At 71.9% G+C, this 57,671-nt stretch carries 48 protein-coding genes (2 of these 48 cut by a window edge); 14 read left to right on the forward strand and 34 right to left on the reverse strand.

Annotated features, from left to right (window positions below):
• Positions 1-1,025, forward strand: partial view of a ribosomal protection-like ABC-F family protein gene (gene abc-f / locus ACIP93_RS08485; RefSeq protein WP_401756834.1) — the 3' portion only. The gene continues 577 nt to the left of window position 1, outside the view; the window shows 1,025 of its 1,602 coding nt (coding positions 578-1,602); the start codon falls outside the window, past its left edge; it ends in the stop codon at positions 1,023-1,025.
• A gap of 310 nt (positions 1,026-1,335) precedes the next feature.
• Complete coding sequence (locus tag ACIP93_RS08490; protein WP_401756836.1) at positions 1,336-2,691, forward strand: M28 family metallopeptidase; 1,356 nt, start codon at positions 1,336-1,338, stop codon at positions 2,689-2,691.
• Between the two features lie 109 nt (positions 2,692-2,800).
• Here ACIP93_RS08490 and ACIP93_RS08495 read toward each other — a convergent pair whose 3' ends face one another.
• The 5 genes from ACIP93_RS08495 to ACIP93_RS08515 all read right to left on the reverse strand — a co-directional run bounded on the left by ACIP93_RS08495 (position 2,801) and on the right by ACIP93_RS08515 (position 8,091).
• Entirely contained in the window at positions 2,801-3,391 is a 591-nt protein-coding gene (locus ACIP93_RS08495; protein ID WP_345228994.1) for a TetR/AcrR family transcriptional regulator, read from the reverse strand.
• A gap of 216 nt (positions 3,392-3,607) precedes the next feature.
• Positions 3,608-4,483 carry an ABC transporter permease gene (locus ACIP93_RS08500; RefSeq protein ID WP_401756838.1) on the reverse strand — a complete coding sequence of 292 codons (876 nt, stop codon included), beginning with the start codon at positions 4,481-4,483 and terminating at the stop codon, positions 3,608-3,610.
• Positions 4,470-5,516, reverse strand: a complete 1,047-nt coding sequence (locus ACIP93_RS08505) for an ABC transporter ATP-binding protein (protein WP_401756840.1) — start codon at positions 5,514-5,516, stop codon at positions 4,470-4,472. The genes ACIP93_RS08500 and ACIP93_RS08505 overlap by 14 nt, the downstream gene beginning before the upstream one ends.
• A gap of 27 nt (positions 5,517-5,543) precedes the next feature.
• Positions 5,544-6,788 (reverse strand): outer membrane lipoprotein carrier protein LolA, encoded by a 1,245-nt coding sequence (locus ACIP93_RS08510; protein WP_401757035.1) that lies wholly within the window; start codon positions 6,786-6,788, stop codon positions 5,544-5,546.
• A 292-nt stretch (positions 6,789-7,080) separates the two neighbouring features.
• Positions 7,081-8,091 (reverse strand): polyprenyl synthetase family protein, encoded by a 1,011-nt coding sequence (locus ACIP93_RS08515; protein ID WP_401756841.1) that lies wholly within the window; start codon positions 8,089-8,091, stop codon positions 7,081-7,083.
• A 219-nt stretch (positions 8,092-8,310) separates the two neighbouring features.
• On the opposite strand from ACIP93_RS08515, the gene ACIP93_RS08520 reads away from it, so the two are divergent.
• The 4 genes from ACIP93_RS08520 to ACIP93_RS08535 all read left to right on the forward strand — a co-directional run bounded on the left by ACIP93_RS08520 (position 8,311) and on the right by ACIP93_RS08535 (position 14,158).
• Positions 8,311-9,852: a peptide MFS transporter gene (locus tag ACIP93_RS08520; RefSeq protein WP_401756843.1), complete on the forward strand. Its 1,542-nt coding sequence runs from the start codon at positions 8,311-8,313 to the stop codon at positions 9,850-9,852.
• Positions 9,853-9,864: 12 nt separating this feature from the next.
• The gene (locus tag ACIP93_RS08525) at positions 9,865-11,856 is read left to right on the forward strand and encodes a CocE/NonD family hydrolase (RefSeq protein ID WP_401756845.1); all 1,992 of its coding nucleotides are present in this window, start codon (positions 9,865-9,867) and stop codon (positions 11,854-11,856) included.
• Between the two features lie 319 nt (positions 11,857-12,175).
• On the forward strand, positions 12,176-13,414 hold the full coding sequence (fahA, locus tag ACIP93_RS08530) for a fumarylacetoacetase (protein ID WP_345229001.1): 1,239 nt from the start codon (positions 12,176-12,178) through the stop codon (positions 13,412-13,414).
• A 72-nt stretch (positions 13,415-13,486) separates the two neighbouring features.
• Entirely contained in the window at positions 13,487-14,158 is a 672-nt protein-coding gene (locus ACIP93_RS08535; protein WP_345229002.1) for a GPP34 family phosphoprotein, read from the forward strand.
• Between the two features lie 196 nt (positions 14,159-14,354).
• Here ACIP93_RS08535 and recQ read toward each other — a convergent pair whose 3' ends face one another.
• The 15 genes from recQ to ACIP93_RS08610 form a co-directional block, all read right to left on the reverse strand.
• Positions 14,355-16,364, reverse strand: a complete 2,010-nt coding sequence (gene recQ / locus ACIP93_RS08540) for a DNA helicase RecQ (RefSeq protein ID WP_401757037.1) — start codon at positions 16,362-16,364, stop codon at positions 14,355-14,357.
• 161 nt (positions 16,365-16,525) lie between these two features.
• On the reverse strand, positions 16,526-18,190 hold the full coding sequence (gene nuoN, locus ACIP93_RS08545) for an NADH-quinone oxidoreductase subunit NuoN (protein WP_345229004.1): 1,665 nt from the start codon (positions 18,188-18,190) through the stop codon (positions 16,526-16,528).
• The gene (locus tag ACIP93_RS08550; RefSeq protein ID WP_401756848.1) at positions 18,187-19,761 is read right to left on the reverse strand and encodes an NADH-quinone oxidoreductase subunit M; all 1,575 of its coding nucleotides are present in this window, start codon (positions 19,759-19,761) and stop codon (positions 18,187-18,189) included. Before ACIP93_RS08550 ends, nuoN begins: the two co-directional genes overlap by 4 nt.
• 5 nt (positions 19,762-19,766) lie before the next feature.
• Positions 19,767-21,713 carry an NADH-quinone oxidoreductase subunit L gene (gene nuoL / locus ACIP93_RS08555; protein ID WP_401756850.1) on the reverse strand — a complete coding sequence of 649 codons (1,947 nt, stop codon included), beginning with the start codon at positions 21,711-21,713 and terminating at the stop codon, positions 19,767-19,769.
• A gap of 15 nt (positions 21,714-21,728) precedes the next feature.
• Positions 21,729-22,028 carry an NADH-quinone oxidoreductase subunit NuoK gene (gene nuoK, locus ACIP93_RS08560; protein WP_189554133.1) on the reverse strand — a complete coding sequence of 100 codons (300 nt, stop codon included), beginning with the start codon at positions 22,026-22,028 and terminating at the stop codon, positions 21,729-21,731.
• On the reverse strand, positions 22,025-22,864 hold the full coding sequence (locus ACIP93_RS08565; RefSeq protein WP_345229007.1) for an NADH-quinone oxidoreductase subunit J: 840 nt from the start codon (positions 22,862-22,864) through the stop codon (positions 22,025-22,027). The genes nuoK and ACIP93_RS08565 overlap by 4 nt, the downstream gene beginning before the upstream one ends.
• Entirely contained in the window at positions 22,861-23,511 is a 651-nt protein-coding gene (nuoI, locus tag ACIP93_RS08570) for an NADH-quinone oxidoreductase subunit NuoI (RefSeq protein WP_345229008.1), read from the reverse strand. The genes ACIP93_RS08565 and nuoI overlap by 4 nt, the downstream gene beginning before the upstream one ends.
• On the reverse strand, positions 23,504-24,877 hold the full coding sequence (gene nuoH, locus ACIP93_RS08575) for an NADH-quinone oxidoreductase subunit NuoH (protein ID WP_345229009.1): 1,374 nt from the start codon (positions 24,875-24,877) through the stop codon (positions 23,504-23,506). Before nuoH ends, nuoI begins: the two co-directional genes overlap by 8 nt.
• On the reverse strand, positions 24,874-27,420 hold the full coding sequence (locus ACIP93_RS08580) for an NADH-quinone oxidoreductase subunit G (protein ID WP_401756853.1): 2,547 nt from the start codon (positions 27,418-27,420) through the stop codon (positions 24,874-24,876). The genes nuoH and ACIP93_RS08580 overlap by 4 nt, the downstream gene beginning before the upstream one ends.
• Positions 27,417-28,790: an NADH-quinone oxidoreductase subunit NuoF gene (gene nuoF, locus ACIP93_RS08585; protein WP_345229012.1), complete on the reverse strand. Its 1,374-nt coding sequence runs from the start codon at positions 28,788-28,790 to the stop codon at positions 27,417-27,419. The genes ACIP93_RS08580 and nuoF overlap by 4 nt, the downstream gene beginning before the upstream one ends.
• Positions 28,787-29,662, reverse strand: coding sequence for an NADH-quinone oxidoreductase subunit NuoE (gene nuoE, locus ACIP93_RS08590; RefSeq protein WP_401757039.1), 876 nt, complete (start codon positions 29,660-29,662; stop codon positions 28,787-28,789). Before nuoE ends, nuoF begins: the two co-directional genes overlap by 4 nt.
• A 17-nt stretch (positions 29,663-29,679) precedes the next feature.
• Complete coding sequence (locus ACIP93_RS08595; protein WP_345229013.1) at positions 29,680-31,011, reverse strand: NADH-quinone oxidoreductase subunit D; 1,332 nt, start codon at positions 31,009-31,011, stop codon at positions 29,680-29,682.
• The gene (locus tag ACIP93_RS08600; protein ID WP_345229015.1) at positions 31,008-31,745 is read right to left on the reverse strand and encodes an NADH-quinone oxidoreductase subunit C; all 738 of its coding nucleotides are present in this window, start codon (positions 31,743-31,745) and stop codon (positions 31,008-31,010) included. Before ACIP93_RS08600 ends, ACIP93_RS08595 begins: the two co-directional genes overlap by 4 nt.
• On the reverse strand, positions 31,742-32,296 hold the full coding sequence (locus tag ACIP93_RS08605; protein ID WP_345229017.1) for an NADH-quinone oxidoreductase subunit B family protein: 555 nt from the start codon (positions 32,294-32,296) through the stop codon (positions 31,742-31,744). Before ACIP93_RS08605 ends, ACIP93_RS08600 begins: the two co-directional genes overlap by 4 nt.
• Before the next feature lie 18 nt (positions 32,297-32,314).
• The gene (locus tag ACIP93_RS08610) at positions 32,315-32,674 is read right to left on the reverse strand and encodes an NADH-quinone oxidoreductase subunit A (protein ID WP_189821185.1); all 360 of its coding nucleotides are present in this window, start codon (positions 32,672-32,674) and stop codon (positions 32,315-32,317) included.
• A 790-nt stretch (positions 32,675-33,464) separates the two neighbouring features.
• On the opposite strand from ACIP93_RS08610, the gene ACIP93_RS08615 reads away from it, so the two are divergent.
• The gene (locus tag ACIP93_RS08615) at positions 33,465-34,343 is read left to right on the forward strand and encodes a C40 family peptidase (protein WP_401756856.1); all 879 of its coding nucleotides are present in this window, start codon (positions 33,465-33,467) and stop codon (positions 34,341-34,343) included.
• A 90-nt stretch (positions 34,344-34,433) separates the two neighbouring features.
• Here ACIP93_RS08615 and ACIP93_RS08620 read toward each other — a convergent pair whose 3' ends face one another.
• Both ACIP93_RS08620 and ACIP93_RS08625 read right to left on the reverse strand, forming a co-directional pair.
• Positions 34,434-35,360, reverse strand: a complete 927-nt coding sequence (locus tag ACIP93_RS08620) for a threonine/serine dehydratase (RefSeq protein WP_401756858.1) — start codon at positions 35,358-35,360, stop codon at positions 34,434-34,436.
• 79 nt (positions 35,361-35,439) lie between these two features.
• Complete coding sequence (locus tag ACIP93_RS08625) at positions 35,440-36,735, reverse strand: geranylgeranyl reductase family protein (RefSeq protein WP_401756860.1); 1,296 nt, start codon at positions 36,733-36,735, stop codon at positions 35,440-35,442.
• Between the two features lie 105 nt (positions 36,736-36,840).
• On the opposite strand from ACIP93_RS08625, the gene ACIP93_RS08630 reads away from it, so the two are divergent.
• On the forward strand, positions 36,841-37,428 hold the full coding sequence (locus ACIP93_RS08630) for a GNAT family N-acetyltransferase (RefSeq protein WP_401756862.1): 588 nt from the start codon (positions 36,841-36,843) through the stop codon (positions 37,426-37,428).
• 357 nt (positions 37,429-37,785) lie between these two features.
• Here the strand turns inward: ACIP93_RS08630 and ACIP93_RS08635 are convergent, their stop codons facing one another.
• The 5 genes from ACIP93_RS08635 to ACIP93_RS08655 form a co-directional block, all read right to left on the reverse strand.
• On the reverse strand, positions 37,786-38,682 hold the full coding sequence (locus ACIP93_RS08635) for a glutaminase (protein WP_401757041.1): 897 nt from the start codon (positions 38,680-38,682) through the stop codon (positions 37,786-37,788).
• A 92-nt stretch (positions 38,683-38,774) separates the two neighbouring features.
• Positions 38,775-39,467 (reverse strand): demethylmenaquinone methyltransferase, encoded by a 693-nt coding sequence (locus ACIP93_RS08640; RefSeq protein ID WP_345229022.1) that lies wholly within the window; start codon positions 39,465-39,467, stop codon positions 38,775-38,777.
• A gap of 75 nt (positions 39,468-39,542) precedes the next feature.
• Positions 39,543-40,103 (reverse strand): hypothetical protein, encoded by a 561-nt coding sequence (locus ACIP93_RS08645; protein ID WP_345229024.1) that lies wholly within the window; start codon positions 40,101-40,103, stop codon positions 39,543-39,545.
• 7 nt (positions 40,104-40,110) lie between these two features.
• The gene (gene mqnC, locus ACIP93_RS08650) at positions 40,111-41,307 is read right to left on the reverse strand and encodes a cyclic dehypoxanthinyl futalosine synthase (RefSeq protein WP_345229025.1); all 1,197 of its coding nucleotides are present in this window, start codon (positions 41,305-41,307) and stop codon (positions 40,111-40,113) included.
• Positions 41,308-41,442: 135 nt separating this feature from the next.
• Complete coding sequence (locus ACIP93_RS08655; RefSeq protein WP_401756865.1) at positions 41,443-42,957, reverse strand: serine/threonine-protein kinase; 1,515 nt, start codon at positions 42,955-42,957, stop codon at positions 41,443-41,445.
• A 240-nt stretch (positions 42,958-43,197) separates the two neighbouring features.
• Between ACIP93_RS08655 and ACIP93_RS08660 the strand changes: the two genes are divergently transcribed.
• Positions 43,198-44,229 carry an alpha/beta hydrolase-fold protein gene (locus tag ACIP93_RS08660; RefSeq protein ID WP_345229027.1) on the forward strand — a complete coding sequence of 344 codons (1,032 nt, stop codon included), beginning with the start codon at positions 43,198-43,200 and terminating at the stop codon, positions 44,227-44,229.
• A gap of 15 nt (positions 44,230-44,244) precedes the next feature.
• On the opposite strand, the gene ACIP93_RS08665 is transcribed toward ACIP93_RS08660, so the two are convergent.
• Positions 44,245-45,117 (reverse strand): menaquinone biosynthesis protein, encoded by an 873-nt coding sequence (locus ACIP93_RS08665; protein WP_345229028.1) that lies wholly within the window; start codon positions 45,115-45,117, stop codon positions 44,245-44,247.
• 295 nt (positions 45,118-45,412) lie between these two features.
• On the opposite strand from ACIP93_RS08665, the gene ACIP93_RS08670 reads away from it, so the two are divergent.
• Positions 45,413-45,616 (forward strand): cold-shock protein, encoded by a 204-nt coding sequence (locus ACIP93_RS08670; RefSeq protein ID WP_008738468.1) that lies wholly within the window; start codon positions 45,413-45,415, stop codon positions 45,614-45,616.
• 205 nt (positions 45,617-45,821) lie between these two features.
• Here the strand turns inward: ACIP93_RS08670 and ACIP93_RS08675 are convergent, their stop codons facing one another.
• Positions 45,822-47,633: an AMP-dependent synthetase/ligase gene (locus ACIP93_RS08675; RefSeq protein WP_401756867.1), complete on the reverse strand. Its 1,812-nt coding sequence runs from the start codon at positions 47,631-47,633 to the stop codon at positions 45,822-45,824.
• 92 nt (positions 47,634-47,725) lie between these two features.
• Between ACIP93_RS08675 and ACIP93_RS08680 the strand changes: the two genes are divergently transcribed.
• The 3 genes from ACIP93_RS08680 to ACIP93_RS08690 all read left to right on the forward strand — a co-directional run bounded on the left by ACIP93_RS08680 (position 47,726) and on the right by ACIP93_RS08690 (position 50,835).
• Positions 47,726-48,841, forward strand: coding sequence for an AraC family transcriptional regulator (locus tag ACIP93_RS08680; RefSeq protein WP_401756869.1), 1,116 nt, complete (start codon positions 47,726-47,728; stop codon positions 48,839-48,841).
• Positions 48,842-48,957: 116 nt separating this feature from the next.
• Positions 48,958-50,148, forward strand: a complete 1,191-nt coding sequence (locus ACIP93_RS08685; protein WP_401756871.1) for a lipase family protein — start codon at positions 48,958-48,960, stop codon at positions 50,146-50,148.
• 114 nt (positions 50,149-50,262) lie between these two features.
• Complete coding sequence (locus ACIP93_RS08690) at positions 50,263-50,835, forward strand: DinB family protein (RefSeq protein WP_345229032.1); 573 nt, start codon at positions 50,263-50,265, stop codon at positions 50,833-50,835.
• 26 nt (positions 50,836-50,861) lie between these two features.
• On the opposite strand, the gene ACIP93_RS08695 is transcribed toward ACIP93_RS08690, so the two are convergent.
• Together ACIP93_RS08695 and ACIP93_RS08700 are read right to left on the reverse strand one after the other, a co-directional pair.
• Positions 50,862-52,109, reverse strand: coding sequence for an MFS transporter (locus tag ACIP93_RS08695; RefSeq protein ID WP_401756873.1), 1,248 nt, complete (start codon positions 52,107-52,109; stop codon positions 50,862-50,864).
• A gap of 85 nt (positions 52,110-52,194) precedes the next feature.
• Positions 52,195-52,791, reverse strand: a complete 597-nt coding sequence (locus ACIP93_RS08700) for an isochorismatase family cysteine hydrolase (RefSeq protein ID WP_401756875.1) — start codon at positions 52,789-52,791, stop codon at positions 52,195-52,197.
• Positions 52,792-53,024: 233 nt separating this feature from the next.
• Between ACIP93_RS08700 and ACIP93_RS08705 the strand changes: the two genes are divergently transcribed.
• A complete protein-coding gene (locus tag ACIP93_RS08705) occupies positions 53,025-54,977 on the forward strand; it encodes an FAD/NAD(P)-binding protein (RefSeq protein ID WP_401756877.1) in 1,953 nt (650 codons plus the stop codon).
• Here ACIP93_RS08705 and ACIP93_RS08710 read toward each other — a convergent pair.
• The 3 genes from ACIP93_RS08710 to leuC all read right to left on the reverse strand — a co-directional run.
• Positions 54,875-55,918, reverse strand: a complete 1,044-nt coding sequence (locus ACIP93_RS08710; RefSeq protein WP_401756879.1) for a LysR family transcriptional regulator — start codon at positions 55,916-55,918, stop codon at positions 54,875-54,877. The genes ACIP93_RS08705 and ACIP93_RS08710 overlap by 103 nt on opposite strands.
• Positions 55,919-56,060: 142 nt before the next feature.
• Entirely contained in the window at positions 56,061-56,651 is a 591-nt protein-coding gene (gene leuD, locus ACIP93_RS08715) for a 3-isopropylmalate dehydratase small subunit (RefSeq protein WP_401756881.1), read from the reverse strand.
• A 20-nt stretch (positions 56,652-56,671) separates the two neighbouring features.
• On the reverse strand, positions 56,672-57,671 hold the 3' portion of the coding sequence (gene leuC / locus ACIP93_RS08720; protein WP_401756883.1) for a 3-isopropylmalate dehydratase large subunit. 401 nt of this gene lie beyond the right edge of the window; 1,000 of the gene's 1,401 nt are visible here — the last part of the coding sequence; its start codon lies off the right edge, out of view — the gene reads right to left on this strand; it ends in the stop codon at positions 56,672-56,674.

Genomic DNA, 57,671 nt, shown 5'->3' on the forward strand with positions numbered 1-57,671 from the left:
CCTGGCTGGAGGACCGGCTGCGCGCCCACCGCGGCACCGTCCTCGCGGTGACGCACGACCGGGCCTTCCTGGAGCGGGTCACCGACACCGTCTGGGAGGTGGACCGCGACCTGGCCGCGGTCACCCGGTACGGCGACGGCTGGCAGGGCTACCGCACCGCGAAGGCCGCCGCGCGGGCCCGCTGGGCGCAGGAGCACCAGCAGTGGACCGACGAACTGGCCTCCACCGAAGCCCTGGTGGCAGCCGCGGGCCAACGGCTCGCCGCCACCGGCAAGGACCCCGGTCAGGGCTTCGGCAAGCACCGCAGGTCCAGCGAGGCCAAGCTGTCCGGCCGCGTGCGCGAAGCCCGTCGGCGCCTGGAGGCGCTGCGGGCCCACCCCGTACCGGCCCCGCCCGTTCCGCTTTCGTTCCACGTGGAACTGCGGACGGCCGGGAAACAGCCGCCCACCGTGGCCGAGTTGCGGGACATCGTCGTCGCCGGCCGCCTCCACCTGCCCGAGCTGATCGTCAAGCCCGGTGAACGCCTGCTCGTCTCGGGCCCCAACGGCGCGGGCAAGTCCACGCTGCTGCGCGTGCTCGCCGGGGACCTCGCGCCGGACACGGGGACCGTCGTACGACCCGAGAACCTGGGACACCTGCACCAGGAGCCCGACCGCTCCGACGACCGGCGGCCCCTGCTCGCCGCGTTCGCCGCCGGGCGGCCCGGCCTTCCCGAGGAGTACGCGGAGGAGCTGCTCGCGCTCGGGCTGTTCCGGCCCGCCGATCTCTCCGTAGCGGTCTCGGCCCTGTCCGTCGGCCAGCGCCGCCGTCTGGAGCTGGCCCGGCTGGTGTCACGGCCCGCCGACCTCCTCGTACTGGACGAACCGACGAACCACATCGCGCTCGCCCTGGTGGAGGAACTGGAGCAGGCGCTGGCGGCGTATCCGGGCGCGGTGGTGGTCGTCTCGCACGACCGCCGCTTCCGGAGCGGATTCACGGGCACGGAGCTGGAGTTGGCGGACGGGCGGGTGGTGTCCGCGACGTGAGGGGCGGGTGATGTCCGCGACGTGAGGGGGTGCCGGCCGGACGCGTCGGATGCGCACCGGCCGGTCGGCCCGGCGCCCGCCGCTCCCGCCGCCCGGGTCGCACGACGCCCCGCGCGACCGTTCCCGATCACCCCGTTCCGCTATCCGAACACACCTGACCGGAACCCGCTCTTGACGGTGACACGAACTCTCGCTGAACATCAGCACGCACAGCGCACGCGTCACCGCTCAACTGCCGTACCAGACCCACCTGTTCGGCCAGTTCTCGTACGTTTCCGTCCCGTCCCCGTTCGGAATCCGGAGCCCCCACATGACGCTCTCCGCCTTCACCCGCAGCAGATCCGGCACGCCCCGGCCCGGCGCCCTGCGCGTCGCGGCCGTGTCCGCGCTCGCCGTGACCGGTCTGCTCGCCACCACCGCCGGTGCGACCGCCGCGGCGCCCGCTCCCACCCGCACGACGGCGGCGGTCGCCGCCCCCGACATCCCGCTCGCCAACGTCAAGGCGCACCTCTCCCAGTTCTCCCAGATAGCCGCCGCCAACGGCGGCAACCGCGCGCACGGCCGCGCCGGTTACAAGGCGTCCATCGACTACGTGAAGGCCAAGCTGGACGCGGCCGGGTTCACCACCTCGGTGCAGACCTTCACCGCCAGCGGCGCCACCGGCTACAACCTGATCGCCGACTGGCCGGGCGGCGACCCGAACAAGGTCCTGATGGCCGGCGCGCACCTGGACTCCGTGTCCTCCGGGGCCGGGATCAACGACAACGGGTCCGGCTCCGCAGCCGTCCTGGAGGCCGCGCTCGCCGTCTCCCGCGCCCAGTTGAAGCCGGACAAGCACCTGCGTTTCGGCTGGTGGGGCGCGGAGGAGCTGGGACTGATCGGCTCGAAGGCGTACGTCAACGGCCTCCCGTCGACCGAGCGCGCGAAGTTCGCGGGCTACCTCAACTTCGACATGATCGGCTCGCCGAACCCGGGCTACTTCGTCTACGACGACGACCCGACCATCGAGAAGACCTTCAAGGACTTCTACACGGGCCTGGGCGTGCCGACCGAGATCGAGACCGAGGGCGACGGCCGCAGCGACCACGCCAGCTTCAAGAACGTCGGCATTCCGGTCGGCGGCCTGTTCACCGGGGCCAGCCGGACCAAGTCGGCGGCGCAGGCGCAGAAGTGGGGCGGCACCTCCGGCCAGGCCTTCGACCGCTGCTACCACTCCTCGTGCGACAGCCTGACGAACATCAACGACACCGCCCTGGACCGCAACAGCGACGCGATCGCGCACGCGCTGTGGACCCTGTCGGCGGGCGGCACCACTCCCCCGGGCACGGACTACGAGAACACCACCCCGGTGGCGATCCCCGACGCCGGCGCGGCCGTGACCTCGTCGATCGCCGTCGCGGGCCGCACCGGCAACGCGCCCGCCACGCTCAAGGTGTCGGTGAACATCAAGCACACCTACCGCGGCGACCTGGTCCTCGACCTGCTCGCCCCGGACGGGACCGCGTACCGGCTGAAGAACTCCGGCAGCGACTCGGCGGACGACATCGTGGCGACGTACACGGTGAACGCCTCCAGCGAGGCGGCGAACGGGACGTGGAAGCTGCGCGTCCAGGACGTCGCGGCGCAGGACACCGGCACGCTGAACAGCTGGAAGCTCACCTTCTGAGCCGCGTGAGCCGGCGAACCGCATGAGCCGGCGAACCGGGCGGGCCGGTGGCCCGGTGACCCGAGCACGACACTGAACCCTGCCGCCCCCGACGCGCGACACGACCGCGTCAGGGGCGGCAGTCCAGCGTCCGCAGCACGTGGTCGACCAGCTCCGCCATCCGCTCGGCGGTGTGCGCCGGTTTGCGCAGGGCGTACCGGTAGTAGAGCGGGCCGTAGAGCAGCTCGACCGCCAGCTCCAGGTCGGCGTCCGCGGACAGCCGGCCCTGCCGCTGGGCGCTCTTGAGGCGGTTCACGGCGGCGGTGAAGCGCGGGGTGATGAATTGTTCGTGAACGGCCGCGGTGAGCTCCGGGTCGTGGTGCAGCTCCGAGAGGATGCCGATGTACGCCGGTCCGAAGGGCGGTGTGGTCAGCAACCGGACCACGCCGGTCATCTGCGCGTAGAGGTCGGCGGCGAGGTGGCCGGTGTCCGGGAACGGCGCGTGCGAGTCGGTGCGCTGGGCCAGGGCCTCCAGCAGGACGAAGCCTTTCGAGGGCCACCAGCGGTAGATCGTCTTCTTGCTGACGCCCGCCCGGGCGGCGATCGCCTCGACCGTGACTCCGACGTATCCCTTCTCCGTGCACAGCTCGATGGCTGCCGCGAGGATCGCCTGCCGGGACCGCTCGCTGCGCCGTTGCGGGTTGGGAGGCGTCGCGCTCACGCGGGGAGTGTATCCGGGCGGCGGTACGACGCGTATTGACAGCGGAAGGACAGACTCCAACAATAGCGAACCGAGGGGGAACGGTCCGTGTCGTGTCGAGCCGCATCGGGGGACGGCTCGGCACGGCACAGGCTCAGGGCCGGTCCCGTACGCCGGAGGGGAGTGTGCGGGCCCGGCCCGCTCCCCCTCCGGCCCTCCTCGCCTCCGGGGCGCGGCTCAGACCGTGATGTCCCGGCCGGTGAACCGCGCCCACGCAGCCGACCCGAACACCGCCGCGTACACGCCCTGCATCGCGAGGTTCTTCCCCAGCTCGTCCCAGTGGACCGGCTCGCGCAGCAGGTCCGCGAAGGACAGCCAGTAGTGCGGGAAGAGGTAGGGGCCGAGCGCGTCGAGCTGCGGAATCGTGTCGAGGATCTGGACGGTGATCAGCAGTCCGACGGTGGCCGCCATGGCCGCGATGCCGCTGTTGGTCAGCGTCGAGACGAACAGCCCGATGGCCGCGAACCCGGTCAGCGAGACGGCGACGGCCACGGCGACCGCCAGGGCCCGCAGCAGCCCCTCCCCGAAGCCGATCGGCACCCCGGAGATCGTCATCACCTCGCCGACCGGGAACAGCAGCGCCCCCACCGCGAGCGCGGACGCCGCCACCACCAGGGTCGCGACCAGGCAGAACACCAGGGTGGTCGCGTACTTGGCGAGCAGCAGCCGCGTCCTTCCGGCGGGTGCGACCAGCAGGTAGCGCAGGGTCCCGGCATGCGCCTCACCGGCGATCGCGTCGCCCGCGACGACACCGACGGCCATCGGCAGGAACACCGGCAGCGTGGCGGCGAGCGCGGCGAAGACCAGGAAGAGCCCGTTCTGGGTGATCTGCGAGAAGAAGGCGGGCCCGTCGCCACCGCCGCCGGACTCCGGGGAGCCGCTGGACTCCACCTTGATCGCGATGCCGATCAGTACGGGCACGCCGGCCAGCACGACCAGCAGCACCAGGGTGCGCCAGCGCCGGAAGGTCACCGCGAGCTCGGACCGCAGCAGCCCGAACGTCCACAGCGGGCTCACCCTCCGCTCCCGGGTCGCCGTCTCAGCCCGCGACATCGAAGCCCTCCCCGGTCAGCGCGACGAACGCGTCCTCCAGCGAGGCCCGCTCGGCCCCGAACCCGGTGACCCGCACCCCGGCGTGCACCAGGGCGGCGTTCAGCTCCGCGAGCCCGGACGCCTCGGACCCGGACGCCTCGGACCCGGACGCCCCCGCACCGGACCCGGGCCCCGGGAGGCTGCCGGTGACCCGTCCCTCCTCCGCCTCCACGTCCGTCACCCCGTGCTCCTTGAGCACCCGCACCGCCTCGCCCGGATCGGGAGTGGTGACCACGAGCCGTCCCCGCGCGCCCGCCGCCAGCTCGGCGACCGGCCCCTGGACGACCAGCCGCCCCTTCGCCATCACCGCGGCGTGCGTGCACACCTGCTCGATCTCGTCGAGCAGGTGGGAGGAGAGGAAGACGGTGGTGCCCTCACCGGCCAGCTCCCGCACCAGGGCGCGGATCTCCCGCATCCCCTGCGGATCGAGGCCATTGGTCGGCTCGTCGAGAACCAGCAGGTCACGGGGGTGGAGCAGGGCGGCGGCGAGGCCGAGCCGCTGCTTCATCCCCAGCGAGTACGCCCGCGCCTTCTTTCCGGCCGCGGGCGTCAGCCCGACCCGGTCCAGGGCCGCTGCCACCCGCGCCCCGCGGGTGCGCGGGTCGGCGGTGGGGTCGGCGCTGTCGTACCGCAGGAGGTTGTCGCGGCCGGACAGGAACCCGTACGGTGCGGGCCCCTCGATGAGCGCTCCGACCTTCGGCAGTACGGCCCTGGCGGCGGCCGGCATGGGCCGCCCCAGCACCCGGGCCGTGCCGGAGGTCGGTTCGATCAGCCCCATCAGCATGCGGATGGTGGTGGTCTTCCCCGAGCCGTTGGGCCCGAGGAAGCCGAAGACGCTCCCGGCGGGGACGGACAGGTCGAGCCCGTCGACGGCGAGCTGCCCACCGCGGAACCGCTTGGTGAGCCCCCGGGTCTCGATCACCGGTCCGCCGCGGGCCGGGACCCGTTCGTCCCCGCCCGCCGCTCCTTCCGCCGACGGCGGCCCGTCCCCCATCCGATCCCCACTCCTCCCGCGTCGGGCCTACTTGGCCTCGTTGGCCGCCTTCACCAGGGCGTCCTTGGTGACCGCGCCGACGAACACCCGGCCGTCGTCCGTCATCAGGGCGTTGACCAGGCGGGTCGAGAAGACACGGCCCTCGCCGAACGAACCGGAGACCTTGGCGCCGAGCGAGTCCATCAGGCCCTGGGCCTGCGGCGGCAACTGGTCCTTGCCCTTGCCCCCGGCGGGCGCGGCGTTCTTGGCGCCGAGCTGGGCGACCGAGGTCCAGCCCTCGCCGATGACCTTGACGTCACCGGGGCCGCCCCTGCCGAGCTCCTTGCCGAGGCCGAAGTCCGGTGCGCCCTTGTCGTTCCGGTGGTTCTTCGGACCGTCCAGCTTGTCGGCCTCGGTGACCTTCGCGCCCTTGGGCGGCGTGAAGTCGAAGGTGCCCGCGGCCGGCGCGGCGAAGTCGATCTTGGTGAAGCCCGCCTCGACGACCGGCTTGCCGCCGTCAGTGGACAGCAGCGTGAACTTCAGCGGCGTCCCCGTCCGCGCGTCCACCGCGACCCGTATGTCGGAGACCGTGGAGCCGGACTGCTTGGGCTTCACGCTGAGCTGGTAGGCGTCCCGGCCGGCCACCTGCGCGGTGCCGTCGACGGTGACCGAGGTGTCCTTCCCGGCCATCTTCAGCGCTTGCTCGGCGAACTCCTTGGGCGTGGCCGGCGCCCCCTCGGGCAGCTTCTGCCGCTTGCCGGGCCTGGCGGCGTCCGAGGACTCGGGGGCCTTGGCGTGGAAGGCCTCGTTGGAGGCGCTGTCGTACGCCCAGACCTCGTCGCCGTTGTGGATGAGGCTGTACTCGGCGGCGTCGTCCAGGATCGAGACCTTCTGCCGCTCCGGGCCGTCGGCCGCGACGCGCAGCGTGTGCGTGCCCGAGACGAGCTTGGTGAGCTGGGCCTGCGGGTCGGCTCCGGAGCCCTTGCCCTTGGCGCCCTCGGCCCCGCCGAACTGCTTGGCGAGCCCGTCCAGGTTCGGCAGGCCGAGATCCGTGGTGATCTTGACGTTGCCGGAGAGCTGCTCGGTGTCGGACGCGGCGATCTTCTCGATGAGCTGCTGGGCGGTGAGCTGCGGCAGGTCGGGGTCCCCCGCGCTGGCGAGGGCCGGGACGAGCCCGATGGTCGCCGCCGCGACGCCCGCCACCGCGACCGGCACGACGTACCGCGCGGCCCTGCGGCGGCGCACTCCGCCCGTGGTGTCCGTGGTGCTCCGAGCCGTGTCGTTCGGTGCCATGCCGTTCGGTGCCATGTGTGCTCTACCTCCGTGGTTGGCGGCCGTGTTACTGCCGTGTTCCCCTGCGCCCCTCCATCAGACCAAATCACCGGCCGCGATACGTCAACCCCCGGCACCAACCTCACGTACACCCACGGGATGACAGAAGCCACCCGCTTCTCCCCCGCCAGGGGGTACAGAAAACAGGTGGCTCCTACAGCGTTCCCGCCCGGTCCATGGTCTCTCCGGGCTGCCGCGCGGCCTTCCCGGGCGGCCTCACGGCCGCCGCGACCGGCTCCACGGCCCCGCGCCCTCATCCCGCCCGGTGCACCACCGCGTCGCACAGCTCCGCCAGCGCCGACTTCGCGTAGCAGTCCGGCAGCGGGGCCAGCGCCGCCCTGGCCTCCTCCGCGTACCGCACGGTGTCCCGCCTGGCCTGCGCGAGGGCGGGGTGCACCCGCAGCCGGCGCAGCACCTCCGCCAGCTCCGCGTCGCCCGACAGGTCCCCGTCGAGCAGCTCGCACAGCTCGACGTCCTCGGGCCGCCCCTGCGCAGCGGCCATCGCCCGCAGGTGCAGCACCGGCAGGGTGGGGATGCCCTCGCGCAGGTCGGTGCCGGGGGTCTTGCCGGACTCGTGGCTGTCGCTGGCGATGTCCAGCACGTCGTCGGCGAGCTGGAAGGCGGTGCCGAGCCGCTCCCCGTACTGCGTCAGGATGTCGACGACGCTCTCGTCGGCGCCCGAGATCATCGCGCCGAAGCGGCAGGAGACGGCGGCCAGCGAGCCGGTCTTGCCGGACATGACGTCCAGGTAGTGCTCGATCGGGTCGCGCCCGTCGCGCGGGCCCGCCGTCTCCAGGATCTGGCCGGTGACCAGGCGTTCGAACGCCTCCGCCTGGATGCGTACGGCCTCCGGCCCCAGGTCCGCGAGGATGTGCGAGGCGCGGGCGAAGAGGAAGTCCCCGGTGAGGACCGCGACCGAGTTGCCCCAGCGCGAGTTCGCGCTCGGCACCCCGCGCCGCACGTCCGCCTCGTCCATGACGTCGTCGTGGTACAGCGTCGCCAGATGGGTCAGCTCGACCACCACCGCCGACGGCACGACGCCGGGCGCGTACGGGTCGCCGAACTGCGAGGACAGCATCACCAGGAGCGGCCGGAAACGCTTGCCGCCCGCGCGGAGGAGGTGCTGCGCGGCCTCCGTGATGAACGGCACCTCGCTCTTGGTCGCGTCGAGGAGCCCCTCCTCGACGGCGGCCAGTCCGGTCTGGACATCGGTCTCAAGAGCCTGGTCCCGCACGCTCAGTCCGAACGGCCCGACGACGGTCACGAGGGTTACTCCTGTCTGCTGACGATCAAACGGATTGTCGATCTGTCGCTGGCATCACTTAACAAGTCAGCCTATCCCGTCGACTTTCGATCACCGAGGCCCCCGCCCTGTTGCCCGCACCACCGTCCGAGGCCGGCCGCGCCCCCGCGCCGCCCCCGGGCGCGGTCCGAAGCGCACCGGTATGTTCGTGGTGAGCCGATACGACCGGGAGAGAGCCCTTTGTCCCACACGGAGCCCGACCCCCAGCCCGACGCGTCCCGTCCCTCCGGCCCGGCGGCCGGCCCCCGGGACGCGCAGCCGCCCCCGGGCGACGACACCGCCTTCTTCGGCCAGCCGAAGGGCCTGATGACCCTGTCCGGCCTGGAGGTGTGGGAGCGCTTCTCCTTCCTGGGCATGCAGGCGATCCTGGTGCTCTACTTCGCGGCCGCCGTCGCGGACGGCGGCATGGGCGTGGACCCGGGCAACGCGGCCTCCCTCGGCGCGGCCTACGGCACCCTCGTCTACCTGGTGTCCGTGGCCGGCGGCTGGCTCGCCGACCGCATCCTCGGCTCCTACCGGGCCGTGCTGTGGGGCGGCGTCCTGATCGCCTGCGGCCACTACGCGATGGCCGTGCCCACCGACGCCTTCACCTGGATCGGCCTCGGCCTGATCAGCGCCGGCACCGGCCTGCTCAAGCCCAACGTCGCCAACATGGTCGGCAAGCTCTACCGGACCGCCGACGAGCGCCGGGACGCCGGATTCGCCCTCTACTACATGGGCATCAACATCGGCGCCTTCCTCGGCCCCCTGGTCACCGGCTGGCTCGCCGACCACCGGGGCTGGCACTGGGGCTTCTCGGCCGCCGCGATCGGCATGACGCTGGGCCTGGTCCAGTACGTCACCGGCCGCCGCCACCTCGCGGGCCGCAAGGACCGCGCGGAGTTCGCGCTGCCGCCGCAGAAGATGCGCGGCGCCGTCCGCGTGATCGTCGCCGGCCTGGTCGTGGTGGCCGCCGTCTGCACGCTGCTCGCGCTGGCCGGCTGGCTGACGATGGACCGCTTCGTGGACGTCCTCACGCTGATCTCGGTGATCGCGCCGGTGGTCTACTTCGCGGTGATGTTCCGCAGCCCCCGGGTGACGGCCGAGGAGAAGGGCCGGCTGCGGCCGTACGTCGTCCTGTTCCTGGCGTCCGTGGCGTTCAACTTCATCCTGTTCCAGGCGTACTCGACGATGATGCTGCTCGCGGCGTCGAACACCGAGACGCACCTCCTCGGCTTCGACTTCCCGGTCAGTTGGTACGCGTCCGCGCTCGGCGCCTTCGAGGTCGCGCTGGCCCCCGTGGTCGCCGCCGTGTGGGTGCGGATGGGCAAGCGCCAGCCGCACGCCTCCAACAAGATCGCCATCGGGGTGGTGCTGGGCGGCCTGTCCTTCCTCCTGATGGTCCTGCCCACCTCCGGGCACGCCGACGACACGTACAGGATGGCCGCCTGGTGGATCGTCGGCTCGTACCTGCTGCTCGGACTCGGCGACATTCTGCTCCAGACATCCGGCATGTCCGCCACCACCAAGCTCGCGCCGAAGGCCTTCGCCAGCCAGACCATGGCGCTCTGGTTCCTCTCCCTCGCGCTCGCCAACGGCATCCAGGCCCAGACCGTCAAGCTCTACGGCCAGGTCTCCAACCCCGTGTACTTCGGCGTCAACGGCGCCGTCGCGGTCGTCTGCGGCCTCGCGGTCGTCGCCGCCGCCCCCTGGCTCAAGCGCACCATGCACCCCGTTCACTGAGGCGGCCTCCCGATGCACATACGCACTGCCTTCCCGTACGACACGACCTGCGAGGACGTGACGGTCCCGCTGGCCGACGGCACCCGCCTGTACGCCCGGATCTGGCGTCCGGTGACCGAGGAGCCGGTACCGGCGATCCTCGAATACCTCCCCTACCGGCTCAGCGACTGGACCGCGCCCCGCGACTGGCAGCGCCATCCCTGGTACGCGGGCCACGGCTACGCGTCCGTGCGCGTGGACGTGCGCGGCCACGGCAACAGCGAGGGCCTGCCCGGCGACGAGTACGACGCCCAGGAGCTCAGCGACGGCGTCGAGGTCGTCGACTGGCTCGCCGCCCAGCCCTGGTGCACCGGCAAGGTCGGCATGTTCGGCATCTCCTGGGGCGGCTTCAACTCGCTCCAGATCGCGGCCCTCGCCCCCGAGCCCCTGAAGGCGGTCGTCACCGTCTGCTCCGCCGACGACCGCTACGACAACGACGTGCACTACATGGGCGGCTCCGTGCTCGCCGTGGACATGCACGCCTGGGCGGCCACCATGCTCGCCTTCGTCTGCCGCCCGCCGGACCCGGCGCAGGTCGGCGACGGGTGGAAGGACAGGTGGCGCGAGCGCCTGGACGCGGTCGACCCCTTCATCCACACCTGGCTCGCGCACCAGACCCGGGACGACTACTGGAAGCACGGCAGCGTCTGCGAGGACTACGCGGCGATCGACGCCGCCGTGCTCGCGGTGGGCGGCTGGCACGACCCGTACCGGGACACGGTGCTGCGCCTGGTCGAGCACCTCGATCCCGGCCGGGTGCGCGGACTGATCGGCCCGTGGTCGCACCAGTACCCCGACCGCGGCCTGCCGCCGGGACCGGCGATCGGCTTCCTCCAGGAGACCCTGCGCTGGTGGGACCAGCACCTCAAGGGCGAGGAGACCGGGGTGATGGCCGAGCCCCTGCTCCGCTCCTGGATCAGCGAGTCCCACCCGCCCGCGACGACCTACCCCGAACTGCCGGGCCGCTGGGTCGGCGACACCGCCTGGCCGTCCCCGCTGGTCACTCCGGTGACGTACGGGCTCCAGGGGCCGCCCGTGATCGTGGACTCGCCGATGCACACGGGACTGGACGCCGGGCGCTTCTTCCCCTTCGGCAACGACTCCGACCTGCCGCCGGACCAGCGCGAGGAGGACGCCAGGTCGGCCTGCTTCGACTTCCCCGTCACGCGGGCGCCGATCGAGGTCCTGGGCCGGGCGAAGGTGCGGCTGCGGCTGACCGTGGACGTGCCGCGCGGCCAGGCGATCGCGCGGGTCTGCGACGTCGCCCCCGACGGTTCGTCCACGCTGGTCACCCGGGGTGTCCTCAACCTCTCCGCCCGCAACGGCCGGGACCGCGCGGAGGCGTGGCGGCCGGGGGCGACGGAGGACGTGGAGTTCGAGCTGAATGGCATCGGCCACACCTTCCCGCCGGGCCACCGCGTGCGCCTGTCGGTCTCCTCGGCGTACTGGCCGTGGATCTGGCCGCAGGCCGGCTCGGCAGGCTTCGTCCTGGACCCGGCGGGCTCGTCGCTGGAGCTTCCGGTGCGCGAGCACACCGAGCACCCGGAGATCCGCTTCGAGGAGCCGGAGCAGTCGGCTCCGCTGAACGTCGTGTTCCCCGCCGACCCGGACCAGCGGCCGGAACGCCTGGTCGTACGGGACGTGGCCAAGGGCGAGTGGAAGCTGGAGGTCGACCCGCGCTACGGCGGCACCCGCGTCTACCCCGACGGCCTCGAATTCACCGAGGACGCCCTGGAGACGTACACGATCGACGAACGGGACCCCCTGTCGGCCCGCACCCGTTCCGACTGGACGATCCGCCTGCGCCGCCCGGACCTGGCCTGGGACACGGAGGTGGTGACCCGCTCCGAGATCACCTGCGACGCGTCGGACTTCCTGACGTACAACGAGGTGACCTGCAAGGAGGGCGGCGAAGTCGTCTTCCACCGGGTGTGGGAACGCCGGATTCCGCGCACGGCGGGCTGACCCCGGCCCCGGGCACGGCCCCCGTCGGCGGTGCGGCCGGCCCGCCGCACCGGGCCCGGGGGCCCGTGCACCTCGAAGGGGAAGCCGAACAGGGCGAGGCGGAGCGCGAGTTCGTCCGGGGAGCCGGTGGCCGGGAGGTCCGTCCGGCATCCGGTGGTCGGCGTCCGGTTCGGCCGACGGGTCGCCGCAGGTCAACGCCCCGCGCCGCCGCGCCATTACCCGGCCGTTTCGGGACATCACGAACTCTTCCGCCCCTGCCGTCGCTCGCCCCGCCCACGTAACGTGTGTTCCAACGACCTGGAAAGCGAGGCAGCACCCCATGCCCGAGCAGTCCCCGCTCACGTCAGCGCTCGACATCGCCGAGGGCGACCCCTTCGGCCCGCACAACCTCCCCTACGGCGTGTTCTCCACCGCGGACGCGCCGGAGCGCCGCCGCGTCGGTGTCCGGATCGGCAACCACGTGCTGGACGCGGGCGCCGCCGCCCTCGCGCTCGGCTCCCCGTACGCCCAACTCCTGGCCCAGCCCTCCCTGAACCCGCTGCTCGCGGCGGGCCGCACCGCCTGGCGCGACGTGCGCCGCGCGCTCACCGCGTGGGTCACCAGCCCCGCGCACCGCGAGGACATAGAGCCGCTGCTGCACCCGCTGGACGCGGTCACGCTGCACCTGCCGTACGAGGTCGCCGACTACGTCGACTTCTACGCGAGCGAGAACCACGCGACCAACGTCGGCCGCATCTTCCGCCCGGACGGCGACGCGCTGACCCCCAACTGGAAGCACCTGCCGATCGGTTACCACGGTCGGTCCGGCACCGTCGTGGTCTCCGGGACGGACGTGGTCCGCCCCTCGGGCCAGCGCAAGGCCCCGGCGGACGCGGCTCCGGTCTTCGGCCCCTCGGTGAAGCTGGACATCGAGGCGGAGGTCGGCTTCCTCGTCGGCACGCCGTCGGAGCTGGGGAAGCCGGTCGGGCTCGGGGAGTTCCGGGACCACGTCTTCGGGCTCTCGCTGCTCAACGACTGGTCGGCGCGGGACCTCCAGGCGTGGGAGTACGTGCCGCTGGGCCCCTTCCTCGGGAAGTCCTTCGCCACCTCGGTCTCCGCGTGGGTGACTCCGCTGGAGGCCCTGGAGGAGGCGCGGGTCGCGCTGCCGCCGCGGGACGTCCCCGTACTGCCGTACCTGGACGACTCCGACGACGAGGAGGCGGGCGGCTTCGACCTGCGGATCTCCGTCGCCGTCAACGGGGTCGTCGTCTCCGAGCCGCCGTTCTCGGGCATGTACTGGTCGGCGGCGCAGATGCTGGCGCACATGACGGTCAACGGCGCGTCGCTGCGGACCGGGGACCTGTACGGGTCCGGGACCGTCAGCGGTGCGCAGACCGGGCAGCGGGGCTCGCTGCTGGAGCTGACCTGGAACGGCACCGAGCCGCTGGAACTGCCCACCGGCAAGCGGACGTTCCTGGAGGACGGCGACGAGGTCACGCTCACCGCGTGGGCGCCGGGCCCGGACGGTACGAAGGTCGGTCTCGGCGAGGTCACCGGGCGGATCGTGGGGCGGGGCTGAACGGCCCTCCGACGGGGAATCCTGGAGTTCCGCAGGAACTCCCCTGCCCTCGGCCCCCGGGAGGCTGACGCCGTGAACGCACCCCTTCCCCACCTCTCCCTCGCGGAGGAACTCCTCCTGCTCGGACTGCACCCGCAGAAGGGCTCGACCCGTCTCATGGGCAAGTACGTCGAGTACGGGGTCGCCGGGGCCGTGCTGGCCGAACTCGCCCTGGCGGGCTGCGTGGTGGAGGAGCGGGGCCGGGTGCACGTCCGCAACCCGGTCCTGCCGCCGGGCGCCGACCCGGTGCTGGTGGAGGCGCTGGAGAGGCTCGGTCCGCCGGGGAAGGCGCACCGGGACGCGGTCCGCACCTCGCACTTCGTACGGCGCTCCGGGCGGACGGTCATGGGCCGCTGTCTGGACCGCCTGGTCGAACGGGGCGTGCTGCGGCGGGAGTCGAAGAAGGTGTGGGGCGTCTTCCCGGTGGTCCGCCACCCGGCGGCCGGCCAGGACTTCTCGGCGGTGGTGCACCAGCGGCTCGCCGACGCGTCGGCGGCGGGCTTCCCCGGCCACCGCGACCGGCTCCTGGGCGCGTTCCTGTACGCGACCGGGCTCGTCGGACGCCGCTTCCCGGGGCGGGAGGGGCGGGCCCTGCGGGCGCGGGCACGGGACTTCTGCCACCGGGAGTGGACCGCGAGGGCGGTCCGGAAGGCGGTCCAGAGCGATCAGGCGTCGGGGGGCGGGGACGGCGGCGGGGGCGAGTGACCGCCGCTTCCGGGCGGGAGGGGCCGGGCCGCCGCCTTCGCCCTGGGTGTCCTGTGTCCGTGCGGGTGGGGTGTGGTTCCCGTTCCGTGCGAAGGGGTTGCGGGTTCCGTGCGGGGGCGTCGTGGCTGGTCGCGCGGTTCCCCGCGCCCCCAGGGGGCATGCCCTTCGGGCAGCCCCCGGCCCCGGAGGGCTCCGCTCAGTCCTCCGGCGGCGGTTCCATGTCCCAGTCGGGCTCGGGCTCCGTGTCCCAGGCCGACTCGGGTTCCGCCGAGCGGGCCGGGGTGGGAGCCGGGACCGGGGCGGGAGCCCCCGTGGGGCCGTCCAGCCCCGACAGCACGCCCAGTACGCCCTCCCCGAACGTCGTCAGCTTCTTCTCGCCCACGCCGCCGATCGCCCCCAGCTCCGCCAGCGAGGACGGCCGCCGCACCGCGATCTCCTGGAGCGTCGCGTTGTTGAAGACCACGTACGGCGGCATCCCCAGCTCCTTCGCCTGCGCCGTCCGCCAGGACCGCAGCGCCTCGAAGACCGGCGCCGCGTCCGCCGGCAGGTCCGCCACCGCGGCCGCCGCCTTCGCCTTCCGCTCGGACCGGTCGGCCCGCGCCACCGCCACCTTCTTCGGCTCCTTGCGCAGCCGCACCTGACGCTCGCCGCCCAGCACCGACCCGCTGGACTCCGTCAGGACCAGCGTCCCGTACTCGCCCTCCACCGCCAGCAGCCCCTGCGCCAGCAACTGCCGCACCACGCCCCGCCATTCGGACTCGGCGAACTCCTGCCCCACCCCGAACACCGAGAGCTGGTCGTGGTCGAACTGGATGACCTTCGCCGTCTTCTTCCCGAGCAGGATGTCGATGATCTGTCCCGCCCCGAACTTCTGCCTGCGCTCCTGCTTCAGCCGCCACACCGTCGACAGCACCTTCTGCGCGGGCACCGTCCCGTCGAGCGTCTCCGGCGGATTCAGGCAGGTGTCGCAGTTGCCGCACTTCTCCGGTGCGCCCTCCTGCCCGAAGTAGGCGAGGAGCTGGCCGCGCCGGCACTCCGCCGTCTCGCAGAGCGCCAGCATCGCGTCCAGGTGGGAGGCGGCCCGGCGGCGGAACGCCTCGTCGCCCTCGCCGCTCTGGATCATCTTCCGCTGCTGGACGACGTCCTGGAGGCCGTACGCCATCCAGGCCGTGGAGGGCGCCCCGTCACGGCCCGCACGGCCGGTCTCCTGGTAGTACCCCTCCACCGACTTCGGCAGGTCCAGGTGGGCGACGAAGCGCACGTCCGGCTTGTCGATGCCCATCCCGAAGGCGATCGTCGCGACCACCACCAGACCCTCCTCGCGCAGGAAGCGGGCCTGGTTGCGGGCGCGGGTGCCCCCGTCGAGACCCGCGTGGTACGGGATCGCCTCGATGCCCTGCTTGCAGAGGAAGTCCGCCGTCGCGTCCACCGACTTGCGGGAGAGGCAGTAGACGATCCCCGCGTCGCCCGCGTGCTCCTCCTTCAGGAAGGCCAGGAGCTGCTTCTTCGGGTCGACCTTCGGGACGATCCGGTACTGGATGTTCGGCCGGTCGAAGCTCGCCACGAAGTGCTTGGCGTCCGGCATGCCCAGGCGGGCGGTGATCTCCTGGTGCGTCGCCGCCGTCGCGGTCGCCGTCAGGGCGATGCGCGGCACGTCCGGCCAGCGCTCGCCCAGTACGGACAGGGCCAGGTAGTCGGGGCGGAAGTCGTGGCCCCAGGAGGCCACGCAGTGCGCCTCGTCGATGGCGAAGACGGAGATCCTGCCGCGGGCCAGCAACGACAGCGTCGAGTCCAGCCGCAGCCGTTCCGGGGCCAGGTAGATCAGGTCCAGTTCGCCCGCCAGGAACTCCGCCTCGACCGTGCGCCGCTCGTCGAAGTCCTGGGTCGAGTTCATGAAGCCGGCCTTCACGCCGAGCGCCCGCAGCGCGTCGACCTGGTCCTGCATCAGCGCGATCAGCGGCGAGATCACCACGCCCGTGCCCGGCCTGACCAGGGACGGGATCTGGTAGCAGAGGGACTTTCCGCCGCCGGTCGGCATCAGGACGACCGCGTCGCCGCCGCCCACCACCTGGTCGATGACCGCCGCCTGCTCACCGCGGAACGCGTCGTACCCGAAGATCCGGTGCAGCGTGCGCAGGGCATCACTCTCCGCGACTCCCACGCCTCCCCCGGTCCCGGCCGCCGTCTGTGTCCCGTCCACGTCCATTACTCCGCTCGCCCCACTCATCGCGTTCATCGCACCCGTTCCCCCGTTTCCGTGTCGCCACCTCCACCACGGTAGGGGCACGCACCGACAACCGGGACCAAAAGCCGCCGCCCGGCACCCCTCGAAGGGCGCCGGGCGGCGGTGACACACCGTGACGGCCGTTACCTGACGAAGACTCCCGCCTGGTTGGCCAGGTCCAGGAAGTACTGCGGGGCGACGCCGAGCACCAGCGTCACCGCCACGCCCACCCCGATCGCGGTCGTCGTCAGCACCGACGGCACGGCGACCGTGGGGCCGTCCGCCTTCGGCTCGCTGAAGAACATCAGCACGATGACCCGGATGTAGAAGAAGGCCGCGACCGCCGAGGACAGCACACCGACCACGACGAGCACTCCCGCGCCGCCCTCCGCCGCCGCCTTGAAGACCGCGAACTTGCCCGAGAACCCGGAGGTCAGCGGGATGCCCGCGAAGGCGAGGAGGAACACCGCGAAGACGGCGGCCACCAGCGGGGAGCGCCGGCCGAGGCCCGCCCACTTCGACAGGTGCGTCGCCTCGCCGCCCGCGTCGCGCACCAGCGTGACCACGGCGAACGCGCCGATCGTCACGAAGGAGTAGGCGAGCAGGTAGAAGAGGACGGACGAGATGCCGTCGGGGGTGGCCGCGATGACACCGGCGAGGATGAACCCGCCGTGCGCGATCGAGGAGTACGCCAGGAGCCGCTTGATGTCGGTCTGGGTGATGGCCACGACGGCGCCGCCCAGCATGGTGACGATGGCGATGCCCCACATCACCGGCCGCCAGTCCCAGGTGAGGCCCGGCAGCACGACGTACAGCAGGCGCAGCAGCGCGCCGAAGGCCGCGACCTTCGTGGCCGCCGCCATGAAGCCGGTGACCGGGGTCGGGGCGCCCTGGTAGACGTCCGGGGTCCACATGTGGAACGGCACCGCGCCGACCTTGAAGAGCAGGCCCATCAGGAGCAGTGCCATGCCGATCAGGAGCAGCGCGTCGTTGCCCATGGTCCCGGCGAGCGCCGGGGAGATCTGCTGGGCGGTGCCGTCGACCACGTCGGCGATCTTCGCGTACGAGACGGAACCGGCGTACCCGTACAGCAGCGCGATGCCGAACAGCAGGAACGCCGAGGAGAACGCGCCGAGCAGGAAGTACTTCACGGCCGCCTCCTGCGACATCAGCCGCTTGCGGCGGGCGACGGCGCACAGGAGGTACAGCGGGAGCGAGAAGACCTCCAGCGCGATGAAGAGCGTCAGCAGGTCGTTGGCGGCCGGGAAGGCGAGCAGTCCGGCGATCGCGAACAGGGCGAGCGGGAAGACCTCAGTGGTGGTGAAACCGGCCTTGACCGCGGCCTTCTCCGCGTCGCTGCCGGGCACCGCCGCCGCGTCGGCCGCGAAGGAGTCCACGCGGTTGCCGTGCGTCTCCGGGTCGAGCTTGCGCTCGGCGAAGGTGAAGACGGCGACCAGCGAGGCCAGCAGGATCGTGCCCTGGAGGAACAGGGCCGGGCCGTCGACCGCGATCGCGCCCATGGCCGCGATGTGCGCCTTGGTGGTGGCGAACCCGCTGGCCGCGAGCCCGACGATCGCCGCGAAGGCGGCCGCGATGGCCACCACCGACAGGAAGAGCTGGGCGTAGTAGCGGCCCTTGCGGGGGACGAACGCCTCCACCAGGATGCCGAGCACCGCCGCGCCGACGATGATCAGGATCGGCGAGAGCTGGGCGTACTCGATGGTCGGGGCGTCGAACTTCAGCCCGGAGCCGGGAGGAGTGTCGGCCGCCAGAGTCGCCCACAGGCTGTGGACGGATGCTGCGCTCACTTCGCGGCCTCCACTTCGGGCTCGGGGTCCTGCTTGTTCACGTCGCTCATGGTGTGGGTGATGGCCGGGTTGACGATGTCGGTCAGCGGCTTGGGGAAGACGCCGAGCCCGATCAGCAGCACGATCAGCGGGACGACCACGGTCAGCTCGCGGGCCTTGAGGTCCTTCATCCCGCTGACCTCGGCCTTCACCGGGCCGGTCATGGTGCGCTGGTAGAGCACCAGGACGTACAGCGCGGCGAGGACGATGCCGGTGGTGGCGATGATCCCGACGACCGGGTAGGCCGCGAACACGCCGACCAGGACCAGGAACTCACTGACGAAGGGCGCGAGGCCCGGCAGTGAGAGCGTCGCGAGACCGCCGATCAGGAAGGTTCCGGCGAGCACCGGGGCCACCTTCTGCACCCCGCCGTAGTCCGCGATGAGCCGCGACCCGCGCCGGGAGATCAGGAAGCCGGCGACCAGCATCAGCGCGGCGGTCGAGAGGCCGTGGTTGACCATGTAGAGCGTCGCGCCGGACTGGCCCTGGCTGGTCATCGCGAAGATGCCCAGGATGATGAAGCCGAAGTGCGAGATCGACGCGTACGCGATCAGGCGCTTGATGTCGCGCTGGCCGACCGCGAGCAGCGCCCCGTACACGATGCTGATCAGCGCGAGGACGAGGATCGCGGGCGTCGCCCACTGGCTGGCCTCCGGGAAGAGCTGGAGGCAGAAGCGCAGCATCGCGAACGTGCCGACCTTGTCGACGACCGCCGTGATCAGGACGGCGACCGGCGTGGTGGCCTCCCCCATCGCGTTCGGCAGCCAGGTGTGCAACGGCCACAGCGGGGCCTTCACCGCGAAGGCGAAGAAGAAGCCGAGGAAGAGCAGGCGTTCGACGGTGGTCGACATCTCCAGGCCGCCGTTGGCCCGGAGTTCGGCGATCTCGGAGAGCGAGAAGGTGCCGGTGACCGTGTAGAGCCCGATCACCGCGGCCAGCATGATGAGGCCGCCGACCAGGTTGTAGAGCAGGAACTTGACCGCCGCGTACGACCGCTGGGTGGCCGCCGCCTCGTCCGTGCCGCTGTGCGCCCGGTCGCCGAAGCCGCCGATGAGGAAGTACATCGGGATGAGCATGGCTTCGAAGAAGATGTAGAAGAGGAAGACGTCGGTGGCCTCGAAGGAGATGATCACCATCGCCTCGACCATCAGGATCAGCGCGAAGAAGCCCTGGGTGGGGCGCCAGCGCTTGTTGTCCTTCGATTCCAGAGGGTCGGCGTCGTGCCAGCCCGCGAGGATCACGAACGGGATCAGCAGCGCGGTCAGCGCGATGAGCGCGACCCCGATGCCGTCGACGCCCAGTTCGTAGCGGACGCCGAAGTCCTTGATCCAGGCGTGCGACTCGGTGAGCTGGTAGCGGTCGCCGCTGGGCTCGAAGCGGACGAGGACGATCGCGGCCAGCACCAGCGTGCCCAGGGAGAACAGCAGCGCCAGCCACTTGGCGGCCGTGCGGCGGGCGGCCGGCACGGCGGCGGTGAGAACGGCACCGGCCGCCGGGAGGACCGCCGTCGCGGTGAGCAGGGGAAAGGACATCGTGATCAGACCGCCCTCATCAGCAGGGTCGCGGCGATGAGGATCGCCGTACCGCCGAACATCGAGACCGCGTACGAACGGGCGTAGCCGTTCTGGAGCTTGCGCAGCCGGCCCGAGAGCCCGCCGACCGAGGCGGCGGTGCCGTTGACCACGCCGTCGACGCCCTTGTGGTCGAGGTAGACCAGCGAGCGGGTGAGGTGCTCGCCGCCGCGGACCAGGACCACGTGGTTGAAGTCGTCCTGGAGGAGGTCGCGGCGGGCCGCCCGGGTGAGCAGCGAGCCGCGCGGGGCGACCACCGGAATCGGCTTGCGGCCGTACTGGACGTACGCGGCGGCCACGCCGAGCAGCAGGACCGTGATCGTCGCGCCCATGATGACGGGCACGGAGACCGGGGGGTGCGGGTGCTCGAACTTGGTCACCGGGGCCAGCCAGTTGACGAACCGGTCGCCGATGCCGAAGAAGCCACCGGCGAAGACCGAGCCGAAGGCGAGCACGATCATGGGGATCGTCATGGACTTCGGCGACTCGTGCGGATGCGGTTCGCCGTGCGCGCCGTGCGTCTCGGCGGCGGGCTCCACGTCCGGCCGGTCCGGGGAGGCGGTGGCCCGGTTGCGCCAGCGCTCCTCGCCGAAGAAGGTCATCAGCATCACGCGCGTCATGTAGAACGCGGTGAGTCCGGCGCCCAGCAGGGTGGCCGCGCCCAGGATCCAGCCCTGGGTGCCGCCCGCGGCGAACGCCGCCTCGATGATCTTGTCCTTGGAGAAGAAGCCGGAGAGGCCCGGGAAGCCGATCAGCGCCAGGTAGCCGAGGCCGAAGGTGATGAAGGTGACCGGCATGTACTTCCGCAGGCCGCCGTACTTGCGCATGTCGACCTCGTCGTTCATGCCGTGCATCACGGAGCCCGCGCCGAGGAAGAGCCCGGCCTTGAAGAAGCCGTGCGTCACCAGGTGCATGATCGCGAAGGCGTAGCCGATCGGGCCGAGTCCGGCCGCGAGGATCATGTAGCCGATCTGCGACATGGTCGATCCGGCCAGCGCCTTCTTGATGTCGTCCTTGGCGCAACCGACGATCGCACCGAACAGGAGCGTGACCGCGCCGACGACGGTGACCACCAACTGGGCCGTGGGGGCCGCGTCGAAGACCGCCCCGGAGCGGACGATCAGGTACACGCCCGCCGTCACCATGGTCGCGGCGTGGATCAGGGCCGAGACCGGGGTCGGGCCCTCCATCGCGTCGCCGAGCCAGGACTGGAGCGGCACCTGCGCCGACTTGCCGCACGCGGCGAGCAACAGCATCAGGCCGATCGCCGTCAGCTTGCCCTCGCTCGCGCCCTCCGCCGCCCCGAGTACCGGCCCGAAGGCGAAGGTCCCGAAGGTGGTGAACATCAGCATGATCGCGATCGAGAGGCCGATGTCGCCGACCCGGTTGACCAGGAACGCCTTCTTGGCCGCCGTCGCCGCGCTGGGCTTGTGCTGCCAGAACCCGATGAGCAGGTACGAGGCGAGGCCCACGCCCTCCCAGCCGAAGTACAGCAGGAGGTAGTTGTCGGCGACGACCAGGAGCAGCATCGCGGCGAGGAAGAGGTTCAGGTAGCCGAAGAAGCGCCGGCGGCGCTCGTCGTGCTCCATGTACCCGATGGAGTAGACGTGGATCAGGGTGCCCACGCCGGTGATCAGCAGGACGAAGGTCATCGACAACTGGTCGAGCTGGAAGGCGATGTCCGCCTGGAAGTCCGCGACCGGCACCCAGCTGAACAGCTTCTGGTGCAGGGCGCGGTCGCCCGCGTCCTTGCCGATCATGTCGGCGAAGAGGACGGCGCCGATCACGAAGGAACCGGCGGCGAGCAGGGTGCCCAGCCAGTGGCCGATCTTGTCCAACCGGCGGCCGCCGCACAGCAGTACGGCCGCTCCGAGCAGTGGCGCCGCTACGAGCAGCGCGATCAGGTTCTCCACGATTCTTTGCGCCCCTTACAGCTTCATCAGGCTGGCGTCGTCGACCGAGGCCGAGTGACGGGACCGGAACAGCGACACGATGATCGCCAGGCCGACCACGACCTCGGCGGCGGCGACGACCATCGTGAAGAAGGCGATGATCTGGCCGTCGAGATTGCCGTGCATCCGGGAGAACGCGACCAGTGCCAGGTTGCAGGCGTTGAGCATCAGCTCGACGCACATGAACACGACGATGGCGTTGCGCCGGATCAGCACTCCTGCCGCGCCGATGGTGAACAACAGCGAGGCGAGGTACAGGTAGTTGACCGGGTTCACTTGGCCGCCTCCTCTTCGCGCCGCGACGGGCGGCGCTCCGCGTCGTCGCGCCCCAGGCGCTCTTCCGAGCGCTGCTCCAGGGCCTTGAGGTCGCTCAGCGCCTGGGCCGACACGTCCCGGACCTGGCCGCGCTCGCGCAGCGTCTGCATCACGGTCAGCTCGGACGGGGTGCCGTCGGGGAGCAGACCGGGGACGTCGACCGCGTTGTGCCGGGCGTAGACGCCGGGGGCGGGCAGCGGCGGGAGGTGCTTGCCCGCGCGGACGCGCTGCTCGGACAGTTCCCGCTGGGTCTTGGCGCGCTCGGTGCGCTCGCGGTTGGTGAGGACCATCGCGCCGACCGTGGCGGTGATCAGCAGGGCGCCGGTGATCTCGAAGGCGAAGACGTAGTCCGTGAAGATCAGCTCGGCCAGCCCCTGGACGTTGCCGGCCGCGTTCGCCTGGCCGAGTCCGTTGAACTCCTTGATCCCGGCGTTGCCGATGCCCGCGATGAGCAGGATCCCGAAGCCGACGCCGCATCCGGCGGCCAGCCAGCGCTGCCCCTTCAGCGTCTCCTTGAGCGAGTCGGCGGCGGTGACGCCGACCAGCATGACCACGAACAGGAACAGCATCATGATCGCGCCGGTGTAGACGACGATCTGGACGATGCCCAGGAAGTACGCCCCGTTGGCGAGGTAGAAGACCGCCAGGATGATCATGGTCCCGGCGAGGCACAGCGCACTGTGCACGGCCTTCTTCATCAGGATCGTGGCCAGCGCGCCGACGACGGCCACCGTGCCCAGGATCCAGAACTGCACGGCCTCGCCCGTGGACGCGGCGGCAGCGAGGGTGTGGCTCATGCCCCCACCACCTTGCCGGCGGCGGGCTCGTCCTCGCCGAAGGTGGAGGCGCCCTCCTGGGGCCGCTCCTGCCTGCTCAGCGGGACCTGCCGGACCGTGCCGGGCGCGGCCTCGGTGACCAGCCCCCGGTAGTAGTCCTGCTCGTCCGTGCCCGGGAAGACCGAATGCGGCGCCTCGACCATGCCCTCGGTGAGCCCGGCGAGGAGCTGGTCCTTCGTGTAGATCAGGTTCTCGCGGCTGCTGTCGGCCAGTTCGAACTCGTTGGTCATCGTGAGCGCCCGGGTGGGGCACGCCTCGATGCACAGCCCGCACAGGATGCAGCGGGCGTAGTTGATCTGGTAGACGCGGCCGTACCGCTCGCCCGGGGAGTAGCGCTCCTCCTCGGTGTTGTCCGCGCCCTCCACGTAGATGGCGTCGGCCGGACAGGCCCAGGCGCACAGCTCGCAGCCGACGCACTTCTCCAGGCCGTCGGGGTGCCGGTTGAGCTGGTGACGGCCGTGGAAGCGCGGCGCCGTCACCTTCGGCGTCTCCGGGTACTGCTCGGTCAGCCGCTTCTTGAACATGGCCTTGAAGGTCACGCCGAAGCCGGCCACGGGGTTCTGCCAGGGGGTCCGGGGGTCTTCGCCCCGGGACGACGCGTCAGACACCGTCAGCCTCCTTTCCGTCACTCTCAGTAGCAATGCCCTCAGTGTGGCCGCCGCCACTGACAACGAGCTCCCGCTCCTGCCGGGACCGCCTGCGCGGCACCGGTGGCAGGGTCTGTCCGGGCAGCGGAGGCACCGGGAATCCCCCGGCCATCGGGTCGAACGCGGCCTTGTCCTCCCTCTCTTCGGGCCCTTCGTGCTTCGAGCGCCGGAACATCTCCCACACGTACGAGACCAGCAGCACGGCGAGGACCGCCCCGGCGACGTAGAAGACGATCGACCGGAACTCGACGCCCTCGCGGGTCAGCGCCCGCATGGTCGCGACCAGCATCAGCCAGACCACCGAGAGCGGGATGAGGACCTTCCAGCCCAGCTTCATCAGTTGGTCGTAGCGCACCCGGGGCAGCGTGCCGCGCAGCCAGATGAAGAAGAACAGCAGCAACTGCACCTTGAGGACGAACCAGAGCATCGGCCACCAGCCGTGGTTCGCGCCCTCCCAGAAGGAGCTGATCGGGTACGGGGCCCGCCAGCCGCCCAGGAAGAGGGTGACCGAGACCGCCGAGACGGTGACCATGTTGACGTACTCGGCCAGCATGAACAGCGCGAACTTGATCGAGCTGTACTCGGTGTTGAAGCCGCCGACCAGGTCGCCCTCGGACTCCGGCATGTCGAACGGGGCGCGGTTGGTCTCGCCGACCATGGTGACGACGTAGATCAGGAAGGACACCGGCAGCACGATGACGAACCACTTGTCGTGCTGCTGCGCCACGATCTCCGACGTGGACATCGACCCCGAGTAGAGGAAGACGGAGGCGAAGGCCGCGCCCATGGCGATCTCGTACGAGATCATCTGCGCGCACGAGCGGAGACCGCCGAGCAGCGGGTACGTCGAACCCGACGACCAGCCCGCCAGCACGATGCCGTAGATGCCGACGGAGGCGACCGCGAGGATGTAGAGCATCGCGATCGGCAGGTCGGTGAGCTGCATCGACGTCCGGGTGCCGAAGATCGAGACCTCGTTGCCGGGCGGCCCGAAGGGGATCACCGCGATCGCCATGAAGGCGGGGATGGCGGCGACGATCGGGGCCAGGACGTAGACGACCTTGTCGGCGCGCTTGACGACCAGGTCCTCCTTCAGCATCAGCTTCACGCCGTCGGCGAGCGACTGGAGCATGCCCCAGGGGCCGTGCCGGTTGGGGCCGATGCGCAACTGCATCCAGGCGACGACCTTGCGCTCCCACACGATGGAGAACAGCACGGTCACCATCAGGAAGGCGAAGCAGAAGACGGCCTTGATCGCGACGAGCCACCAGGGGTCCGTGCCGAACATGGACAGGTCTTCGGCCGCCAATGTGTACGCCGTCGTCATGCCGTCACCTCCGTCGGAGCGGTTTCGGCGCTCGTCGCGGGCTTCGCGGGCGCGAGGGCGACCAACTGGCCGGGGCGGGCCCCGGTGTCGGAGAGGACGCCGCCGCCCACCGAGTTCAGCGGGAGCCAGACCACCCGGTCGGGCATCGCGGTGACCTGGAGCGGCAGTCGTACGGTTCCGGCCGGGCCGGTGACGGCCAGCAGGTCGCCGTGCTGGACGCCGGTCTCGGCGGCGGTGGCGGCCGACAGCCGGGCCACGGCCGCGTGCCGGGTGCCGGCCAGCGCCTCGTCGCCGTCCTGGAGACTGCCCTGGTCGAGCAGCATCCGGTGGCCGGCGAGGACGGCCTCTCCGGCGCCCGCTCGGGGAAGCGGCCGGAAGGCCTCCAGCGGAGCGGAGGCGTACGGTCCGTCCCAGGCGCCGAGCCGGTCGAGCTCGCGCCGTACGGACTTCAGGTCCGGCAGCGCGAAGTGACCGTGCCGGTCGGCGCCCCCGACGGAGGCCATGGCGTCGGCCAGCATGTGCAGCACCCGCGCGTCGCTCGGCGCGAGCGTGCGCGTCATCTGCTCCGGCTTCAGCGCCGCCTCGAACATCCGCGCCCTGCCCTCCCAGTTGAGGAAGGTGCCGGGCTTCTCGGCGACCGCCGCCACCGGGAAGACGACGTCGGCCCTGGCGGTGACCTCGCTGGGCCGCAGCTCCAGCGAGACCAGGAAGCGCACCTCGTCCAGCGCCTCCCGCGCACGCGCGGGGTCCGGCAGGTCGGCCGGGTCGACGCCCGCGACGACCAGGGCGAGGAGTTCGCCGGTCGCGGCGGCCTCCACGATCTGGCCGGTGTCGCGCCCGTACCGGTGCGGGAGTTCGGCCACCCCCCACACGGCGGCGACCTCCTCGCGCGCCCGGGGGTCGATCGCGGGACGCCCGCCGGGCAGCAGCGACGGGATCGCGCCCGCCTCGACGGCCCCGCGCTCACCGGCCCGGCGCGGGATCCACACCAGTTCGGCGCCGGTCGCCGACGCGGTCCGAACGGCCGCGGTCAGCGCGCCCGGCACCCCCGCCAGCCGCTCACCGACCACGATCACCGCGCCGGGCTCGCGCAGCGCGTCGGCGGCGCGGACCGCGTCGGCGGTGTCCAGTCCCGTGCGCCCGGCCAGCGCGTCGAGCCACTCGGTCTCGGTGCCGGGGGCCGCGGGCAGCAGCGTGCCGCCCGCCTTCTCCAGGCCGCGGGTGGCGTGCGAGGCGACGGCGAAGGTGCGCTGGCCGTGCTTGCGGTGGGCCTTGCGCAGCCGCAGGAAGACGCCGGGCGCCTCCTCCTCGGACTCGAACCCGGCGAGCAGCACCGCCGGGGCCTTCTCCAGGGTGGTGTACGTCGTTCCCGTGCCGTCGAGGTCGCGGCCGCGCCCGGCGACGCGGGCGGCCAGGAAGTCGGCCTCCTCGCTGCTGTGGACGCGGGCGCGGAAGTCGACGTCGTTGGTGTCCAGGGCGACGCGGGCGAACTTGCCGTACGCGTAGGCGTCCTCGACGGTGAGGCGGCCGCCGGCCAGCACACCGGCGCGGCCGCGCGCGGCCGCCAGCCCCTCGGCCGCCGCCGCCAGGGCCTCCGGCCAGCTCGCGGGCTCCAGCTCACCGGTGTCGGCGTTGCGCACGAGCGGAGTCGTCAGCCGGTCGGGCCGCTGGGCGTACCGGAAGCCGAAGCGGCCCTTGTCGCACAGCCACTCCTCGTTGACCTCCGGGTCCTCGGCCGCCATGCGCCGCATGACCTTGCCGCGCCGGTGGTCGGTGCGGGTCGCGCAGCCGCCGGCGCAGTGCTCGCAGACCGAGGGCGAGGACACCAGGTCGAACGGGCGGGAGCGGAAGCGGTACGCGGCGGAGGTGAGCGCGCCCACCGGGCAGATCTGGATCGTGTTGCCGGAGAAGTACGACTCGAACGGGTCGCCCTCGCCGGTGCCGACCTGCTGGAGCGCGCCGCGCTCGATCAGCTCGATCATCGGGTCGCCCGCCACCTGGTTGGAGAACCGGGTGCAGCGCGCGCACAGCACGCACCGCTCGCGGTCCAGGAGCACCTGGGTGGAGATCGGGACGGGCTTCTCGTACGTCCGCTTCCTGCCCTCGAAGCGGGAGTCGGGGTCGCCGTGCGACATGGCCTGGTTCTGCAGCGGGCACTCGCCGCCCTTGTCGCAGACCGGGCAGTCCAGCGGGTGGTTGATCAGCAGCAGTTCCATCACCCCGCGCTGCGCCTTGTCGGCGACCGGGGAGGTGAGCTGCGACTTGACGACCATGCCGTCGGTGCAGGTGATGGTGCAGGAGGCCATCGGCTTGCGCTGGCCCTCGACCTCGACGATGCACTGGCGGCAGGCGCCGGCCGGGTCGAGGAGGGGGTGGTCGCAGAACCGGGGGATCTCGATGCCGAGGAGTTCGGCGGCCCGGATGACCAGGGTGCCCTTGGGGACGCTGATCTCGATGCCGTCGATGGTCAGGGAGACGAGATCCTCCCGGGGGACCGCCGCCTCGCCGCCCCCGGAGGGCGCGCTGTCTGTCGTGACGGTCATGCGTTCACCTCCGTGTTTTCGGCGTGCCGGTCGGCCCACAGGGTCGACTTGGCGGGGTCGAAGGGGCAGCCCTTGCCGGTGATGTGCTGCTCGTACTCCGCGCGGAAGTACTGGAGCGAGGAGAAGATCGGCGAGGCCGCACCGTCTCCGAGCGCGCAGAAGGACTTGCCGTTGATGTTGTCGGCGATGTCGTTGAGCTTGTCGAGGTCGGACATCCGGCCCTTGCCGGCCTCGATGTCGCGCAGCAACTGCACCAGCCAGTAGGTGCCTTCGCGGCAGGGCGTGCACTTGCCGCAGGACTCGTGGGCGTAGAACTCGGTCCACCGGGTGACGGCGCGCACCACGCACGTCGTCTCGTCGAAGCACTGGAGGGCCTTCGTCCCGAGCATGGAGCCGGCCGCGCCCACCCCCTCGTAGTCGAGCGGTACGTCCAGGTGCTCGTCGGTGAACATCGGGGTGGAGGAGCCGCCCGGCGTCCAGAACTTCAGCCGGTGCCCGGCCCGCATCCCGCCGCTCATGTCGAGCAACTGGCGCAGGGTGATCCCCAGCGGGGCCTCGAACTGGCCCGGGTTGGCGACGTGCCCGCTCAGCGAGTACAGCGTGAAGCCCGGGGACTTCTCGCTGCCCATCGAACGGAACCAGTCCTTGCCCTTGTTGAGGATCGCGGGAACCGACGCGATCGACTCGACGTTGTTGACGACAGTGGGACAGGCGTAGAGCCCGGCGACCGCGGGGAAGGGGGGACGCAGCCGGGGCTGGCCGCGACGGCCTTCGAGCGAGTCGAGCAGGGCGGTCTCTTCTCCGCAGATGTACGCGCCCGCCCCCGCGTGCACGGTGAGTTCGAGGTCGAGTCCGCTGCCGAGGACGTTCGTGCCGAGGTAGCCGGCCGCGTACGCCTCCCGCACGGCCTCGTGCAGCCTGCGCAGCACGGGGACGGTCTCTCCGCGCAGGTAGATGAAGGCGTGGTTCGAACGGATCGCGTAACACGCGATGACGATGCCCTCGATGAGGCTGTGCGGGTTCGCGAAGAGGAGCGGGATGTCCTTGCAGGTCCCCGGCTCCGACTCGTCGGCGTTGACGACGAGGTAGTGCGGCTTCCCGTCGCCCTGCGGGATGAACTGCCACTTCATCCCGGTGGGGAACCCGGCGCCGCCCCGCCCGCGCAGACCGGAGTCCTTCACGTACGCGATGAGGTCGTCCGGGGTCATGGCGAGGGCCTTGCGCAGGCCCTCGTACCCCTCGTGCCTGCGGTAGGTCTCCAGCGTCCAGGACTTCGGGTCGTCCCAGAAGGCGGAGAGGACGGGCGAGAGCAGCTTCTCGGGGCTGTCCCCGTTGCCGTTGCTGTTGATCTCGGCTGCCAAGGTCATCACTCCCCCTCCTCGGACGAGGGTCCTGCCGGGTGCTGCTCGGGTGCCGCGGCCGGGTCGGAGGCCGAGGTGGGCTGGGGGGCGTCGTGCGAGCTGAGGTGCTCGGAGCCCGGCTGGGGCGCGTCCTGCTTGGGCGCGTCCTGCTTGGGCGCGTCCTGCTTGGGCGCGTCCTGCTGGTGCTCGCCGCGCGGCGCCACGACGCGGGGCTGGCCGATCGCCTCGCCCTTGGCGAGCCGGAGGCCGAGCAGCGAGGCGTGCCCGGCGCCGCCGGAGGCCTCCACCGCGCCGGGGCGCTCGTCGGGGAAGCCGGCCAGGATGCGGGCGGTCTCCTTGTACGAGCACAGCGGGGCGCCCCGGGTGGGCTCGACGGGCCGGCCGGAGCGCAGGTCGTCGACGAGCTTCTTCGCCGACTCCGGGGTCTGGTTGTCGAAGAACTCCCAGTTGACCATCACCACGGGGGCGTAGTCGCAGGCGGCGTTGCACTCGATGTGTTCGAGGGTGACCTTCCCGTCGCCGGTGGTCTCGTTGTTGCCGACCCCCAGGTAGTCCTTCAGCTCCTCGAAGATGGCGTCGCCGCCCATCACCGCGCACAGGGTGTTGGTGCAGACGCCGACCTGGTAGTCGCCGGACGGCTTGCGCCGGTACATCGTGTAGAAGGTGGCGACGGCGGTGACCTCGGCGGTGGTCAGGCCGAGCACCTCCGCGCAGAACCGCATGCCGGTGCGGGAGACGTACCCCTCCTCGGACTGCACGAGGTGCAGCAGCGGCAGCAGCGCGGAGCGGCTGTCGGGGTAGCGGCCGATCACCTCCTCCGCGTCCGCCTCCAGGCGGGACCGGACCTCGTCCGGGTAGGCGGGGGCGGGCAGTTGGGGCATGCCCAGTGACACATCGGTCATCGGTCGACGCCTCCCATCACGGGGTCGATGGACGCGACGGCGACGATGACGTCGGCGACCTGGCCGCCCTCGCACATCGCCGCCATGGCCTGGAGGTTGGTGAAGGACGGGTCGCGGAAGTGGACCCGGTAGGGGCGGGTGCCGCCGTCGGAGACGACGTGCACGCCGAGTTCGCCCTTGGGGGACTCGACGGCCGCGTACGCCTGGCCGGCCGGGACCCGGAAGCCCTCCGTCACCAGCTTGAAGTGGTGGATCAGGGCCTCCATGGAGGTGCCCATGATCTTCTTGATGTGGTCGAGGGAGTTGCCGAGGCCGTCCGCGCCGATGGCGAGCTGGGCGGGCCAGGCGATCTTCTTGTCCGCGACCATGACGTCACCGGGCTTCTTCAGCCGCTCCAGGCACTGCTCGACGATGTCGAGGGACTGGCGCATCTCTTCGAGCCGGATCAGGAACCGGCCGTAGGAGTCGCAGGTGTCGGCGACGGGGACCTCGAAGTCGTAGGTCTCGTAGCCGCAGTACGGGTCGGTCTTGCGCAGGTCGTGCGGGAGCCCCGCGGAGCGCAGCACGGGCCCGGTGGCGCCGAGCGCCATGCAGCCGGTGAGGTCGAGATAGCCGACGTCCTGCATGCGGGCCTTGAAGATGGGGTTGCCGGTGGCGAGCTTGTCGTACTCCGGGAGGTTCTTGCGCATGGTCTTCAGCAGCTCGGAGAGCTTGTCCATGGCGCCCGGCGGGAGGTCCTGGGCGAGGCCGCCGGGGCGGACGAACGCGTGGTTCATGCGCAGGCCGGTGATCAGCTCGAAGGCGTCCAGGATGAGTTCGCGGTCCCGGAAGCCGTAGATCATGATCGTGGTCGCGCCGAGCTCCATGCCGCCGGTGGCGATGCACACCAGGTGCGAGGAGAGCCGGTTGAGCTCCATCAGCAGCACGCGGATGACGCTGGCCCGGTCGGGGATCTGGTCGGTGATGCCGAGCAGCTTCTCGACGCCCAGGCAGTACGCCGTCTCGTTGAAGAACGGCGTCAGGTAGTCCATGCGCGTGACGAAGGTGGTGCCCTGCGTCCAGTTCCGGAATTCGAGGTTTTTCTCGATGCCGGTGTGGAGGTAGCCGATGCCGCAGCGGGCCTCGGTGACGGTCTCGCCATCGATCTCCAGGATCAGGCGGAGCACGCCGTGGGTGGACGGGTGCTGGGGGCCCATGTTGACGATGATGCGTTCGTCGTCGGACTTCGCCGCCGACTGGACGACCTCGTCCCAGTCGCCGCCGGTGACCGTGTAGACGGTCCCCTCGGTGGTCTCGCGGGCCGACGCAGAAGAAGGGGGAGTGGTCACGAGTACGACCTCCGCTGGTCCGGAGCCGGGATCTGGGCGCCCTTGTACTCGACGGCGATGCCGCCGAGGGGGTAGTCCTTGCGCTGCGGGAAGCCCTGCCAGTCGTCCGGCATCATGATCCGGGTCAGGGCGGGGTGGCCGTCGAAGACCAGGCCGAAGAAGTCGTACGCCTCGCGCTCGTGCCAGTCGTTGGTCGGGTACACCGAGACCAGCGAGGGGACGTGCGGGTCGGCGTCGGGGGCGCTGACTTCGAGCCGGACGAGCCGCCCGTGGGTGAGCGAGCGCAGGTGGTAGACGGCGTGCAGCTCGCGTCCCTTGTCCTCCGGGAAGTGCACCCCGCTCACTCCCGTGCACAGCTCGAAGCGCAGGGCGGGGTCGTCGCGCAGGGTGCGGGCCACCTGGAGCAGGTGCTCGCGGGCGATGTGGAAGGTGAGTTCGCCGCGGTCGACGACCGTCTTCTCGATGGCGTGCGAGGGCAGCAGGTCCTGCTCCTCCAGCGCCCCTTCCAGTTCGTCGGCGACTTCGTCGAACCACCCGCCGTACGGGCGTGCCGACTCCCCGGGGAAGGTGACGGTCCGTACGAGACCGCCGTAACCGGTGGTGTCGCCGCCGTCGTTGGCGCCGAACATGCCCTTGCGGGTACGGACGACCTCGCCGCCCGACTCGCGCGGGGCGGGGACCGGGTGCGGGGCGCTCTCGTCCTGGGTCCGGCCGTTGACGTGCTGGTCGCTCACCGCAGCAGCCCCTTCATCTCGATCATGGGGAGTGCCTTGAGGGCCGCCTCCTCCGCCTCGCGGGCCGCTTCCTCCGCGTTCACGCCGAGCTTGGAGCCCTGGATCTTCTGGTGGAGCTTGAGGATCGCGTCCATCAGCATCTCGGGGCGCGGCGGGCAGCCGGGGAGGTAGATGTCGACCGGCACGATGTGGTCGACGCCCTGCACGATGGCGTAGTTGTTGAACATGCCGCCCGACGAGGCGCAGACCCCCATGGAGATCACCCACTTGGGGTTCGGCATCTGGTCGTAGACCTGTCGCAGGACGGGCGCCATCTTCTGGCTGACCCGGCCGGCCACGATCATCAGGTCCGCCTGCCGCGGCGAGCCGCGGAAGACCTCCATGCCGAAGCGGGCCAGGTCGTACCGGCCCGCGCCCGTCGTCATCATCTCGATGGCGCAGCAGGCGAGGCCGAAGGTGGCGGGGAAGACGGAGGACTTCCGCACCCAGCCAGCGGCCTGTTCGACGGTGGTGAGCAGGAATCCGCTCGGCAGTTTCTCTTCGAGTCCCATGGGTGATCCCTCAGCCCCTCAGTCCCATTCCAGGCCGCCGCGACGCCATACGTACGCGTACGCGACAAAAACGGTGAGCACGAAGAGGAGCATCTCGACGAGCCCGAAAATCCCCAGGGCGTCGAAGGAGACCGCCCAGGGGTAGAGGAAGACGATCTCGATGTCGAAGACGATGAACAGCATCGCCGTCAGGTAGTACTTGATGGGGAAACGGCCGCCGCCGGCCGGCGTCGGGGTGGGCTCGATGCCGCACTCGTACGCTTCCTGCTTCGCCCGGTTGTAGCGCTTGGGGCCGATAAGCGTGGCCATGACCACGGAGAAGATCGCAAACCCTGCCCCGAGGGCGCCGAGCACAAGGATGGGCGCGTAAGCATTCACCCTCCTCGCTCCTTCCAGTCGTCCTTGACCGTTGGACCGCGCCGGGCTCGTGCCTGCCCCGGAGCGGGGGGCCGGTGCGCCTCGTCGTTCTCCGCGGTGGAACCGTAGGAAGATCGCGGATATGTGAGGCAGTTCACAAGCCTGACTGCCCCGCATCCTATGCCTGCTGGTCTGTGATCTGCGACACGGGGTGCGACAACGAGTTTGTGATCTCCACCACCTGACGAAGGATCATGAAGCCGGATGAGCGGTGATCTACGTACCGGAAGCGCGCAAGTGATCACCTGCCGTGACATTCGGTGGCGTTGCCGCTGGTGAGAGACGTGTTGCTCTATCAAGAGCTGTCCACTACAAGCAAATTGGAACTGGACGCCCCGGCGTGATAAAGCCGCGCGGGACCCTCCCCGGTGATTCCCGACGACTCGGACTCACCCGCCCGAGGGGGTCCGCGGAGGCGGGTGGACACGTGCGCGCGTTCACGAGCGCACGAGCCGGGGGGCGACTCCGTCGGCCGACTCACCGTTGACCGCCCGCCGTGTGACCTGCGTCACGCTCAACAACGCGCCGGGAAACCGGGCTTGGCCATGCGTGTGAACAGATGGTAGGCGTCGGGGCAATTGGGGCGTATCGCGGAAAACCCGTGATCACAGCACCGATCATGGATGCCCGTTTTGCCCGTTACGGCGTCAATAAGACTGCTGGGAAACCGAATTCGGGCCACTTTTCGGCAACTGTGGCGGAGACCACGTTTCTTGATGCCGAGTCGTTACCTCTGATAGCGGTTGTTCTCATGTCCCACACCGCTCACATAACCAGCCACCGGAAGCCCCGTCGCAGCGCCTCGAAGATGGCGCTCCGTGCCGGAGTTGCCGGTGGCGTCCTCAGCACCATCGCGGTTGCCGGCGCAGCGGCTCCGGCGAACGCCGAGCCGGTGCACGAGACCACCGTCGAGATGCCGACGCTCACCGACGCCCCCGCGAAGCCCGCTTCCACCGTCAGCACCGCAGCGGAGGCGACGCAGCAGATCGCCTTCGAGTACGACCGGCAGGCCCGCCAGGAGGCGGCCGCCGAAACCGCCCTGAAGGACGCCAAGAAGGCCAAGGCCGAGGCGGACCGCAAGGCGGAGGCCGAGAAGAAGGCCGCCGAGGCCCGCCAGAAGGCCGAGCAGAAGGCCGCCGAGGACCGCGCCTCGCGCTCCTCCGACCGCTCCTCGCTGCGCTCCTACTCCGCCGCCACCCCCGCCTCCTCGTCCTCCTCCTCGTCTTCCTCTCCCTCTTCTTCCTCTTCCTCCTCCTCCTCCAAGTCGACGGCCACCGGCAGCGCCGCCGCCGTCGTCGCGTTCGCTCGGGCGCAGGTCGGCGACGCGTACGTCATGGGCAGCACCGGCCCGAACGCGTGGGACTGCTCCGGCCTCACCCAGGCCGCGTTCCGCAGCATCGGCGTGGACCTGCCGCGGGTCTCGCAGAGCCAGTCGACCGCGGGCACCCAGGTCGGCCTGAACAACCTCAAGCCGGGCGACATCCTGTACTGGGGTGGCGCGGGCAGCGCGTACCACGTGGGCATCTACGTGGGCGGCGGCAACTTCGTCGGTGCGCAGAACTCGGGCACGGGCGTCGTCGAGCGCCCGCTGTCGTACGACCCGCCGACGGGCGCGGTGCGGGTCCTCTGATCCGTTTGTCCTGAATTCGCTTGGCCAGGGGCCGCCGTCCTCCCGCTCGGGGACGGCGGCCCCTCGGCGTGCGCGGGATGCGGCGGGGCCTCAGGCCAGGGTGGTGAGGGAGGTGTTGGCGCCGCACAGGACGAAGGCGGTCCGGGCGCCGGGCTCGGGGACGAAGGCGGCCGCGGTCGCAGCCGCGTGTTCGACGGCGAGGCGGTGCTCGTCCCACAGGCGCTGACGGGCCGCCACGATCGCCTCCTCGGTGACCAGCACGGAGCGCACGCCCTCCCGCCGGGCCGCTTCCAGCGCGTCCTGCGAGACCCGGGTCGCGCCGAGGGAGTCGGCGGCCACGGAGGACACCGGTACGTCCACCACCCGGCCCGCGTCCAGGGCGGCGTGGAGCGCACGGCAGTTCTCCGGCTCGACGGCGACCACCCGCACGCCCGCCTCCAGCGCCGCCGTCGCGACCCCCGCGAAGAGTCCGCCGCCGCCCACCGAGACCACGATCGTGTCCACGCCTCCCGGAACCCCCCGCAGGATCTCCTCGGTCAGGGTGCCCGCGCCCGCCGCGATCAGCGGATGGTCGTACGCGTGCGAGGCCAGGGCCCCGGAGGCCGCCGCGAACTCCTCGCAGGCGGCCCGTGCCTCGTCGTACCGCTGCCCCACGAGCCGTACCTCCGCGCCGTACGAACGCAGCCGGGCGACCTTCACCGCGGGGGCGTTCTCCGGCAGGAAGACGGTGGCCCGCACGCCCAGTTCGCGGGCGGCCCAGCCGCAGGCGAGGCCGGCGTTGCCGCCGGAGGCGATGGTGACGCCCGCGTCGGGGAGGCCGCCGCTCTCCTGATGGGCGAGGAGGAAGTTCATCGCGCCGCGCGCCTTGAAGCTGCCGGTGTGCTGGAGGAGTTCGAGGGCGAGGAAGCGGTGCGGGGAGGCCTGCGCCACGGCGACGGGGCGGATGCGGCCGGCGATCCGTTCGGCGGCGGCCTTGATCTCGCCGGAAGTCAGTCGGGGGGCGCTGGGTGACGGCACGGGGGCTCCAGGCGGGGGGGCAGGGACGTTCCGGAGGGGCCAGGGCGACGACAGGGCGCGGTGGCCGAGGGGGCGGGAGTCAGGAGGTGGGGGCGACTTTGGCGAGGCCGTTGATGATGCGGTCCATCGCGTCGCCGCCCGTCGGGTCCGTCAAGTTGGCCAGCATCTTCAGGGTGAAGCGCATCAGGACGGGATGCGTGAGACCCCGCTCCGTCGCCAGCTTCATGATCTTCGGGTTGCCGATGAGCTTCACGAAGGCGCGGCCCATCGTGTAGTACCCGCCGTAGGTGTCCTTGAGGACCTGCGGATAACGGGCCAGCGCCATCTCCCGCTGCGCGGGCGTCGCCCGGGCGTGGGCCTGGACGATGACGTCCGCGGCGATCTGCCCCGATTCCATCGCATAGGCGATGCCCTCGCCGTTGAACGGGTTGACCATGCCGCCCGCGTCACCGACCAGCAGCAGCCCCTTGGTGTAGTGGGGCTGGCGGTTGAAGGCCATGGGGAGGGCCGCGCCCCGGATGGGCATGGTCATGTTCTCGGGGGTGTACCCCCACTCCTCGGGCATCGACGCGCACCACGCCTTGAGCACCTCGCGCCAGTCCAGCTCCTTGAACGCCTTGGAGGAGTTGAGGATGCCGAGGCCGACGTTGGACGTGCCGTCGCCCATGCCGAAGATCCAGCCGTAGCCGGGCAGGAGGCGGTCCTGCGGGCCGCGCCGGTCCCACAGTTCCAGCCAGGATTCGAGGTAGTCGTCGTCGTGGCGGGGCGAGGTGAAGTACGTCCGTACCGCGACGCCCATCGGGCGGTCCTCGCGCCGGTGCAGCCCCATCGCGAGGGACAGCCGGGTGGAGTTGCCGTCGGCGGCGACGACGAGCGGCGCGTGGAAGGCGGTGGGGACCTTGTCCTCGCCGAGCTTGGCCTCGACGCCCGTGATGCGGCCGGTGCGCCGGTCGAGGACCGGGGCGCCGACGTTGCAGCGCTCGTACAGCCGGGCGCCCGCCTTCTGGGCCTGCCGGGCGAGCTGTTCGTCGAAGTCGTCGCGCTTGCGGACCAGTCCGTAGTCCGGGTACGAGGCCAGCTCGGGCCAGTCGAGCTGGAGCCGCTGCCCGCCGCCGATGATGCGCAGCCCCTTGTTGCGCAGCCAGCCGGCTTCCTCGGAGATGTCGATGCCCATGGAGACCAGTTGCTTGGTGGCGCGGGGGGTGAGGCCGTCGCCGCAGACCTTCTCGCGGGGGAAGGCGGTCTTCTCCAGGAGGAGGACGTCCAGACCCGACTTGGCCAGGTAGTACGCGGTGGCGGAGCCGGCGGGTCCGGCCCCGACGACGATCACATCTGCGCTGTGCTCGGAGGGGGTCGGGGTCGCGGGCTCGGTCACGGCGGGGTCTCCCGTAAGACTCGATGTCGATGTCGTGCCTTGACGGCACAGGGCTACGGGCAGTCTATGGGGGCGTACTCCTCCATCATCTGAAGGGCTGCCCTCATGACCCTCACGCCGCCTGTGGCTCCCGCCGTGGCTTCCGTACCGTCCGCCGTGCCGTCCGTGGTGCCGTCCTCCGCGCCGTCGCGCGCCCTGCCGGCGGTGCGGTTGCGGGTGCCGGTCGAGGAGGACGCGTACGCCTGGTACGACGTGTTCAAGAACGCCGAGGTCATGGAGTTCTTCGGCGGGAAGCCGAAGGGGGTCTCGGTGTACGAGGAGCTGACGGCCCGCCAGCGCAAGCACGACGCGGAACTGGGCTACTGCCTGTGGACCTTGCTGGACGAGGACGACCGGGTGATCGGCTTCACCGGCGCGCAGCCGTGGCCGCACACGCACTACGGGCCGGTCGGGGAGATCGAGATCGGGTGGCGGCTGGGGCGGGAGTTCTGGGGCCGGGGTTACGCGGCCGCGGCGGCGCGGGAGGCGGTGGCGCGGGTGCGGGCGGCGGGGGTGCCGGAGGTGGTGGCGGTGGTGGACGTGCGCAACGCGCGGTCGATCGCCGTGGCGGAGCGGTTGGGGATGCGGGAGGCGGAGCCCTTCGTGGTGCCGGGGGCGGGGCGGGAGGGGCGCTGCTTCCGGCTGACGCTGTAGCGGGGCGGGGTACGGGGCGGCTCGGCCTTCCGCGGCGGGTGCGGCCGGGGCGGGGGCCGGGCTCGCGGCCCCGGCGGGGACGTGCACCCGGCGCAGGCGCTTGCGCAGGAGGCGGCGGCACCCGGGTGGGCCGGGAGCGGAAGGGGCCGCCCCTTGCCCGCCCTCCCGCAAGGGGCCGGGGGAAAGGGAGAGGGGGAAGGCGGCTGCGAAGCAGCCCCTTCAGGGGCGCGGGGAACTGCGCGACCAGCCACGACGAACCCGCACAGGACCCAGACCGCCACGAACCCGCACGGGACCGTGACCACGACGCACCCGCACGGGACCGGAACCACCGCGCCCCCGCACGCGTGCCCGGTGTCAGAAGACCGAGAGGCCCGTCAGGGTGGTGAAGCGGTCCAGGGCGGCTATGCCCGCCACCGAGTTCCCCTGCGGGTCGAGCCCGGGGCTCCACACGCACACCGTGCACACCCCCGGGACGACGGCCACGATCCCGCCGCCCACCCCGCTCTTGCCGGGCAGCCCGACCCGGTAGGCGAACTCGCCCGCCGCGTCGTACGTCCCGCAGGTCAGCATCACCGCGTTGATCTGCTTGGCGAGGCGGCGCGGCAGCAGCCGGGTGCCGTCGGCGCGCAGGCCGTGCCGGGCCAGGAAGCGGGTGGCCAGCGCCAGGTCCGCGCAGTTCATCTCGATCGAGCACTGCCAGAAGTAGTGGTCGAGCAGGGCGGGGATCGGGTTGGCGATGTTGCCGTAGGACGCCATGAAGTGGGCCAGCGCCGCGTTGCGGTCGCCGTGGTCGGACTCGGAGGCGGCGACCTCCGGGTCGAAGGTGACGGCGGGGTTCCCGCTCTCCTGCCGGAGGAATCCGAGGAGTTCGCTGCTCGCGTCGCCGGTGAGGGTCTGGAGCCGGTCCGTCACGACGAGCGCGCCGGCGTTGATGAACGGATTGCGCGGTATCCCGTTCTCGTACTCCAACTGCACGAGCGAGTTGAAGGGGTTGCCGGACGGCTCCCGGCCGACCCTCTCCCACAGGTCGTCGCCGCCCTGCGCGAGGGCCAGCGCCAGGGCGAAGACTTTGGTGATGGACTGGGTGGAGAACGGCTGCTGCCAGTCCCCCACCCCGTACACCTTGCCGTCGAGGTCGGCGATCGCCATGCCGAAGCGGTTCGGGTCGACGCAGGACAGCGCGGGGATGTACGCGGCGACCTGCCCCGCCCCGATCTGCGGCCGCACGTCGGCCTCGATCCGGCGCAGGATGCCCTGGAAGTCGAAGTCCGCGGGCTGCTCCGGCTCGCTCTCCCGCCCGTGCTCCGACGCCACGGCTCCCGGCCCGGCCGACCCCGCGCTCATCAGATCCGCACGCCCCGGTGCAGCGCGACCACGCCGCCGGTCAGGTTGCGCCAGGCGACCTTCGACCAGCCGGCCTGCTGCAGCTTCTTGGCGAGTCCGGCCTGGTCGGGCCAGGCGCGGATGGACTCGGCGAGGTAGACGTACGCGTCGGGGTTGGAGGAGACGGCGCGCGCGACCGGCGGCAGCGCCCGCATCAGGTACTCGTTGTAGACGGTCCGGAACGGCGCCCAGGTGGGGTCGGAGAACTCGCAGATCACCACCCGTCCGCCCTTCTTCGTCACCCGGAACATCTCCCGCAGCGCGGCCTCCGTGTCGACGACGTTGCGCAGCCCGAAGGAGATGGTGACGGCGTCGAAGGACTTGTCCTGGAAGGGGAGCTTCGTGGCGTCACCGGCGGTGAAGGGCAGGTGCGCGTGCCGCTTCTTGCCCTCGCTCAGCATCCCGATCGAGAAGTCGCACGGCACCACGTACGCGCCGGTGGCCGCGAAGGGCAGGGAGGAGGTGGCGGTGCCGGCCGCGAGGTCGAGGACGCGCTTGCCGGGCCCGGGGTCGACGGCCCGGGTCACCTCCTTGCGCCAGGCGCGGTCCTGGCCCAGGGACAGGACGGTGTTGGTGAGGTCGTAGTTCGCCGCCACTCCGTCGAACATCGAGGCGACTTCGTGCGGCTGCTTGTCCAGGGATGCTCGGGTCACCCGCCCATTGTGCCGGGCAGCGGGGCGGCGGGCGTGCGGGGGCTCACCGGCGGGCCCGGGATCGGCGGCTCGCCCTCAGGCCCGCCGGAACACCAGCCTGCCGCCGATGACGGTGACCAGGCAGGCCCCCGGCGTCCCCGCGTCCGTCCCCTCCGCGAACACCGCGAAGTCGGCGGGGGCGGACGGGGCGAGCGGGCCCGGGCGTGGCGCGGGCAGGACCCGTACCGGTGACCGCTCGACCGCGGTCCGCACCGCCGGGTGGGTGAACGGCCCCGCGACGGCGGTCGTCCCGTGCGCGAGCAGCCGCTGCACGCCCCGGCGGGCGCTGTGGCCCCAGCGGGTGTCGGTCAGGTCCAGGCCGCGCAGGGCGGGCCCGGTCAGCGGCTCGGCGCCCAGCTCGTCGGCCTCGCGCGGGTCGGGCCAGTAGTGGGCCTGGAGGAGGTCGACGGCGTCGGGCTCGAAGCGGCCGGGGGTGAGGTGGCCGTCCCACTCCCGGACGCGGGCGCGGGGGTCGAGCTCCGGGGCGAGCTCCTCGTACGTGCCGACGGCGCGAACGCGGTCGCCGTCCACGACGACCGCGTTCCCGCGCACTCCGTCGGCCTCCCGGATGCCGCGCACCCGGTGGATGGTCAGCACCGGCGCGTCAGTTGGAGGCGAGGAGCTTCAGCTCGGGGTGGGCCGTGCCGCCCTCGATGGCCGTGGAGGAGAGGTGCGAGACGACGTGGTCGTCGACCGGGTCGTCCGCCGGGTCGGTGTGCACGACGAGGTGCTCGTACGTGGTGGCGCGCTGGGCGGGGACGCGGCCGGCCTTGCGGATGAGGTCGATGATCTCCATCCGGTTGGAGCGGTGCTTGGCGCCGGCGGACGACACGACGTTCTCCTCGAGCATGATCGAGCCGAGGTCGTCCGCGCCGTAGTGCAGGGAGAGCTGGCCGACCTCCTTGCCCGTGGTCAGCCAGGAGCCCTGGATGTGGGCGACGTTGTCGAGGAAGATGCGCGCGATGGCGATCATCCGCAGGTACTCGAAGAGGGTGGCCTGGGTGCGGCCCTTCAGCGCGTTGTTCTGCGGCTGGTAGGTGTACGGGATGAAGGCGCGGAAGCCGCCCGTGCGGTCCTGGACGTCGCGGATCATGCGCAGGTGCTCGATGCGCTCGGCGTTGGTCTCGCCGGTGCCCATGAGCATGGTGGACGTCGACTCGACGCCGAGGCCGTGGGCCTCCTCCATGATCTCCAGCCAGCGCTCGCCGGACTCCTTCAGCGGGGCGATGGCCTTGCGGGGGCGGGCCGGGAGCAGCTCGGCGCCGGCGCCGGCGAAGGAGTCGAGGCCGGCGGCGTGGATCCGCTGGATGGCCTCCTTCGTGCTCACCTTGCTGATCCGGGCCATGTGCTCGACCTCGGAGGCGCCGAGGGAGTGGATGACGAGCTGCGGGTACGCCTTCTTGATCGCCGAGAAGTGCTCTTCGTAGTACTCGACGCCGTAGTCGGGGTGGTGCCCGCCCTGGAACATGATCTGGGTGCCGCCCAGCTCGACGGTCTCCGCGCAGCGGCGCAGGATGTCGTCGAGGTCGCGGGTCCACACGTCGGGGCTCTTCGGCGCGGCGAAGAAGGCGCAGAACTTGCACGCGGTGACGCAGGAGTTCGTGTAGTTGATGTTGCGCTCGATGATGTACGTCGCGATGTGCTCGGTGCCGGCGTAGCGGCGGCGGCGGACGGCGTCGGCGGCCTGGCCGAGCGCGTGCAGCGGGGCGTCGCGGTAGAGGGCGAGGGCCTCCTCGGGGGTGATGCGGCCACCCTCGGCGGCACGGTCAAGGACAGACTGGAGGTCGGCCTTCTCGGTCACCGGGGCGGGTCCTTCCCAGAGGGGTTTCGGGAGCGTACGTCAAGACTGATCCAGCCTACGCCAGCGGCCTGGGCCGGCCGGGCGGCCCCTCCCCGGAGCGGCCCCGCCGCCCGGGAGGGGCGTGCGGGGGCGGGGTCAGCGCTTCCGGAGGGTTCCGTAGGGCTTCCCCTGTTTCGCGGACGGCGACGTGTACTGGAGCGTGCCGTCCGGGTTCCGGGTGAGGACGAGTTCGCTGGACTCGCCGGAACACAGGAGCGGGGTGGAGGGGCGCGCCGGGTCGGGGCGGTCCACCACGACCACCTTGTCGGCCGTCGCGGACTCCAGCCTGCCGACGCCGTGGCACTTGTAGCCCATCAGCTCGTACGTCGACCTCAGCACGTCCTCGCCCTTGCCGCCCCGCACGAGGGTGATCGTGGCCGTGCCGTGCGGCTGGTCGGTGGCGGCCTCCGTGATGCTGCCGCTCCAGGTGCCGAGGAAGCCGTCCGGCACCCCGCCGCCGGGCGCCCGGGGCTCGGACGCCGACATGTCCCGGGACTGCTTCTCCTCCCCCAGCAGCGGCGGCAGGAAGGCGATGCCGAGCGCCACCCCGGCCAGCGCGCCCGCCACCGCGAGCACCACCGTGCAGCTCCGCCGCCCGTTCTGCCGCCCGCTCCGCCGCGCGGGGTCGTCGCCCGCGCTGTCGCCGGACCACGCCGGGGCCGGTCCGAACTCCCCCGGCGCCGACGCCCCCTGCGTGAATGGCACCGGCCCCGAGGCCGCCTCCAGCTCCAGCAGCCGCACCGCGCTGCGCCCCGCCTCCGCGACCAGCTCCCCCGGCAGCCACCCCGCCCGCACCGCCGCGGCCGCCCCGCCCGGCAGCAGCCGTTCGCCGACCTCGCGCGGGGTGGGCCGCTCGGCGGCGCTCTTGGCGAGGCAGGACAGGACCAGGTCCCGCAGGTCGCCGTGCAGCCCCGACAGCTCGGGTTCCTCGTGCACGACCTTGTAGAGCAGGGCGGCCGCCGAGTCCCCGGGGAAGGGGGACGCCCCCGTCGCCGCGAACGCCAGCACCGCCCCCAGTGAGAAGACGTCGGCGGCCGGGGTGACCCCCTTGCCGAGGATCTGCTCCGGCGACATGTAGCCGGGCGAGCCCACCGACACCCCGGTCGACGTCAGGGACGCCGTCGCGTCCGTGGCCCGCGCTATCCCGAAGTCGATCAGCCGGGGCCCGTCCAGGGTGAGCAGCACGTTCGACGGCTTCACGTCCCGGTGCACGAGGCCGAGCGCGTGCACCGCCGTCAGCGCCTCCGCGAGGCCCGCGCCCAGGACCCGTACCGAGGAGTCCGGCAGCGGGCCGTGCCCGGCGACCGCCTGCGTCAACGAAGGGCCCGCGACGTAACCCGTCGCCACCCACGGCACCGGGGCCTCCGGGTCCGCGTCCAGGACGGGCGCCGTCCACGCCCCGCCGACCTTCCGCGCGGCCGCCACCTCGCGGCGGAACCGCGCCCTGAACTCCTCGTCCTGCGCGAAGTGCGGGTGCACCACCTTGACCGCGACCGTGCGGCCCCCCGCGGTGCGCCCGAGGTAGACGCGGCCCATGCCGCCGGACCCCAGCCGTCCGAGCAGCCGGTAGTCACCGATATTCTGCGGTTCGCCCGCTTCCAGCGGTTGCATGGTGGTGTTCTCCCCCGAGACCTCGTGAACCGTGAACCCGCGTGGACCCTGCTCCCACAGTAGGGCCGACGTGTGCGGGATCACTGGGACAGATCGGGCCGGGGGCGAACCGAAGCCCCCCGAGGCACATCTCCTTGTACGGATCGCGCACACAGCGTGTCCGCCGCGTGGAGGAATCGGGTGGCCCCGCACCGCCCCCGTCGCCGCACGTCCGCCCCCACCCGCCCCCGGAGCCCCCGCATGAATCGCCTGCCGACCCGCCGCCTGATAGCCGCCGCCCTGCTCGGGTCCCTCCTGACGCTCTCGGTGACGGGCTGCTCGGACGAGGGCAAGCCGTACGACTTCAACTCGGCCGAGGACAACGGCGGTTCGATCCAGCGCAACGACCTCCAGCAGGCCGCGTCCAAGGGCGGGGCCGACACACTGCTGCCGCGCGGGCCACGCGCGGACTTCTCCGTGTTCCGCACCCTGGACGACGGCACGAAGGTCGCCCAGACGACCCTGTCCGGCGCGAAGTCCGGCTTCACCGGCAAGGTGTGGGTGTGGGCCCCGAAGGAGTACTTCGACCCGAAGTACGCGGAGAGCGGTTTCCCGGTGCTGACGGCGCTGCCGGGTTCGTACGGGCACGACAGCAATTACTGGTCGCTGGAGAAGAAGCACTTCCTGGAGACGGTCGCCGAGATGACCGAACGGGGGCAGAGCCTGCCGTTCCTCGTCGTGATGCCCGTGCAGAATCCGGAGAAGAAGTACCACGACGGCAGCGACATTCCCGGGCGGCCGAAAATGGACACCTGGCTGACGCAGGACGTCCCGGATTTCGTCCGGGCGAATTTCCGCACGTACCGCTCGCGGGACGGCTGGGCGTTCATGGGTTCGTCGTCCGGCGGATTCATCGCGCTGAAGTCGGTGCTGAAGTACCCGGAGCGTTTCAAGGCGGCGATCTCCTCGGGCCCGGACCTCGTGCCGGACTCCCCGATGTGGAAGGGCCACCCGCAGGAGAAGCTGGCGAACAGTCCGCGGAAGCTGGCCGGCGACCTGATCAAGCGGCCGGACGCCCCGAAGGTGTACCTGGCGTTCCAGGTCGGGTCCAAGGAGAAGCTGATCCCGCGGGTGCGGCGCTTCATGGAGGACTACGGCAAGGGCCCGATCAAGACCCGCCTCCAGGTGATCCCGGACGGCGTCCACAATCCGGCGACGTACATCAAGGGCATGGAGTCGGGCAGCCTCGCCTGGCTGAGCTCGCACCTGAAGGCGCCCGTCCCCACCCCCTGAGCGGGCCGTCGGGGGTCATTCGCCCAACAGGGTCACGTGCACGTCCGTGGGGTACCCGGTGGTCTCCCCGGTGCGGCGCGCGAACTCCTCGACGCCCGCGATCTGCTCGGGCCCGAAGCGGAAGTCGAGCGTGGTGAAGTACTTCTCCAGCAGCCGGGCGTCGAAGTCCTCCCAGCGGGCGGCCTGCTCGGCGACCTGGTCGACCTCGGCCAGCGACAGGTCGCGGGAGGCGAGGAACGCCTCGTGCGCCTTCTCCACGTGGTACGGCTCGCGGGCCAGGTAGTCCTTGCGGGCGGCCCACACGGCGAAGACGAACGGCAGCCCCGTCCACTCCTTCCACATCTGCCCCAGGTCGTGGACCTGGAGGCCGAGCCGGGGCGCGTCGTGCAGGGAGGCCCGCAGCGCGGCGTCCCCGATCAGCACGGCGGCGTCCGCCTCGCGCATCATCAGCGACAGGTCCGGCGGGCAGGTGTAGTAGTCGGGCTCGACGCCGTACTGCTCGGCCAGGAGGAGCTGTGCCAGGCGTACGGAGGTGCGCGAGGTCGAGCCGAGGGCGACCCGCGCCTTGTCCAGCTCCGCCAGCGGCACCTTGGAGACGATCACGCAGGACATCACGGGCCCGTCGCAGCCGACCGCGAGGTCGGGGAAGGCCACCAGGTCGTCGGCGTTCTTCAGGAACTCGACCAGGGTGACCGGGCCGATGTCCAGGTCGCCCCGGACGAGCTGCTCGCTGAGCCGTTCGGGGGTGTCCTTGGTCAGCTCGAAGTCCAGCAGGCTCCCGGTGCGTGCCAGGCCCCAGTAGAGGGGCACGCAGTTCAGGAACTGGATGTGGCCGACGCGGGGCCGGGTGCGGTTCGGCGTCAGCTCGCCAGCGGTTGAATTGTCCACATCGCGAGGCTAGACCCGCGCTGACCGGAGGGCCCCTCCGGGGGTCGGCGGACGGGGTCGCGGGAGGCCCCCGGGCCCCCTTCCGGCGTCAGCCGACACGCCCGCGTCAAACATCCGAGTGACGTGATCTTTCCCTCTACCGCTTGCCCAAAGGTGCGTGCTAGGCTCGCCCGCAAGTTGCAGTTTGGTTTCCCTTGCAGTACAGAGCCTGCGGACATGTAACCCGCAGGCTTTTGTTTTCAGACTTCCTTGCAGGTTCTGGAGCAGGGCAACCCTTTGGCCCATGGGAGGGCTTATGGCTACCGGAACCGTCAAGTGGTTCAACGCTGAAAAGGGCTTCGGCTTCATCGCCCAGGACGGCGGCGGCCCGGATGTCTTCGTCCACTACTCCGCGATCAACGCGTCTGGTTTCCGCTCCCTGGAGGAGAACCAGCTCGTGAACTTCGACGTCACGCAGGGCCCCAAGGGCCCGCAGGCGGAGAACGTCACCCCCGCCTGAGTCTCACGACGTGAGCCGGGTCCTCGGACCCATCGGGAAAACGATCGATCGCGGTCGTTGAACGCAGTACCCAAGGAGCCCCGTTCCGATTCGTCGGAGCGGGGCTCCTGCCTGTTCCTCCGCATGCACGGACAGAGCCCTTCCTCCACCGGCAGCGCTCTCCACTCACCGGTAGCGCTCTCCACTCACCGGCAGGGCTCTCCACTCATCGGTAGAGCTCCTCGATTTCCGCCGCGTAGCGTTCCAGGACGGCTCTCCTGCGCACCTTCAGGGTGGGCGTGAGGGTGCCGTCCGCGACGGCGAGGTCCCGGCCGAGAATCGCGAAGGACCGGATCCGGGCGGGCCGGGAGACCTGCGCGTTCGCCGCCTCGACGGCCTCCCGCACCAGTTCCCGCACGGCGGGGTGCCGGCCGGGCTCCTCGCCGAGGTCATGGCCCTCGCGGGCGGCCCAGGCGGCGATCTCGTCGGCCTCCAGGGTGATCAGGGCCACGGGGTGGGGCCTGCGGTCGCCGGCCATGACGGCGTACGAGACGTACCGGGACTGCTGGACGGCGTGCTCGATCAGCGAGGGGGTCAGGTTCTTCCCCGAGGACGTGATGACCAGGTCCTTCTTGCGGCCGGTGAGGGTGAGGTACCCGTCCGCGTCGATCGTCCCCAGGTCCCCGGTGTGCAGCCACCCCTGGGCGTCGAGGGCCTCGCGGGTGGCGGCTTCGTCCCCGTGGTAACCGGTGAAGACCGTTCCGCCCCTGGCCAGCACCTCGCCGTCGGACGCGTCGATCCGGATCTCGCAGCCGGGGTAGGCCCGTCCCACGGAGCCGTACCGCACGGCGCCCGGCCGGTTGAGCGAGATGACCCCGCCGGACTCGGTCATCCCGTACCCCTCGTACACGGGGATCCGGCACGCCCGCAGGAAGTCGAGCGTCTGCGGGGCGATGGGGGCGGCCCCGGTGAGGGCCCACCGTACACGCCCCCCGAAGGCCCCGCGCACGAGCCCGTACAACGACTCCTCGGCGGCCTCCCAGGTCGCCCTGTCCTCTTCCGGAAGCCGTCCCTCCGCCGCCAGCACCCCGACCCGTACGGCCTCCCGGAACCGCTCCCCGCCGCCCTCCCGCGCCTCGGCCAGCCCCAGCACCACGGCGTGCACCTTCTCGAAGAGCCGGGGCACGGAGGGCAGATGCGTGGGCCGCACCTCGGCCAGCTCACCGATCACGTCCTCGATCCGCCCGCCGAAGTAGCACAACTCCCCGCCGAACATGAGGGTGTTCAGCTCGACGAGCTGCGCCAGCAGGTGCGCGAGCGGCAGATAGAGGTACGTGACGTCGCCGGGCCCGCCGTCGATCGTCTCGGCCCCGCCGTCGAGAACGGCCCCGAAGTTGGCGTGGGTGAGCCGGCACCCCTTGGGCGGCCCGGTGGTCCCGGACGTGTAGACGAGCGAGGCGAGGTCCCCGGGCCGGACGGCGTCGGCCCGCGCGAGGAAGTCGTCGACGGCGACCTCCCTGGGAACCCGCTCCCCCAGCTCCCCGAAGAGCAGGGTCGGCAGGGGCCGCGGCCCCCGGACCGCACCGGCCCCCTTCCCCGGGGCCGGACCGCTTCCCGGAGCCGCGCCCCCTTCCCCGGGACCCGTCGCGGACGCCACCCGTTCCGCCTGCTCGGCGGTCTCGCACAGGACGAGGACCGCGCCCGAGTCGCCCAGGACCCAGGCGACCTCCTCCTCGCCCGCCGTCGGGTAGACCGGGACCACGACTCCGCCCACCGCGAGCACGGCGAAGTGGGCGTACGTCCAGTCCACGCAGGTCTCGCCGAGGATGCCCACCCGGTCGCCCGGACCCACCCCGGCCGCCATCAGGCGGCGCCCGACGTCCCGCACCCGGTCGCGGAACCCGGCGTACGAGACGGGCTCGGCCCCCTTCGCCCGCAGGGCGGGCAGCTCCCCGTGCCGCTCCCCCGCCCACTCGCTGAACCCGGCCAGTGCCGCGGGACGCGGCCGTTGCGCGCGCAGGGCGCCCGTATCCGTCATGACCCGACGGTAAGGAGCCACGTCCGCACGGGAGATGACGGGAAACGTCAGCCCCGCTGACCCGCGCGCTCACAGCGGCTACCTTCCCCTCCATGGGCAAGCGGACGATCACCGTGCACCACGTGCGGGCCGTGCTGCGCGGAGCCGAACGCGCCGGGGTGGACACCGTCCCGCTCCTCCAGGCCGCGCAGATCCCGCCGCTGCTGCTGGGCGACGACCGGGCCCGCGTCACCAGCGTCCAGTTCGCCCGCCTCTTCCGGGCGTTGTACCGCACCACCCAGGACGAGTTCCTGGGCCTCTCGGCCACCCCCAGCCGCCCCGGGACCTTCGCGATGATGTGTTACGCGGCCCTGGGCTGCCCGGACCTGGGCCGGGCGATGGAACGCGGCACCGCCTTCTACGGCCTCTTCGACGGCGGTCCGAAGCTCTCCCTCACGCACACCCCCACGGAGGCGGTCCTCACCGTCCACAACGGGCTGGACGCGGACGAGGACCGGTTCCTCGCCGAGTGCGTGGTGATCATCTGGCACCGCCTGTGCAGTTGGCTGACCGGCAGCCGCATTCCCCTGCACTGGGCGGAGTTCGCCTATCCGCCGCCCCCGCACGAGGCGGAGTACGGGAGCCTCTTCGGCTGCCCGGTCCGCTTCGGGGCGGCGCGTACCGCGGCCGCCTTCGACGCCCGCTGGCTGTCGGCCCCGCTCGTCCAGGACGAGGCCTCCCTCGACACGCTGCTACGCCGGGCCCCGTTCGACCTGCTCACCCGCCGGGAGTACGACACGACGGTCGCCGAGCAGGTGCGCCGCTCCCTGGCCCAGGCCCTCCGCGCCTCCCCGCGCCTGCCGTCCCTCACGGTCACGGCCGCCCGTCTGGCGGTGAGCCCGGCGACGCTGCGCCGCCGTCTGGAGCGGGAGAACACGAGCTTCCAGCAGCTCAAGGACGCGGTCCGCCGGGACGCGGCGATCGCGGGCCTGGCGGAGGGCCGCGAACCCATCGCCGAGCTGGCCGCCCGCCTCGGCTTCTCGGAGGACACGAGCTTCCACCGCGCCTTCCGCCGCTGGACGGGCACGACACCGGGGGCGTACCGGGTCCGGGCGGCGGGCCACGGGGAAACGCCCTCCGCCGCCCCGTCCGCCGCCCCGCCCGGCACCCCGTCCGGCACTCCTACGCCGCCCGCTCCGGCGGCCCCCGGTGCGAATCCGCGTCAGTGAAGGTGAGCGTTCCGGTCAGCGCGTTCCCTGCTCGCCGGTCACTACGTTCTCCGTACGCAAGAGCAACCCCTGCATCCGTGCGCCCTGCACCCCCCACCCGCTCGTAGGGAGAGCCCATGTCCGTACGCAGTCGTACCAGAGTGCTCGCCGCGTCCGCCGCCCTCGCGCTGTCCGCGGCCCTGCCGACGGCCGCGACCGCCTCCGCGGCCGACGACGCGCCGGCGGCCCCGGCCCCGGCCGCCTCCGCCCCCGGCAGTCTCCTCTCCGCCTCCCCCACCTCCTTCCACCCGCTCCCCCTCCAGCCCACCGACACCGACGCCTGGCACATCGACTACCGCTCGACGACCGCGAAGGGCGCGCCGAACACCGTCTCGGGCACGGTGATCGTCCCCCGGGACGGCCGCAAGGGCCCGCGCCCCCTGGTGACGTACGCCGTCGGGACGGTCGGCATGGGCGACCAGTGCGCGCCGAGCGCGGGCTTCCCGTACGGAACGACGGTCGAGGCGACCCTGATCAACCAGGTCGTGCAGCGCGGCTGGGCGGTGGCGGTGACGGACTACGAGGGCCTCGGCACGCCGGGCGACCACACGTACACGGTGGGCCGTGCGGAGGGCCAGGCGGTACTGGACGCGGCCCGCGCCGCGATGAAGCTCCCGTCCGCCGAAACGGGCCTCACCCCCGCCTCCCCGGTCGGCATCATGGGCTACTCGCAGGGCGGCCAGGCCAGTAGCTGGGCGGCCGAACTCCACGACTCGTACGCCCCGGAACTGAACGTGAAGGGCACGGCGACCGGCGGCGTCCCGGCCGACCTGATGGAGGTCGCGAAGTTCAACGACGGCAACATCGGGGCGGGTCTGATCCTGATGGCGGCGGCGGGCCACGACACGGCCCACCCGGAGCTGAAGCTCGACTCCTACCTCAACCGGCAGGGCAGGTCCTACGTCGACTTCATGCGCAGGAACTGCGTGGCGATCAACGCGGTCTCCGCGCCCTTCAAGCGCATCAGCGAGGTCACGACCACCAACCCGCTCGACTCCCCCGACTGGCAGGAGAAGCTGGGCGCCTCCAAGCTCGGCCGGCACGCACCCGACCACCCGGTCTACCTCTACCACGCGGGCCTGGACGAGCTGATCCCGTACCGGATCGGCGCACGGCTCCGGTCCGACTGGTGCGGGGCGGGGGCCACCGTCCAGTGGCGCTCCCACCCGCTCCTCGAACACATCGGCGGGGTGACGGTCGGCGCGTTCCCGGCGATGGACTGGCTGGGCGACCGCTTCGCGGGCAGGGCGACGGGCGGCAACTGCTGATCGCGGCAGTCCGGCACGGAAGGGGGCCCGGCCCGCGCGACGCCCGTGCGGGCCGGGTCCTCGTTCCCCGTAAATGCCCTGGCAGCGCCGCCCCGCACCGGCGACGATGACCCCATGACCGACGACGACCACCGCCCCGCGCGCTGGACCGAAGCGACCGTCTACCCCGACATGTGGGTGAACCCGGACGACGACCCCCGCGACACCGAGGGCCCCGCGCCGGAGGGCGAGCTCGCCACCCTTCTCGACGCCATCGCCAGCTACCGCCTCACCCTGCGCATGAAGTGCGACGGCCTGACCGCGGACCAACTGGCCACGCGCTCGGTGCCCCCGTCCACGATGTCCCTCCTGGGCCTGGTCCGCCACCTCGCGGAGGTGGAGCGCGACTGGCTCAACTGGATCACCCACGGCGACCCGCTCCCGAAGCTGTACGGCAGGCGCGACGCGGACTTCGACGAGGCGGCGGGCGACCCGGCCCAGGTCGCCTCCGCCTTCGCCGACCTGGAACGCCAGCAGGCGGCGACGGACGCGGAGTTGGCGAAGTACGCGGACGACCTGGGCCGGCACGTGGGCCGCGAGGACATCGCGGTGCGCGAGCTGATGGTCCACATGGTCGACGAGTACGCCCGCCACTGCGGCCACGCGGACCTGCTGCGCGAGTGCGTGGACGGCAGGGTGGGGCAGTAGGGGACCGGCCGCGGCAGGCGTGCGGGTCAGGGACCGGCGGGCCGGGCGGCCCGCCGGTCACGCCTTCCGGTGCGGGCCAGCCCCAGCAGGGCCGCCCCGCACAGGAGGGCTGCGGCGGCGATGAAGGTCAGGGCCGTGCGGCGCAGGCCCCAGCCGCCGGAGACTCCTCCGGCCAGCACGGCGGGCACGCTCATGGAGAGGTAGGCGACCACGTAGACCGAGGCCAGCAGTGCGCTGCGGCCGGCCGGGTCCGCGAGGGCGGCCAGCGCGCGGAAGGAGCCGAGGAAGGCGACGCCCCAGCCGAAGCCGAGGGCCGCGGTGCCCAGGAAGAACGGCACGGGCAGGTTCGCCGTGAGCGCGGTGAAGGACAGCGCGAGACCGGCCAGCAGGGCGAGGACGCCGACCCCGGCGGCCCGCAACGGAGGCAGCCCGCCGCACCACATCTGACCGGCGGTGGCGACGCCCGCGAAGAGCGCCACGGTCAGCCCGCCGATCAGCAGGTTCCCGCTGTGCAGGAGTTCCAGGGCGATGGAGGGGCCGAGGGACAGGTACAGCCCGCACACCGACCAGACGGCGACCAGCACCAGGGAGAGCAGCGCGAAGGGGCGGCGGGCCCCGGCCGGGACCGAGATCCGGGAGGGGCGGATCCGCAGGCCGGGAGCCCGGTGGGGGGCCGTCTCCGGCATGGCGAGCACACCGGCGGAGCAGAGCACGAAGGCGGCCAGCAGCAGGGCGTACGTCAGGACGGTCGGCGCGGGCGCGAACTGGACCAGCAGCCCCGCGAGCAGGGCCCCCGCCGCGATTCCGCCCGTCGGTCCCGCGCTGTTGAGCAGTGTGCCGCGCGCGGGCGAGCCGGGCGGGGAGAGTTCGATCAGCGCGGCGCTGACGGCGCCGGTGGCGAGGCCGACCGCCAGGCCCTGCACGACGCGGGCGGCGAGCAGCCACAGCACGTCCCGCGCGCCGATGAACAGCGCCATGCTCAGCACCTCGCCGACCAGTGAGACGAGCAGGACCCGGCGGCGGCCGAGGGTCTCCGACAGCGAGCCGAACAGCAGCAGGGCCGCGAGCACGGCCACGGCGTAGACGCCGAAGACGACCGTGAGGAGGGTCGCGGAGAAGTGCCAGCGCTGCTGGTAGAGGACGTACATCGGGGAGGGCGCGGACGAGGAGAGCAGCAGCAGGACCAGGACCCCGCCGACCAGCCAGAACGCCTGGTCCCGCGAGAGCCGTCCGCGCCGTGCGAGCGGCTCCCGGGTCTTCTCGTCGACGGTCATCTCTTCGGTCCGCCCCTCTTGTCGCGCTGTCGCGCTGTCGCTCTGTTTCCGGCCCGCTCCCGCGCGTCGGCGCCGGACCGACGGGTCAGGCGGGCAGGGCCTCGTCGACCGAGCTGATCGCGGCCGTTCGGGCGATCACGCCGAGGGCGGTCTCGTGCCTCTCCAGGCTGTCCGCGGCGACCGCGTCCGCGAGGACCTCCACCTGGTAGTCGCGGTCGTGGCCCTCCCGTGCCGTGGACAGGATCACCAGGTCCGTGGTGACCCCGGTCAGCAGCAGGGTGTTGACCCCGAGGTTGCGCAGCAGCAGGTCCAGGTGCGTACCGAAGAACGGGCTGACCCGGCGCTTCTCGACGACCGGCTCCCCCACGGCGGGCTTGAGCGCGTCGTGCACCCGGGTGCCCCAGGTGCCGAGCTGGACCCGTTCGCCGTCGCGGGCGGCGGCGAACAGTTCCGATCCGGCCGGCCAGTCCGCGTACCCGGGCGAGAAGCCGACCACGACGTAGACGACGGGAACGCCGTCACGGCGGGCCCGGTCGATCGCGACGGCCGTCCGGTCCAGGACGCCCCGCTCGGCGACCTGCTCGCAGAAACCGTCGGCGGCGTATTTCCCGTCGGGGTGCACGAGTTCGTTTATCAGGTCGAGCACGAGAAGAGCCGGACGGCGTTCCATGTTGATCCCCACGCTTGTCAACTTGCTTGTTCGGTCGAACGGTTCGGGAGCGTATCCCGACGTCATCCGGTACGCAATCACGGATTTCCGACGGGGAACGACGCATCGACATCGCTCATGCAAGGCATGAACAAACCCTTGTTGAAAGCAGGTTGCCGCCCGCATAAAGTCGCACTCCAGGGATTTCGACTCTTTGCCTTTCGGTGAATTCCGGGCGGAGTCCGTGGATGTGGGGGGAGAAACCGGTGGAGAAGCAGGCGGGCGGGGCGGCCCGGGGGCCGGGGGACGCGGCCGGTGTGCACCGCATCGCGGTGGTCGGCAGCGGGCCGCGCGGCCTGAGCGTCGTCGAGCGGCTGGGCGCACGGGTCTCGGCCGGCCGGGCGGCGGGCGCGGGGCCGGTGGAGATCTACCTGATCGACCCCGTCGAGGTGGGCTGCGGACGCATCTGGCGCAGCGACCAGCCCGAGTGGTTCATGATGAACACCGTCGCCGACGAGATCTCCGCCTTCTCCGGCACCCCCGACGACGGCCCGCACCGGGCCGGGGCCGGGCCCTCGTTCGGCGAGTGGTGGCGGACGGTCGACCCCGACCACCCCGGACCCAACAGCTACGCCCCGCGCGCGGTGTACGGCCGGTACATGCGGTATGTGCTCGGTGCGGTCAAGAGCGGCCTCCCCCTCGGTGTCAGGCTGCACGAACTGCGTCTCTCGGTCGTGGAGTTGGCGCGGATCGGCAGGGGCTACCGGTTGCGGCTCTCGGACGGGTCGCGGCTCTGCGTGGACCGGGTGGTGCTCACCACGGGCCACGCCAGGCCCGGACCGGACGGGGAGCAGCGGGACCTCGCGCGGTTCGCCGCCGAGCGCCCCGGGCTGCGCCACCTCCAGGGGGACTCGGCGGCGGACATGGACCTGGAGGGCATTCCGGCGGGGTCCGCGGTCGGCGTCCTCGGTCTCGGCCTGTCGTTCTACGACGTCATGGCGGCCCTCACCCTCGGCCGCGGCGGCGTCTTCAAGGAGGAGGCCGACGGGACCCTGACGTATCTGCCCAGCGGTGCGGAGCCGCTGCTGGTGGCGGGTTCCCGCAGTGGCATGCCGCTGCCCGCCCGGGGCCGCAACCAGAAGTCGGCCACCAACCCCTACCGTCCGATCCTGTTCACGGCGGAGCGCGTCCGGCACGGGCACGCGGGCGCGCCCGTCGACTTCCGCGCGGACGTGTGGCCGTGGCTGCACGCCGAGATGAGCCTGGTCTACTACGGCACCGAGATCCGCCACCGGCACGGCGCCGGGCGGGAGGCCGCGTTCCGGGCCGAACTCGCGCTCCCCGTGGGCGCACCGCTGCCCGACGTGGCCGCGCTCGCGGGCCGGTACGGCGTGGCCGGCCTGCCGCCGCTCGACCTGGACGCACTGGCCCGGCCCTTCACCGGGCGGACCTTCGCCGGGCCGGAGGTCTTCGCGGCGGAACTCCTCGACGTGCTCCGCGCCGACCTGGCGGAGGCCGCCCGGGGCAATGTCGGCTCGCCGCTCAAGGCGGCGCTCGACGTGCTGCGCGACACCCGGGGCGTCATCCGCGAGTTCGTCGACTACTCGGGCCTGGCACCCGGCTCGCACCGCGAGGACTTCCTCGGCTGGTACGTCCCGCGCAGTTCCTTCCTGGCGGCGGGCCCGCCCCCGGTGCGGCTCGCCCAGGCAGCCGCGCTGATCAGGGCCGGGGTGCTGCGGGTCGTGGGGCCCGGCACCCGCTTCGAGGCGGACCCGGACAGCGGCCGTTTCCTGGCGCGTTCTCCGCAGGTGAGCGGGTCGCTCGTGGCCGTGGACACCGTCCTGGACGCCCGGATCCCGTCGCCCGACGTGCGTACCGACCCGTCCCCGCTGACCCGGGGGCTGCGGGAGCAGGGCATCTGGACCAGTTACGTCAACGGTTCCGGCACGGCGGCGTTCGACACTGGCGGGGTCGCGGTCACCCGGTCCCCGTACCACCCGGTCGGCAGCGACGGGAAGGCGGACACCGGTCTGTACGTGCTGGGCATTCCGACCGAGCACACCCGTTGGTTCATGCAGGCGGGCAGCAGCAGGCCCGGCATCTGGAGCGACTTCGTCTACGACGCGGACGCCATAGCGGAGCACGCGCTGGACCCGGCGCCCCGGGCGCCCGGACCGGCCGGCGTGCCGGCGGAGCCGCTGCGCCTCCAGGGCGTCTGAGGCGCGGCGGCCTCGGCCGGGCCGCCCGGACCGGCGCCGGGGGTGCGGACGGCGGGCCGGTTCCAGGTGTCCTCGCGGGCCAGCTTCCTGGCCGTGGCGACGAACGCCTCGACGGCCGGGACGTGCCGGGCGCCCGTCCGGACGCCGATGCCGACGCTCCGGGTCAGCGAGGGGGCGAACGGCAGCACGCGCAGGTGCGGATGGATCGGGGCGGAGGGCAGGGCGAGGGCCGGCACGACGGTGATGCCGAGCCCTTCGGCCACCATCGACAGCAGGCTGTTGACGTCGTGGGCCCGGTAGCCGATGCGCGGGGTCAGGCCCGCCGTCCGGAAGGCCGCGCGTAGCAGGGTCTCCACCCCGCTCACCGGCATGACGAACAGCTCGTCGGCGAGGTCGGTGACGCTCAGCTCGCCGCGCCCGGCGAGCGGGTGGTCCTGCGGCAGCACGGCGTACACCTCGTCTTGGAGCAACGGGACGGTATTCAGCCGCTCCTTGGGCAGCGCCACCACGCCGACGTCGACCGCGTACCCGCCGAGCCATTCGGCGATCTCCTGGTCGGTGCCCTCCCGCAGCTCGATTCCGATGCCCGGCCAGGCGGCCCGGAACTCGCTCAGCAGGCGGGGCAGCAGACGGCCCGCGAAGCTCTGGCTGGTGCCCACCCGGAGCGTGCCGGAGCGGTGTTCGCGCACGGCCCGCGCCTCCTGCCGGATCTGCTCCGCGCCGTGCACGACGGTGCGGGCGTGCTGGAGCACCCGCTCGCCGACGTCGGTGAACTCGATGCCGCTGCGGCTGCGGCTCATCAGGGCGACGCCGAGGCTCTTCTCCAGGCTCGACACCGCGTGGCTCACCGCGGACTGGCTGACCGACAGCGCCTTCGCGGCGAGGGTGAAGCTGCCGGCGTCGGCGATGGCGACGAGGGCGGTGCACTGGGAGATCTTCATGTCACTTCCATGGCTTCGGGGACACGTGTGCGCCGGACGGCGGCCCTCGGGGGGAGGGAGCCGTCCGGCGCGGCGGAAGGGCGGGGCGGGCAGGCCCGCGGGCGAGCGGGTCGGCGCGTCGGCCGGCCCGCGGGCCGGTGGCTCAGCGGGTCACGGGCAGGGCGGGCCGGCGGGTCGCCTCGTAGGCGTCGATGGCGTCGGCGTACTCGTCGAGCGTGGCGGCGATCGGGTCCTGCCCGGCCAGCAGCCGCTGCCGGGCGTCCTCGTCCAGCTCGAAGGGCTGGACGAGGCCGTCGCAGCGGACCTCGCGCTTCGCCAGGTCGACGGTGACCTCGGTGAAGGGGTCCCGTTCGACCGTCTCCCACAGCCTCTCGATCACCTCCGCCGGGACGGTGACCGTGAGCAGTCCGCGCATCAGGGAGTTGCCCCGGAAGATGTCGCCGAACCGGGGCGCGAGGACCACCTTGAAGCCGAAGCGCTCCAGGGCCCAGACCGCGGACTCCCGGGAGGACCCGGTGGCGAAGTCGTTCCCGGCCAGCAGCACGGTCGCGCCCTGGTACTGGGGCAGGTTCAGCGGGAAGGCGGGGTCGTCGCGCCAGTCCGCGAAGAGGGCGTTGGCGTGGCCCTTCCAGCTGAAGTACGGGACGTACCGGGCCGGGATGATCTGGTCGGTGTCGACGTTGCTGCGGCGCAGCGGCAGGGCCGTGCCGGTGTGGGTGGTGAACTTTTCCATGGGTGCGCTTTCCTCGTGCCTCAGAGATCGGCGGGAGCGGCGAGCCGGCCCGCGACGGCGGTGGCGGCGGCCACCGCCGGGGAGACGATGTGGGTGCGGGAGCCCTTCCCCTGCCGTCCCTCGAAGTTGCGGTTGCTGGTGGACGCGGCCCGCTGGCCGGGGCTCAGCCGGTCCTCGTTGAGCGCGGCGCACATGGAGCAGCCCGCGGCGGCCCGGAAGTCGGCGCCCGCTTCGGCGAAGACCCGGTCGAGTCCCTCGGCCACGGCCTGCTCGCGCACCGGCGTCGAGCCGGGCACGATCATCATGTGCAGGCCGTCGGCGACCCTGCGGCCCTGGAGCACCTCGGCCGCGGCCCGCAGGTCCTCGATGCGGCCGTTGGTGCAGGAGCCCAGGAAGACGGCGTCGACGGCGAGGTCGCGCATCGCGGTGCCCGGTGTGAGGTCCATGTAGGCCAGGGCCCGTTCGGCGGCGGTGCGTTCCTGCGGGTCGGCGAAGTCGGCGGGGGCGGGCACCGCCGCGTCCAGCGGGACGGACTGGCCCGGGTTGTTGCCCCACGAGACGTAGGGGCTGAGCCGGGAGGCGTCGATGACGACCTCCTTGTCGTACACGGCGTCCGCGTCGCTGCGCAGGGACGCCCAGTGGGCGGTCTCCGCCTCCCAGGCGGCGCCCTGCGGCATGCCGGGGCGGCTCTTCAGGTAGGCGAAGGTGGTCTCGTCCGGCGCGACGAGACCGGCGCGCGACCCGGCCTCGACGGACATGTTGCACAGCGTCATGCGGCCCTCCATGGAGAGCGCGGTGACGGCTTCCCCGCGGTACTCGATGACGTGGCCCACGCCGCCGCCCGTACCGATCCGGGCGATGACCGCGAGCACCAGGTCCTTGGCCGAGACCCCCGGCGGCAGGGCGCCGGTGATCGTGACGGCCATGTCCTTGGGGCGGGTCATCGGCAGGGTCTGGGTGGCGAGCACGTGCTCGACCTGCTTGGTGCCGATGCCGAAGGCGATCGCGCCGAAGGCGCCG

This window comes from Streptomyces sp. NPDC088745 (assembly GCF_044751045.1).
Classification (GTDB): Bacteria; Actinomycetota; Actinomycetes; order Streptomycetales; family Streptomycetaceae; genus Streptomyces; species Streptomyces cremeus.

Excerpts from the sequence above, each read along its gene's own strand:
- ACIP93_RS08490 (WP_401756836.1), top strand. The coding sequence starts at position 1,336 with ATGACGCTCTCCGCCTTCACCCGCAGCAGATCCGGCACGCCCCGGCCC.
- ACIP93_RS08500 (WP_401756838.1), bottom strand. The coding sequence starts at position 4,483 with ATGTCGCGGGCTGAGACGGCGACCCGGGAGCGGAGGGTGAGCCCGCTG.
- ACIP93_RS08505 (WP_401756840.1), bottom strand. The coding sequence starts at position 5,516 with ATGGGGGACGGGCCGCCGTCGGCGGAAGGAGCGGCGGGCGGGGACGAA.
- ACIP93_RS08510 (WP_401757035.1), bottom strand. The coding sequence starts at position 6,788 with ATGGCACCGAACGACACGGCTCGGAGCACCACGGACACCACGGGCGGA.
- ACIP93_RS08525 (WP_401756845.1), top strand. The coding sequence starts at position 9,865 with ATGCACATACGCACTGCCTTCCCGTACGACACGACCTGCGAGGACGTG.
- fahA (WP_345229001.1), top strand. The coding sequence starts at position 12,176 with ATGCCCGAGCAGTCCCCGCTCACGTCAGCGCTCGACATCGCCGAGGGC.
- recQ (WP_401757037.1), bottom strand. The coding sequence starts at position 16,364 with ATGGACGTGGACGGGACACAGACGGCGGCCGGGACCGGGGGAGGCGTG.
- ACIP93_RS08550 (WP_401756848.1), bottom strand. The coding sequence starts at position 19,761 with ATGTCCTTTCCCCTGCTCACCGCGACGGCGGTCCTCCCGGCGGCCGGT.
- ACIP93_RS08565 (WP_345229007.1), bottom strand. The coding sequence starts at position 22,864 with ATGAGCCACACCCTCGCTGCCGCCGCGTCCACGGGCGAGGCCGTGCAG.
- nuoH (WP_345229009.1), bottom strand. The coding sequence starts at position 24,877 with ATGACGACGGCGTACACATTGGCGGCCGAAGACCTGTCCATGTTCGGC.
- ACIP93_RS08580 (WP_401756853.1), bottom strand. The coding sequence starts at position 27,420 with ATGACCGTCACGACAGACAGCGCGCCCTCCGGGGGCGGCGAGGCGGCG.
- nuoE (WP_401757039.1), bottom strand. The coding sequence starts at position 29,662 with ATGCCCCAACTGCCCGCCCCCGCCTACCCGGACGAGGTCCGGTCCCGC.
- ACIP93_RS08605 (WP_345229017.1), bottom strand. The coding sequence starts at position 32,296 with ATGGGACTCGAAGAGAAACTGCCGAGCGGATTCCTGCTCACCACCGTC.
- ACIP93_RS08615 (WP_401756856.1), top strand. The coding sequence starts at position 33,465 with ATGTCCCACACCGCTCACATAACCAGCCACCGGAAGCCCCGTCGCAGC.
- ACIP93_RS08630 (WP_401756862.1), top strand. The coding sequence starts at position 36,841 with ATGACCCTCACGCCGCCTGTGGCTCCCGCCGTGGCTTCCGTACCGTCC.
- ACIP93_RS08655 (WP_401756865.1), bottom strand. The coding sequence starts at position 42,957 with ATGCAACCGCTGGAAGCGGGCGAACCGCAGAATATCGGTGACTACCGG.
- ACIP93_RS08660 (WP_345229027.1), top strand. The coding sequence starts at position 43,198 with ATGAATCGCCTGCCGACCCGCCGCCTGATAGCCGCCGCCCTGCTCGGG.
- ACIP93_RS08670 (WP_008738468.1), top strand. The coding sequence starts at position 45,413 with ATGGCTACCGGAACCGTCAAGTGGTTCAACGCTGAAAAGGGCTTCGGC.
- ACIP93_RS08675 (WP_401756867.1), bottom strand. The coding sequence starts at position 47,633 with ATGACGGATACGGGCGCCCTGCGCGCGCAACGGCCGCGTCCCGCGGCA.
- ACIP93_RS08680 (WP_401756869.1), top strand. The coding sequence starts at position 47,726 with ATGGGCAAGCGGACGATCACCGTGCACCACGTGCGGGCCGTGCTGCGC.
- ACIP93_RS08685 (WP_401756871.1), top strand. The coding sequence starts at position 48,958 with ATGTCCGTACGCAGTCGTACCAGAGTGCTCGCCGCGTCCGCCGCCCTC.
- ACIP93_RS08690 (WP_345229032.1), top strand. The coding sequence starts at position 50,263 with ATGACCGACGACGACCACCGCCCCGCGCGCTGGACCGAAGCGACCGTC.
- ACIP93_RS08695 (WP_401756873.1), bottom strand. The coding sequence starts at position 52,109 with ATGACCGTCGACGAGAAGACCCGGGAGCCGCTCGCACGGCGCGGACGG.
- ACIP93_RS08710 (WP_401756879.1), bottom strand. The coding sequence starts at position 55,918 with ATGAAGATCTCCCAGTGCACCGCCCTCGTCGCCATCGCCGACGCCGGC.
- leuD (WP_401756881.1), bottom strand. The coding sequence starts at position 56,651 with ATGGAAAAGTTCACCACCCACACCGGCACGGCCCTGCCGCTGCGCCGC.